The sequence below is a fragment of the Microbacterium sp. gxy059 genome (genome assembly GCF_050958665.1).
In the GTDB taxonomy this organism is placed as follows: domain Bacteria; phylum Actinomycetota; class Actinomycetes; order Actinomycetales; family Microbacteriaceae; genus Microbacterium.
This window is the reverse complement of the sequence record NZ_JAMXWT010000003.1, coordinates 54,743-109,507: the sequence shown is the minus strand read 5'-3', so window position 1 is coordinate 109,507 and position 54,765 is coordinate 54,743. Positions and strand designations below refer to the sequence as shown.

The window sequence follows — 54,765 nt, the reverse complement described above, 5'->3', positions numbered from 1 at the left end:
CTCGCGAAGCTCGCCGGCGGCGTGGCCGTCATCAAGGCGGGCGCCGCGACCGAGGTCGAGCTGAAGGAGCGCAAGCACCGCATCGAGGACGCCGTGCGCAACGCGAAGGCGGCCGTCGAGGAGGGCATCGTCCCCGGCGGCGGCGTGGCGCTGCTGCAGGCCGCGACCACGGCCTTCGAGAAGCTCGAGCTCGTGGGCGACGAGGCGACCGGTGCGCGCATCGTCCGCGTCGGCATCGAGGCTCCGCTCAAGCAGATCGCGCTCAACGCCGGCCTCGAGCCGGGCGTCGTCGCGGCGAAGGTCGCCGAGCTCCCCTCGGGTCAGGGCCTCAACGCCGCCACGGGCGAGTACGTCGACATGCTGTCGGCCGGCATCATCGACCCGGCGAAGGTCACCCGCTCGGCGCTGCAGAACGCCGCGTCGATCGCGGGCCTGTTCCTCACGACCGAGGCGGTCGTCGCCGACAAGCCGGAGCCCGCGGCCGCGCCCGCCGGCCCCGAGGCCGGTGGCATGGACTTCTGATCCAGCCCCTCGCACGAAGGCCCCTCGTCCTCCGGGACGAGGGGCCTTCTGCCGTCTCGGGGCCTCAGCGGAACATGCGGGACATGTCGGCCTCGACCATCTCGTAGCCGGTGCCCGCGGTCGTCAGGCGGTGGGTGAGGGATTCGAGGGCGTGCTCCACCTGGGAGTGCAGGGCGTGCCACTCGGCGACGAGGCTCTGGAAGCCGGCCGAGGCGCCGCCCTGCCAGGTGCCCTCGAGGGCGTGCACCTTGCCGAGGAGGAAGGCGACCTCGTGGCGCAGCCGCTCGGCGGAGGCCGTCACGTCGGCGCTGACCGCGAGGATGTGGCCGGTGTCGACCTGGAAGGTGGTCATGGGGGGGGCTCCTTTCGTGGGGTTGATCCCACGCTAGGAGCGGGCCGCCCGGGCGGCGGTCGCGGGATCCCCGATCCTCAGATGGATCCGGCGTCCCTGCCCCTGTGGAGACGGGGTCGCGGGCGGCTCAGAGCTCCTCGGCCTCGCGCAGCTCCCACGCGGTCGGCTCCGCGAGCGGGAACGCCACCTGGAAGGTCGCCCCTCCGCCCGGCGTCTCGAACACCGACACGGCGCCGTCGAGGTTCTCCACGATCGACGCCACGATCGCAAGCCCCAGGCCGCTGCCGCCCGTCTCGCGGGTGCGCGACGTGTCTGCCCGCCAGAACCGCTGGAAGATCTTGCGGCGGATCTCCTCGGGGATCCCCTCGCCGTGGTCGATGACGGCGATCCACCCCATCTGCCGCTCGGGGTCGACGCCCACCTCGAGCTCGATCGACGTCTCCGGCGGGCTGTACCGCCGCGCGTTGCCGAGCAGGTTCGCGATGACCTGCTGGATCTTCTCCTCGGACCCGCGCACGACCGGCGGCACGTCCACGGCGCGCCCGTGCTCCGGCTCGGAGAAGTCGAGCGGCTCGACCGGCGGCGCGTCGGCCTTCCTGCGCCGCGACCTGCCTCCCGACCCCCACCCGATCAGGCGCAGGACGCTCGTCTCGGTCGCGGGCTCCGCGGGGGCCTCGTCCTGCTTCTCCGGGCGCGCCGGGGGAGCGGTGGGGGAGACGATCGTGATGGGGCCCGTGAGGGGCTCCACCGTGTTGTCGTGCACGGTCACCTGCCGCGACGGATCCGCGGCGCGGACGTCGAGCGCCGCGTCGCGCGCGATGCGCCGCAGGTCGACGTCGGAGATCTCGAGCTCCCGACGCTCGTCGAGGCGGGCCAGCGCCAGCAGATCCTCGACGAGGGAGGTCATGCGCTTGGCCTCCTTCTCGATGCGCTCCATCGCCTTGGCCGTGTCCTCCTCTCCCTGGATCGCGCCCATCCGGTACAGCTCGGCGTAGCCGCGCACGCTGACGAGCGGCGTGCGGAGCTCGTGGCTCGCGTCGCCGATGAAGCGGCGCATCTTCTCGACCGCCTCGTCGCGCTCCGTGAACGACGCGTCGAGCCGGTCGAGCATCGTGTTGATGGCGATCTTGAGCCGTCCCACCTCGGTCGTCGGCTCGATGTCGTCCATGCGCTGCGAGAAGTCGCCCTGCGCGATCGTCATCGCCGTCTCCTCGACCTGGCCGAGGCGGCGGAACGCGAGGGTCACGAGCAGGCGCGTGACGAGCGCGCCGAGGATGACCGTCAGCAGCGACATCGTCGTGAAGATGCCGATGTAGGAGGAGACGAACGACTCGGCCTGGGTGAGCGGCATCGCCACGAGCTGCGTGACGAGGGCTCCGCCGGTGCCGCGGTCGACCTGCTTCGTCGAGACGACGGCGTGGTACTCGGCGCCGCTCAGCGTCTCGAGCTGGAGGATGCTGCCCTGGTTGAGCACGGTGTCCTGCACCGTGATCGTCGTCGGGAAGAGCGGATCCTGCGCGCCCGGATGTCCGCCGGCGGTCGCGAGGAGGTCGCCGCGGGCGCTGTAGACGGCGACGATGTACTCCGTCTGGGGAGCGGGGGATTTGGCGTGGAACGTCAGCTCGCCGTCGGCCTCCTCGACGTCGAAGACCGTCTCCCAGACGTTCGTCCCCGACAGCTGCTCGAGCGACGAGTCGATGTTCGTCATGAGCATCGTTCGCAGCAGCGGAGCGGATCCGAACCCCGCGGCGAGCAGCCCCACGGCGAGCAGGCCGACGGTGACGCCGGTGATCTTGGCACGCAGGCTCGTGCGACGCCACCAGCGGGTCAGGGCGTCGGAACGCACGCTCATGCGCGTCGGCTGCCGGTCAGACCTTGTCGACCTTCAGCATGTAGCCGAACCCGCGCTTCGTCTGGATGAGCGACTCGGAGGCGTGCGGATCGATCTTGCGGCGCAGGTACGAGATGTAGCTCTCGACGATCCCCGCGTCGCCGTTGAAGTCGTACTCCCACACGTGGTCGAGGATCTGGGCCTTCGACAGCACGCGGTTGGGGTTGAGCATGAGGTAGCGCAGCAGCTTGAACTCGGTGGGGCTGAGGTCGATCGCGGTGTCGCCGACGTAGACGTCGTGCGTGTCCTGATCCATCGTCAGCTCGCCGGCGCGGATGACCGACTCCTCCTCGTCGCTCTGCATCGTGCGGCGCAGGACCGCCTGGATGCGGGCGACGATCTCGTCGAGGCTGAAGGGCTTCGTGACGTAGTCGTCTCCGCCGACGTTGAGGCCCTTGATCTTGTCGTCGGTCTCGTCCTTCGCCGTGAGGAAGATGATCGGCGCCGTGTAGCCGGCGTCGCGCAGGCGCTTCGTCACGCTGAAGCCGTTCATGTCGGGGAGCATGACGTCGAGCACGATGAGGTCGGGCTCCTCCTCCAGCACGGCGGAGATGGTCTGCGCCCCGTTGATGACGGTCCTCACCTGGAAACCCGCGAAGCGCAGGCTCTGCGAGAGCAGATCGCGGATGTTCGGCTCGTCGTCCACAACGAGAATGCGCGGTGCAGTCATGACCCCATTATGTCGACGATCTGGCGTTCTGTCGCGATTTTCCCGCGCGGATCCTCAGATCGGCTCCGTCAGGCCGCCTCGGCGCCCGCGTCGAGGATCGTGTAGCTGTAGCCCTGCTCGGCGAGGAAGCGCTGACGGTTCTGCGCGAACTCCTGATCGACCGTGTCGCGGGCGATGAGCGTGTAGAAGCTCGCCGTGTGGTCGCTCTTCTTGGGCCGCAGCAGGCGGCCGAGCCGCTGCGCCTCCTCCTGGCGCGAGCCGAAGGATCCGGACACCTGGATCGCGACCGACGCCTCGGGCAGGTCGACGGAGAAGTTCGCGACCTTCGAGACGACGAGCAGCCCGAGGGAGCCCTGGCGGAAGGCGCCGAACAGCTCCTCGCGCTCGTCGACGGGCGTGGATCCCGTGATCTTGGGGGCGTCGAGGGCGGCGCTCAGCTCGTCGAGCTGGTCGAGGTACTGGCCGATGACGAGGATCTGCTCGCCGGGGTGGCGGGCGGCGATCTCGCGCACCGCGTCGATCTTCGCGGGCGCGGTGGCCGCGATGCGGTAGCGCTCGTCGTCGGCCGCCGCCGCGTACTCGAGACGATCGGACGGGGGGAGGTCGATGCGCACCTCGTAGCACGCGGCGGGGGAGATGTAGCCCTGCTCCTCGATCTCCTTCCACGGCGCGTCGAAGCGCTTGGGGCCGATGAGGCTGAACACGTCTCCCTCGCGCCCGTCCTCGCGCACGAGCGTGGCCGTGAGGCCGAGGCGGCGCCTGGCCTGCAGGTCGGCCGTGAGCTTGAACACCGGCGCGGGCAGGAGGTGCACCTCGTCGTAGACGATGAGGCCCCAGTCGAGCGCGTCGAGCACGTCGAGGTGCGCGTACCGGCCCTTCCGCTTGGCCGTGAGGATCTGGTAGGTCGCGATCGTGACGGGCCTGATCTCCTTGACCTGCCCCGAGTACTCGCCGACCTCCTCCTCCGTGAGGGTCGTGCGGGCGAGCAGCTCGTCGCGCCACTGGCGGGCCGAGACGGTGTTCGTCACGAGGATGAGGGTCGTGGTCTTCGTCGCGGCCATCGCGGCCGCGCCCACGAGCGTCTTGCCCGCGCCGCAGGGGAGCACCACGACGCCGGATCCGTCTGCGGAGAACGTGTCGACGGCCTGCTGCTGGTAGGGCCGCAGCTCCCAGTCGTCCTCCTCGAGGGCGATCTCGTGCGGGGTGCCGGGGGTGTACCCGGCGAGATCCTCCGCCGGCCAGCCGACCTTCAGCAGCTCCTGCTTGATCTGCCCGCGCGCCCACGCGTCGATGACGTGCGCCTCGCCGCGGCGCCCGACGAGCAGCGGGGAGATGCGCTTGTTGCGCGTGACCTCCGCCAGGACGGCCGGATCGGTCGAGCGCAGCAGCAGCTCGCCCTCGTCGTCGCGCTCGATCGTGAGGCGGCCGTAGCGCTCGACCGTCTCGCGCAGGTCGGTCGACACCGACGGCGGCACGGGGAAGCGGGTCCACCGATCGAGGGTGCCGAGCATCTCGTCCGCCGTGTGGCCCGCGGCGCGGGCGTTCCACAGCCCGAGGCGCGTGATGCGGTACGTGTGGATGTGCTCGGGGGCGCGCTCGAGCTCCGCGAACACGGCGAGCTCGTGCCGCGCCGCGGTCGCGTCGGGGTGCGCGACCTCGAGCAGCACCGTTCGGTCGCTCTGGACGATCAGGGGGCCATCAGCCATAGCGGACGAGTCTACCGATGCGCGGCGAAGGACGGCCCGCCTCGCCTCCGATCCCTGACGGCCCTCCCTGATTCTCGTCCGTCTCGTCTCGGCCCCGGTTGCCCGTCTCGCCGCCCCTGCTCGCGAGCGGCGCAGGAATCCGCGAGCGGCGCAGATATCCGGCCTCATCTCTGCGCCGCTCGTGAGGATCTGCGCCACTCGCGAGCCCGGGGCCGAGGAAGAGCGTCAGCCGTCGAGGCGGAGGGCGCGGATGAGCGAGATCGGGAGCGTGCGCTCGACGTCGGCGGCCGGATCGCGTCCGCGCAGGCGGCCCCCTCCGATCCCTGTCGCCTCCAGCACGAGCGTGCGGATCTCGCCTCCGGGCATCTCCACGTCGACCGAGACGATCGCCCGCTCCCGCACGGCCTGATCGAGCTCGCGCTCGAGCCACGCCCTGTCATCTCCCGCGCCGCTGTCGGCGCGCAGGCGCGCGATCAGCTCCGCGTACCGGGAGGCCGGCTGGGGGTCGTCCGCCACCTGGTGCCGCGGCGCCGTGACGGGGCGGCCGTCCTCGTCGATCGCGATCGCGGGGTAGCGGGCGTCGGCCAGGGTCCAGAGCACGACGTCGCGCGGCGCCCGCGTGCGCAGCAGGCGGTCGTCGGCGACGAGCGCGAGCGCCGACAGCGACTGATCGACGGCGATCGTGCGCAGCAGGTCGTGGTCGGGGCTCGAGACGACGGTGTGCCCGGTCGTGGGATCCAGCGACACCCGCACCAGCCCGTAGCGCGTCGCCTGGCGCTCCACGAGGTACGACAGCGGCTGCGGCACTCCGGTCAGCGACACCTCGGAGAGGAACGACAGGATGCCCTCCGCGGTCTCCCCCGTCTGCAGCGCGCGAGCCAGCGAGGACTCGGTGAAGCGGTACGTCGAGGCCTGGGCGTGCGACTCGCGGACCGCCATCCCGCGCAGTCGCACGTCGTGGTGCGCCGCGAGGGGGCCGGGGCTGATCGCCGTCAGGTCGTTCTGCAGGAAGATGCGGTCGACCTCCGGCGGCAGGAGGGCCACGAGCGGAGCGGGATCCGGGTCGTCGCCGCGCCGCAGGGGAGCGGCCCAGGCGGGCTCCGACTGCTCCTCGCAGCGGCCGACGAGCCCCAGGACGCGGGCGAACTCGATCCACGCGGCGGCCTTGGCCGGCCACGTCTCGTCGAGCGGGTAGGCGTCCGGCCAGCGGGCGGGGGCGATCCAGCCGCCCTCGGCGGTGCGCAGCCCGGCGGGCAGCGCGTCGCGGAACCGCCTGGCCAGCTCGGCCCACCGGTCGGGCGTGGCCAGCCGCACCCAGGCGGCGCCCGATCGGGTGACGAGGATGCGCCGGTCCTCCGCGCGCAGCAGCCCGATCGCGCGGGCCGCGCGCACGAGCAGATCGATCTCGTCGGGAGAGGAGGCCACACCCGCCTCGACGAGGCGCCGGCGCTCGGCGGCGCCGAGCGATCCGGACCCCACGCGGGCGAGCGGCGCGGCATGCGCGCCGATGAGGAGGTCGGCGAGGGACGAGAGCGTCGTGAAGGCGCGCTCGGCGGCGTGCGCGGCCTCCTCGTCCGACGCCGGAGGGGGATCCGCGGGATCCGCACGGGCGAATACGCGTCCGCCGAGCGCCTCGGCCACCGCCGGCAGCGGGCGCCCGTCGTCGTCGGCGAGCGCGAGGGCGTCGAGACCCGCGGGGCCCGTCAGGTCGGCGAGCTCGTCCCGGGACAGCGTCGAGAGCGCCTGGCGCACGGCGGTCTCGTCGAGGAGCGCCTCCGCGATGTCGAAGAAGTCCCGCCAGCCGGAGGCGAGAGGGCCGGTCGGCGAGATGCGGCGCGCGGCGAGGAGGCTCGCGATCTCGCGGTCGCTCGCGGCCGAGAGCCGGCGGGCGAGAGTCCTGGCCGTCGAGCCGTCCATGAGCGTCAGCCCTTCGCGGACCGGCTCCGGCGCACGAAGCTCGTGATGAGCAGCGCGAGCAGCAGCGCGAACGCCACCACGGGCCCGACCATCTGCACGACGAACACCGTCGGCCACAGGCCCGTCGAGTAGTCGTCGACGCCGACGGCTCCGGCGATCATCACGCTCGCGAAGCAGACGATCGAGAGGGCGAGGATGCCGAGCGACGAGAAGGCGAGGGCCCTGTCGATCCAGCGGACGACGGGGGCGTCATCGGAATTCGTGCTCATCGCGCCCACTCTACTCCGGGGGGCCTCCGCGGCGGGGCGGGCGATAGAATGGGCGGGGGGACCGGATCCGGTCCCTCTTCGTTCGTGTTCAGCAGCTTCAGCGAGGTGCGCATGCCCACCGGCAGGGTCAGGTTCTACGACGAGGAGAAGGGCTTCGGCTTCATCGCCTCGGACGACGGGCAGGACGTCTTCCTCCACTCCAGCGCCGTCCCGGAGGACGCGCGCGTCCGTAAGGGGACCCGCGTCGAGTTCGGGGTGGCCGACGGCCGCCGCGGGCCGTCGGCGCTGTCCGTACGGGTGCTCGACGCGCCGCCCGTCGCGGCGAGGGCCGCGCGCAAGAAGCCAGACGACATGGCGGTCATCGTCGAGGATCTCGTGAAGCTCCTCGACGACATGGGCGCCGAGCTGCGACGCGGACGCTATCCGTCGAACCCGCACGCCCGGAAGGTCGCGGCGGTGCTGAGGAAGGTCGCCGATGACATCGACGCCTGAGCCGGATCCCCGGCTCATCGGAGCGCACGACCTCGCGGTCGCCGCGCTGAAGGAGATCGCCCCGGAATCGGCGATCGGAGAGCCCGCGGGCTTCGCGGTCGCCGACGACGGCGTCGTGTCGCTGCGGTTCGCGAGCGCGATGCGCGGCTACCCGGGCTGGTTCTGGACCGTGTCGCTGGCCGTCGTCGACGACGCCGAGCCGACCGTCCTCGAAGCCGAGCTGCTGCCCGGCGACGACGCGCTCCTCGCGCCGGAGTGGATCCCCTGGTCGCAGCGCCTCGAGGAGTACAAGGCCGCACAGGCCGCCGCGGATGCGGAGGACGAGGACGCGCAGGAGGAAGACGAGGACGAGGACGCGCAGGAGGAAGACGAGGACGAGGACGACGAGCTCGACGAGGACGGGTCGGAGTACCTCCACTCGGGCGACGTCGACGGGGTCGACATCGACGAGGACGACGACGATGCGTCGGACGATGACGACGCCGACGAGGACGACGACTGAGAGTCCCTAGAATCGGCGTATGACGCTGCAGATCCCCGCCGAGTTCCTGCCCGCCGACGGCCGCTTCGGATGCGGCCCCTCGAAGGTCCGTCCCGAGCAGGTGAGCGCGCTCGCCGAGGCGGGGGCGTCGCTGCTCGGCACGTCGCACCGTCAGGCCCCCGTGAAGAACCTGGTGGGCAGCGTGCGCGAGCGCATCGCGCAGCTGTTCCGGCTGCCGGAGGGATACGAGGTCCTGCTCGGCAACGGAGGGTCCACCGCCTTCTGGGACGCCGCGGCGTTCGGCCTCATCTCGCGACGCGCGCAGAACCTCTCGTTCGGGGAGTTCGGCGGCAAGTTCGCGGCCGCGGCGGGCGCGCCCTGGCTCGAGGCGCCGGATGTGCGGAAGGCGGAGGCCGGCGCGTCGACGCGCGCCGAGGCCGTCGCGGGCGTCGACGTGTACGCGTGGCCGCATAACGAGACCTCGACCGGAGTGGCGGTGCCCGTCGAGCGCATGCGCGCCGACGAGGGCGCCCTCACGGTCATCGACGCGACGAGCGCGGCCGGCGGCATCGACCTCGACATCAGCGAGGCCGACGTGTACTACTTCGCCCCCCAGAAGAACCTCGGATCGGACGGCGGGCTCTGGGCCGCCGTCGTCTCGCCCGCCGCGATCGAGCGCATCGAGCGCATCGCCGCGAGCGACCGGTACATCCCCGCCTCGCTCGACCTGAAGACGGCGCTCGACAACTCCCGCAAGAACCAGACGTACAACACCCCGGCGCTCGCGACGCTGCACCTGCTCGACAGCCAGCTGGGGTGGATCCTCCACAACGGCGGCCTCTCGTGGGCGGGCCAGCGCACGCGCGAGTCGTCCCAGGCGCTGTACGACTGGGCGGAGGCGTCGTCGTTCGCGACGCCGTTCGTGGCGGCTCCCGCCGATCGCTCGCCCGTCGTCGTGACCGTCGACTTCGACGACTCCGTCGATGCGGCCGCGGTCGCGAAGACGCTGCGCGAGAACGGCATCGTCGACACCGAGCCCTACCGCAAGCTCGGCCGCAACCAGCTGCGCGTCGCGACCTTCGTCTCGATCGACCCCGACGACGTGCGCCGGCTCACCCGCGCGATCGACCACGTCGTCGGCGCGCTGTCCTGACCCCCTCCGCCGCGGGCGGCGGGTTAGGATTGCCTTCCTGAGTTTCTCGCGACGAAAGAGCAGCGATGGCCGACCTGATCGACACCACCGAGATGTACCTCCGCACGGTCCTCGAGCTCGAGGAGGAGGGCATCGTCCCCCTGCGTGCCCGCATCTCCGAGCGGCTCGGCCACTCGGGGCCGACCGTGTCGCAGACGGTGGGGCGCATGGAGCGCGACGGGCTCATCTTCGTCGGCGAGGATCGGCGCCTCGTGCTCACGGAGCCGGGCCGCCGCAAGGCGATCGAGGTGATGCGCAAGCACCGGCTCGCCGAGCGCCTCCTGAGCGACGTCATCGGCCTCGACTGGGCGTACGTGCACGAGGAGGCCTGCCGCTGGGAGCACGTGATGAGCGAGCTCGTCGAGAGGCGCCTCGTCGAGCTGCTCGGCCACCCGGACGAGTCGCCCTACGGCAACCCCATCCCCGGCCTCGGCGCGATCGGCGCCGCGGAGGGCCCCGCGACGGAGTTCACGGAGGGCGTGGTCGGCGTCGTGAAGCGGCTCGAGCAGGAGGGCGGACCGATCCAGGGCACGGTGCGGCGTCTCGCCGAGCCGATCCAGGTCGATCCCGAGCTGCTGCAGCATCTCCGGGAGGCCGGCGTCGTCCCGGGCGGACGCGGCTCCTTCCGGTTCAGCGAGGGATACGTCCTCATGCAGATGGACGGCGTCGAGGAGGGGCTGGAGCTGCCCGTCGAGCTGGCGTCGCATGTCTTCCTGGTCGCCGAGGAGACGGTCCCGGCCTGAGCGCCGCCCGAGGATGCGGACCCTGACGTGACTTTTTCGTTATCTTCCGTTACCGTACTGAGATAGCCCGAGTCACAGACCCGAGCTTCTCTTCGGGAGATCGCCTCATCGGTTCGCCGCTCCCGCGGAGTCACACTGTGCCCCCAACCCAGTGCCGGCGAACCGGGTGACGAACCAGGGGCGACGGAGGAATCAGATCTTGGCAGAGAACGACAAGGCGCGCGCCGCGCTCAGCACGACGGACGCTCCGGCGACCGATGTGCGACCCCTCACCAGCCGCAAGATGCTCGCGGAAGCCCGCAAGGAGATCCGCCAGGCCGATCGCACGGCGAAGAGGGCAGCGGAATCCGCTCGCCGTCGTCGTCTCCAGCCGGTGCGCGCCGCGGGAACGCTCGCGGCCGTGTGCGCCCTGATCGCCGGCGTCGCGATCCCCGCCTACGCGGCGACGCAGTCCGACGACGCCGACACGGTGGGCGTCCACGAGCAGGCCGCAGGCGAAGCGCAGTCGTTCGAGGCGAGCGCCTCGCTCTCGGCGCAGAAGCTCGGCGGCGCCAGCTACGCGGCGACGAGCCCCGAGGAGATCGCGCAGAAGAAGGCCGAGGAAGAGGCCCTCAAGCGCGCCGAGGAGCAGCGCAAGGCCGCGGCCGAGGCGCAGAAGCTCGCGCAGGCGCAGCAGACCTCGAGCGGCGCTCCCCAGGTGGCCAGCACGCCGCAGGACGGCGGCACGCCCTCCAGCGCGACGCCCATCGACGGGGCCTACAACCCGCTTCCCCCGGGCAGCTACAACGTCACCCGCTCGGTGTACTCCGGCGGCGGCCACGACGGCACCGACATGGCGGCCCCCGAGGGCACCCCGATCTACGCCGTCAAGGGCGGCACGGTCATGGTCTCGAGCGACGGCCACTTCGGCTGGGGCGTCACGGTGTCGATCGACCACGGCGACGGCACGCAGACCCTCTACGGGCACATGGTCTACGGCAGCCGCCTCGTGCAGGCCGGCGAGACCGTCGAGGCGGGTCAGCAGATCGGCCAGGTGGGCAACACGGGCCGCAGCTTCGGCAGCCACCTGCACATCGAGCTGCGCATCAACGGCGCGATCGTGGATCCGCTCAACTACCTCCCGATCTGATCTCAGGTCTTCCATCGCCCGCATCCTCGAACGAGGATGCGGGCGATGTCGTCTTCCGGGAACGGAGAATTCATCCGCAGGATGCGGGAGAGCGTCTTTCTTCGGCTATTCTGTTCGCGTCGCGCACCGAGGCGCGCCGTGAGAAGGCGAGGGAAGGCATGGACGGCGAAAGGGACATCCGAACCGCGGATGCGCTCTGGCGTCATGTCCTGGGCCATCTCCACTCCGTCTCCCCGGTCTCGAGCCGGGGTGATGATGAGGCGCTGTCCGTCGGACGGCGCCTTTCTGCTTTCTCGCACGCGAGATCGCGCGGCGATCATCTGATGGGCCCGGAAGCCATCCGGGAGATGCAGAAAGGACGCGCACGATGCGCACTCTCGTTCTGAATGCGGGGTATGAGCCCCTCGCGGTTGTCTCTTTCAAACGCGCGCTGATGCTCGTGATGAGCAGGAAGGCGAGCGTCGTCGAATGCGTCGACGGCGATCCCGTCCGCAGCGCGACGAAGGAGCACGATCGCCCCGCGGTCATCCTCCTCACGCGCTACGTGCGCGTTCCCCGGGGGCGCGCGGTTCCCGTGTCGCGCAGGGGCGTCCTGCGCCGAGACGGGCACCGGTGTGCGTACTGCGGGCGTCCAGCGACGACGATCGATCATGTCCTTCCCCGCTCGCGCGGCGGAAAGGACAGCTGGGAGAATCTCGTCGCGGCATGCGTGAAATGCAATAACGTGAAGAGCGACCGAACTCCCCAGGAGATGGGATGGGAACTGCGGTTCCCGCCCGCTCCGCCGCGGGGAACCGCATGGTCGGTGCGAGGAGCGGATCGCACGGATCCCTCGTGGACGCCTTATCTCGAAATGGCCGCCTGAATTCTCTCTGCGGATAACGGGGATATTCTGCATTCGGTGCGTATGATGGCGATATGGCCAGGAAGATTGTGCATCAGCTCGTCGACGATATCGATGGCACCGTTCTCGAGCCGGGAGAGGGCGAGACCGTTCTGTTCTCCCTCGACGGGAAGGGCTATGAGATCGATCTGACGGAGGAGAATGCGCGCCGGCTGCGCGAGACCTTCGAGAAGTACGTGTCGGTCGCTCGCCGCGTCGGGTCGCAGACCGCGTCGTCGCGTCCGCGTCGTCGCGCGTCGGGCGGAGGCCGCGACCTGCAGGCGGTTCGCGCCTGGGCGCGCGAGAACGGCTACACGGTGAGCGACCGCGGTCGCGTGCCCGAGGCCGTGCTCACGGCGTACGACGCCGCGAACTGACCGCTTTTCCGCCGCGGCGCTCTCCTCGATAGACTGGGAGGGCGCCGTGGCGCATGCCCCCGTAGCTCAGTGGATAGAGCGTCGGTTTCCTAAACCGTGCGTCGCAGGTTCGAGTCCTGTCGGGGGCACTTCCGGGCCCGGAGAGAGCCGCGTGAATCGCGCGGCGATCGCCGGGCCTTCTGCGTAGGCAGGCCCCTGCCGGGGCCTCAGAACAGCCAGCCGCCGCTGATGCAGCTCGAGAGGGCGACGACGAACGCCGCGAAGAGGCCGACGGAGATCCAGATGCCCATCGGCGAGCCGGGGGCCTCCTCGTCCTGCATCTCGTCGGGAGTCTCCTCCGGCTTCTGCGGCTCGGCGCTCATACCGTCACCAGGCGCGTGACGTCGAGCGCGATCGCCACGGCGAGCGTGACGAAGACGACGGCCATGAACGCGGTGTACATCCAGCGGTAACGGTGGTTGGAGATCCAGAAGCGGCGCAGGCTGATCACGCCGTTGACGAGCGCGAAGAGGCACAGAGCGAGGCTGAGCGGCACCGCGACGACCTCGGCGAACGCCACGATCGGCACGAGGATCGGGATCGCGAGATACGTGATGAGGCAGCGGATGGCCGTGACGATGAGGGAGGTGCGGAAGGCGCGCTCCGCTCCGCGTGCGGCCTTCACGTCGGTCTCGCGCACGCCCAGCAGGCGGCGCATGAAGCGATCGGGCGCGGGACGTCGCACCGCTGACGCGGGCTGCTCGGTGGTCGTCGTCATCTGCTCCTCGCCTCTCGACGCGTACTCCTCGATGCTATCGCCGCTCCGCGGAGAGGGGCTGGGATCCCCGCTCTCCGCGGCGCCGCCCGGCGCGCGAGCGGCGCAGGAATCCGCGAGCGGCGCAGATATCCGGGCGGATCTCTGCGCCACTCGCGAGAATCTGCGCCACTCGCGAGCAGGCGAGGCTGGTGGGGCTGGCGGAGCTGGCGGGGCTGCCGGAGCCGTCAGGGGAGCAGGCCCGCCCGGCGCGCGGCGGACACCGCGGCGTGACGCGTCGAGGCGTCGAGCTTCGACATCGCCGACCCGAGGTAGGCCTTCACCGTGCCCTCGCGCAGGCCGAGCTGGTCGGCGATCTGCGCGTTCGTCGACCCGAGCGCGGCGCACGCCAGCACGTCGGTCTCCCGCGGCGACAGGTGCACGTCGGTCGCGGGAGCCGCGGCGAGCGGCGGCGCGGATCCCGTGAGCGCGGCGATGCGCCGCTCCACGCCGTGCAGGCGCTCGCGCAGATCGGGGTCGGCGACGTCCGCCGCGATGCGCCGCAGCTCGGCGTAGCTCTCGCGCAGCTCCTCGCGCTGCGCGGGCGCCAGCTCCGGGGCGCGTCGCGCCGCGTCACCCAGCTCGTCGGCGACGCGCGTCACCTCGTCGCCGCGACGCAGCCGGCGCGCGAGGCGCTCGGCCACCTCGACGGCCGGAGCCGCGGCGACCCCGCCCACGTTCCAGGATCCCCACGCCCCGCCGTACAGGAGGCCCCGCGGGCGCCCGCCCACCACGATCGGCACGGCGATCAGCGTGCCGATCCCCTCCCCGAGGACGAAGCGGTCGTAGTCGTGCGTGATCTGCTTGGCGGTGCGGTAGTCGCCCGTCATGCGCGGGCGCAGCTCGGCCAGCGCCCTCCCGCCGAGCCCCCGCCCCGACTCGACCGCGAGGCCGTCCAGCGAGCGGGTGCGGTTGCCGACCACGGCCTCCATGCTCGCGACCCCGTCGTCCTCGATCAGGCCGCCGAACGCGACGGGGAAGCGCGTGAGCCGAGCGAACTCCTCGACGGCGCGGGCGAGCGAACGATGATCCTGTGCGATGCGCTCCGTGATGGGCATCGGCGTCTACCTACTTTCGGGGGTGACGGTCGGGTCAGCGTCTTCGTAGCGTCGAACCTAGCACCGGCGTCGACGATGACGCCCGTCCTGTTCGAACGGCGCATCGGCGCGCCGCGCGGCCCCCGCGCGTCCGCGCTCTGCGCCCGTCTGCGGCAAGGAGGCCTCATGACGAATGACAGCACCGCACCCGGCGGCGCGATCGACTACATCGCCGTCGAGAACTCGGAGAGGTTCCGCGGTCTCAAGAGATCGCATCGCTCCTTCGTGTTCCCGATGGCCGCGTTCTTCCTGATCTGGTACTTCGTGTACGTGCTCCTCGCCGGCTGGGCGCCCGACGTCATGGCGCAGAAGGTCTGGGGCGACATCACGGTCGGCCTGCTGCTCGGGCTCGGCCAGTTCGTGACGACCTTCGCGATCACGATGTCGTACGTCGCCTTCGCGAACCGCCGCCTGGATCCCGTCGCCGGCGAGATCCGCCACGACCTCGAGAAGCAGGAGGCGTCCGCATGAGCGAGTGGCTCACATCCGCGTTCGCTGCGGCATCCGCCGCCGTGGACGAGATCGAGAACAACCCCGTCCTCAACATGTCGATCTTCGCGGCGTTCGTGGGCGTGACGATGTTCATCGTCATCCGCGCGAGCCGCAACAACGCGACCGCCGCGGACTACTACGCGGGCGGCCGATCCTTCTCCGGCCCGCAGAACGGATTCGCGATCGCGGGCGACTACCTCTCCGCCGCCTCCTTCCTCGGCATCGTCGGCGCCGTCGCCGTCAACGGATACGACGGCTTCCTCTACTCCATCGGCTTCCTCGTGGCGTGGCTCGTGGCCCTGCTGCTCGTCGCGGAGCTCATGCGCAACACGGGCAAGTTCACGATGGCCGACGTGCTGTCGTTCCGCCTGAAGCAGCGGCCCGTGCGCATGGCGGCGGCGCTCACGACCCTCGCGGTGTGCTTCTTCTACCTGCTGGCGCAGATGGCCGGCGCCGGCGGCCTCGTGTCGCTGCTGATGGGCATCGACAGCGCCATCGGGCAGTCGGCCGTCATCGCCGTCGTCGGCGTCATCATGGTGCTCTACGTGCTCATCGGCGGGATGAAGGGCACGACCTGGGTGCAGATCGTCAAGGCGTTCCTGCTCATCGGCGGCGGCGTCGTCATGACCATCTGGGTGCTCGCCCTCAACGGGTTCAACCTCTCGACGCTGCTCGAGACGGCCGTCGCGGCGTCGGACCAGGGCGAGGCGATCCTCGCACCCGGTCTCCAGTACGCGAACCCCCTCGACTTCCTGTCCCTCGGTCTCGCGCTCGTGCTCGGCACGGCGGGCCTCCCGCACGTGCTCATGCGCTTCTACACGGTGCCGACGGCCAAGGAGGCCCGGCGGTCGGTCGTCTGGGCCATCTGGCTGATCGGGCTGTTCTACCTGCTCACCCTCGTGCTCGGCTACGGCGCCGGCGCCCTTGTCGGACCCGAGCAGGTGCTCGCGGCGCCCGGCGGCGTGAACTCGGCGGCTCCGCTGCTCGCCAACGCCCTGGGCGGTCCCGTGCTCATGGGGTTCATCTCCGCCGTCGCCTTCGCGACGATCCTCGCGGTGGTCGCGGGCCTCACGATCACGGCGTCCGCCTCGTTCGCCCACGACATCTACGCGAGCGTCATCAAGAAGGGCAAGGTGTCCGGCAACGGCGAGGTGCGCGTCGCGCGCATCACCACGCTCGCGATCGGCGCGCTCGCCATCATCGGCGGCATCGGCGTGCAGGGCCAGAACGTCGCGTTCCTCGTGGCGCTCGCCTTCGCCGTCGCGGCCTCGGCGAACCTGCCGACGATCCTGTACTCGCTCTTCTGGCGGGGGTTCACGACGACGGGAGCCGTCTGCAGCATGTACGGCGGCCTGGGCGCGGCGGTGCTGCTCATCGTGCTCTCGCCGGTGTTCTCGGGCGCGGAGACGAGCGTGTTCCCCCACCTCGACATCGCGATCTTCCCGCTGTCGAACCCGGGCATCATCTCGATCCCGCTCGGCTTCCTCCTCGGGTGGCTCGGCTCCCTTCTGGGGCCAAAGGACGAGGATCCCCGGCTCGCGGCGGAGATGGAGGTGCGCTCGCTCACCGGGCACGGCGCCGAGAAGGCGGTCGAGCACTGACCGCCTGAGGCGCTCGCGCGGGCCGGCACGGGATACCACCCGGGCCGGCCCGCGCCCTGACGGATCCATCAGGAATCGGACGCATCGCTTGTTATGGTCAGCTGTCGACAATCCGAGACGCAGATCATCGCATCGCAGACGCACGAGAACGAGAAGAAGACCACGAGAATGTCCTCCACACAACAGAACACGAACGCCCCCACCGCGCCCCGCACCCGCTGGCCGGTGCTCATCGGATCCGGCACGGCGATCCTCGCCGTCGCGCTCTGGGCGATCGTCGCCCCGGACAGCGCCGGCGGCGTCATCAGCGCCACGGTCGAATGGATCTCGGCCAACACCGCCTGGTACTTCATCCTCACGGCGGCCGTCGTGGTCGTGTTCGTGCTCTTCGTCGCCCTGTCCCGCGCGGGCCGCACGAAGCTCGGCCCCGACCACGCGAAGCCGCAGTTCAGCATGTTCACCTGGGCGGCGATGCTCTTCGCCGCCGGCATCGGCATCGACCTCATGTTCTTCGCCGTGTCCGAGCCGGTGGCGCAGTACGTCGCGCCGCCCGACGGCGGCGGCGAGACGATCGCGGCCGCCCGCCAGGCGATCGTGTGGACGTTCTTCCACTACGGCCCCGTCGGCTGGGCCATGTACGCGCTCATGGGCGGCTCCTTCGCGTTCTTCGCCTACCGCCGCAACCTGCCGCTCACGATCCGCTCGCTCTTCACCCCGCTGTTCGGCAAGCGCCTGAACGGCTGGGCTGGGCACTCGATCGACATCGTCGCCGTGCTCGGCACGGTGTTCGGCATCTCGGTCACCCTCGGCATCGGCGTCGTGCAGCTCAGCTACGGCCTGCACGTGCTGTTCGGCATCGACGACGGCATCGGCGTGCAGATCGCGCTCATCGTGCTCGCCGTCGCGCTCGCGACGTTCTCCACCGTCTCGGGCGTCGAGAAGGGGATCCGCCGCCTCTCGGAGCTCAACGTGATCCTCGCGATCGCGCTGCTCGCCTGGATCCTCATCACCGGCGAGACGCGACGCCTGCTCGACGGCCTCGTCATGAACGTCGGCGACTTCGTCACCGGGTTCTCCGGCATGCTCATGAACACGTTCGCGTGGGAGCAGCCCGACGCGTGGATGCAGGCGTGGACCATCTTCTTCTGGGCCTGGTGGGCCGCGTGGGCGCCGTTCGTGGGACTCTTCCTCGCGCGGATCTCCCGCGGACGGACTCTGCGCCAGTTCATCGCGGGCGTGCTCGCGATCCCGTTCGCGTTCATCGCGATCTTCATCTCGATCTTCGGCAACGCGACCCTGGAGATCGTGCTCGGCGGCGACGCGGCCTTCGCGGAGTCGGCGATCAGCACGCCCGAGCGCGCGTTCTTCGACCTGCTCGCGCAGTACCCGGCCGCCCCCGCCGTCATCGCCGTCGCCCTGCTGACGGGCTTCCTCTTCTACGTCACCTCCGCCGACTCGGGCGCGCTCGTGCTCGCCACGCTCTCGTCGGAGATCGAGGACTCGAAGCAGGAGGGCGGCAAGTGGCTGCGCATCTTCTGGGCCGTCGCGACCGGCGTGCTCACCCTCGGCATGCTGCTCGTCGGCGGCGTGCCCACGCTGCAGCAGGCCTCCGTCATCATCGGCCTGCCCGTCTCGCTGCTGCTCTACCTCGTGATGATCTCGCTCTTCCGCGCGCTCCGCACCGAGCAGCAGCACCTCGACGGATACGCGGCGACCGCGCCCAGCCGCTTCGGCACCCAGGAGACGAGCTGGCGTCAGCGTCTGAAGCGCACCCTGAGCTTCCCGCAGAGGACGCAGACCACCCGCTACCTCGATCAGACCGTCGAGCCCGCGCTCGCCGCGGTCGCGGAGGAGCTCCGCGGAACCGACACCGCGGTCGAGGCGGACGTCGAGCGCTGCGCGGCGGAGGGATCCGACGTCGACTCGCTCCTGCTGACGGTGCGCTTCGGCGAGCAGCAGCAGGACTTCACCTACCAGGTGTATCCCGTCGCGAAGGACCTGCCCGCCTTCGCCTACCGGAGCGTGAAGGACTCCGAGCGGTACTACACGCTCGAGGTCTTCACGGCGACCGGATCCCACGGGTACGACGTGTTCGGCTACAGCGGCGAGCAGCTCATCGCCGACGTGCTGGGGCACTACGAGTCGCACCTCGAGTACCTGCGTCTGTCCGAGGGGGCGCGCGACGCCGCGCTCACCGAGGAGATGCCCGTCGTCACCGACTGGCAGGATGACTTCGGCGCCTCCGCGCGCTGATCCGACCCACACCACCGATGCGGGCACGGCCCGCGGTCACGGAGGAATCATGGTTTCCACTCTTTTCATCGACGGAGAATGGACGTCGGCGATCGGCGGGGGCACGCGCGAGATCCGCTGCCCCGCGAACGGCGAGTTCGTCGCGACGGTCGACGAGGCCGACGAGCGCGACACGGTCGCCGCCATCGAGGCGGCGCGTCGCGCCTTCGACTCGGGCGCGTGGTCGGGCGTCCCCGCCCCCGAGCGCGGAGACTTCCTGCTGCGCGTGGCCGCCCGGCTGCGCGAGCGCCAGGAGGAGTTCGCGCGCGCGGAGTCGCTCGACACGGGCAAGCGCATTGTCGAGTCGCGCATCGACATGGACGACATCGCCGCCTGCTTCGACTACTTCGGCAAGCTCGCCGGCCAGGACGCGGGCCGGGTCGTCGAGGCGGGCGACGCGAGCGTGCTCAGCCGCATCGAGCACGACCCGGTGGGCGTGTGCGCGCTCATCACGCCGTGGAACTACCCCCTGCTGCAGGCCGCGTGGAAGATCGCCCCGGCGCTCGCCGCGGGCAACGCGTTCGTGCTGAAGCCCGCCGAGCTCACGCCCCACACCGCGATCCTCATGATGCAGGTGCTCGACGAGCTGGGCCTGCCGAAGGGCGTGGCGAACCTCGTGCTCGGAGCGGGATCCGCGTGCGGCGGCCCCCTCTCGACGCACCCCGACGTCGACATGGTCTCGTTCACGGGCGGGCTCGTGACGGGGCGGCTGCTCGCGGCGAACGCGGCGGCGACGGTGAAGAAGATCGCGCTGGAGCTGGGCGGCAAGAACCCCAACGTGATCTTCGCCGACGCCGACTTCGACGCTGCCGTCGACAACGCCCTCAACGCGGCGTTCGTGCACTCCGGCCAGGTGTGCTCGGCCGGCGCGCGCCTCGTGGTCGAGGAGTCGATCGCGGAGCGCTTCGTCGACGAGCTCGTGCGGCGCGCGGAGGCGATCCGCCTCGGCGGCCCGTTCGACGAGTCCGCCGAGACCGGGCCGCTCATCTCCGCGGCGCACCGCGACAAGGTCGACGCCTACGTGAAGGCCGGCATCGCCGAGGGCGCGCGCCTGCGCTGCGGCGGACGCTTCGGCGAGGGCGACCTCGAGGACGGCTTCTACTACCTGCCGACCGTGCTCGACGGGGTGCGCCGGGGCATGTCGGTCGTGCGCGACGAGGCCTTCGGGCCCGTGGTCACGGTCGAGACCTTCCGCACGGAGGAGGAGGCGGTCGCCACGGCGAACGACACCATCTACGGCCTCGCGGGCGCCGTGTGGACCCAGGACGCGGGCCGCGCGCAGCGCGTCGCCCGGGCGCTGCGGCACGGCACCGTGTGGATCAACGACTTCCACCCGTACCTGCCCCAGGCGGAGTGGGGCGGCTTCAAGCAGTCCGGCTTCGGGCGCGAGCTCGGGCCGACCGGCCTCGCCGAGTACCAGGAGGCGAAGCACATCTATCAGAACCTCGAGCCGGCCGTGACGGGCTGGTTCGCCGATGACCGCGCGGACGCGTGAGAAGCGAGGGGATTATGAAGACCACACATTCGTTCGACTACGTCGTCGTCGGCGGCGGATCCGCGGGTGCGGCCGTCGCCGCCCGGCTGAGCGAGGATCCGTCGGTGTCCGTCGGGCTCCTCGAGGCCGGGCCGAGCGACACCGACCAGGACGTCGTGCTGCAGCTGGACCGGTGGATGGAGCTGCTCGAGTCGGGCTTCGACTGGGACTACCCGATCGAGCCGCAGGAGAACGGCAACTCGTTCATGCGCCATGCCCGCGCCAAGGTGCTGGGCGGCTGCTCGTCTCACAACTCGTGCATCGCCTTCTGGGCCCCGCGCGAGGACCTCGACGAGTGGGCGGAGACCTACGGCGCCGCCGGCTGGGAGGCGGAGAGGACCTTCCCGCTCTACACGAAGCTCGAGAGCAACGAGGACGACGGCCCCCTGCACGGCCACGACGGCCCCGTGAGCCTCATGAACGTGCCGCCGGCGGATCCCGCGGGCGTCGCGCTGCTCGACGCGTGCGAGCAGGCGGGGATCCCCCGCGCGCGCTTCAACACGGGCGAGACGGTCGTCAACGGCGCGAACTTCTTCCAGGTCAACCGCAAGGAGGACGGCACGCGGTCCTCGTCGTCGGTGTCGTACCTGCACCCGATCCTCGAGCGCGAGAACCTCACGGTCCTCACCGGCACGTGGGCGACGAAGATCGAGCTCGACGACGAGGATCGCGCCGTCGCGGTGCACGTGGTCGACAACGCGTTCGGCCGCCAGACCCGCATCGAGGCGACCCGCGAGATCGTCGTCTCCTCGGGCGCCATCAACACCCCGCAGCTGCTTATGCTCTCGGGCATCGGGCCGCGGGAGCACCTCGAGGAGGTCGGCATCGAGGTGCGCGTGGACGCGCCGGGCGTCGGCGAGAACCTGCAGGACCACCCCGAGGGCGTCGTGCAGTGGGAGGCGAAGAAGTCGATGGTGCGCGAGTCGACGCAGTGGTGGGAGATCGGCATCTTCGCGCCCACCGAGGAGGGCCTCGACCGGCCGGACCTCATGATGCACTACGGATCGGTGCCGTTCGACATGCACACCTACCGGGCGGGCTACCCGACGGCCGACGAGATGATCTGCCTCACGCCGAACGTCACCCACGCGAAGTCGAAGGGCACGGTGCGCCTCCGCTCGATCGACTACCGCGACAAGCCGAAGGTCGATCCGCGCTACTTCACCGACCCCGAGGGGCACGATATGCGCGTCATGGTGGCTGGCGTCCGGAAGGCGCGCGAGATCATGTCGCAGCCCGCGATGAGCGAGTGGGCGGGCCGCGAGCTCGCGCCGGGCGCCGACGCGCAGACCGACGAGGAGCTGGCGGAGTACATCCGCCGCACCCACAACACCGTGTACCACCCCGTGGGCACGGTGCGCATGGGCGCGGCCGACGATGCGGGATCGCCTGTCGACCCGGAGCTGCGCGTGAAGGGCGTGAAGGGCCTGCGCGTGGCGGACGCCTCGGTCATGCCCGAGATCGTCACGGTCAACCCGAACATCACGGTGATGATGATCGGCGAGAAGTGCGCGGAGATGATCCGCGAGAGCGCCTGACGCACCCTGTCCCGGCGCCGGTCGGACGATGCGATCCGCATCGCCCGACCGGCGCCGTCGTGCTCCGCCGCGCGAAGAGGGATTGGGGGAGCTCCGCGCGACGGAGGATCAGGAGGGCCACACTCCGCTGGACCCGCGGCGGTGGCTGCCGACCAGGTGGGTGTCGACGATGCCGATGGCCTCCATGAGCGCGAACATCGTGGTCGGTCCGACCCAGCGGAAGCCGCGCGCCTTCAGCTCCGTCGAGAGCGCGATCGACTCGGGGCTCGTCGACGGCACGTCGGCGATGCGCGCGGGGCGGGGCGTCTCGGCGGGCGAGAAGCGCCAGACGAGCTCCGCGAGATCGTCGCCCTCCTCGCGCAGCGCGGTCGTCGCCCGGGCGTTGCCGATCGTCGCGAGGATCTTCGCCCGGTTGCGCACGATCCCCGCGTCGGCCATCAGCCTCTCGACGTCGTGGTCGTCGTAGGCCGCGACCCGGTCGGGGTCGAAGCCGTCGAACGCGGCGCGGAACGCGGGGCGCTTGCGGAGGATCGTCGCCCAGGACAGGCCCGACTGGAACGCCTCGAGGCTGAGCCGCTCGAACACCCCGCGCTCGTCGCGCACGGGCATGCCCCACTCGACGTCGTAGTAGTCGCGCAGCAGGTCGCTCTGGGCCGCCCACGCGGGGCGGGCGCGGCCGTCGGGGCCGGTGACGAGCCCGCTGTCGTCGGCGGGCGGGGGAGGGGTCGCGTCGCTCATGACTCCATCCTGCGCGCTGGCGCGGCGCGCGGCGGTCGCCGAGGCCGGATATGGGGACCGACCGGGGAGAACAGCGGGTGTGGAGACGGGGTGAGCGCGGCCGCATCGACGATCTCGCGCGAATCCGATCGATTTTCGCGCCGCGGCGGCGATCCCCACCCGATTCCTCAGCGAATCGCCGTACCCTTGCCGCTGTGTGGCGTATCAAAGGCTCGGCGGCCCTGACCGGACAGGCGGACGGCGCTGCGCCCGAGGAGCGGGCGGACGGCGCGGGCGCGGCCTCCGACGTGCTCGCCGCGCGCGATGCGCTGCGCGACGCCGCCGCCGAGCTCGGCGGGTCCTCGACCCTGCTGCACTACCGCGAGGCGGCCGAGTCGTTCATCGAGATCACCACCGCGCACCCCGGCAGCCTGCCGCAGTTCATCACGGGGCGCTCGACCCTGCTCTCGAACCTCTTCCGCGACGAGGTCGCGCTGCGCACCGCCCGCCTCGCCGCCGAGCGGATCGCCGCGAAGAACGTCGAGCTGCGCACCGCCCGCGGCATCGACGCGGTGCGGCTCGCCGTGGGCGTCGCCTCGTGGCGGGTCGGGGAGGAGTCGTTCACCGCGCCCGTGCTCCTGCGCCCGCTCGCTCTGCGGCGCCATCACGCCGACTTCGAGCTGAAGCTGCGCGGGCGCTTCTCGGTCAACCCCGAGCTCGTGCGCGTCGCGCGCGAGCAGCTCGGCGTGCGGATCGACGGCGAGCAGCTGGCCGCGCTCGCCTACGACGACGGTCTCTTCCAGCCGCAGCCCGTCATCGACCGGCTGCGCGCCCTGATGGCCCACGTCGACTCGTTCCGCGTCAAGGCGCGGCTGACGATCTCCGCCTTCGCCGACGTCGGCGGCCCCATGGCGCGCGACCTCGACGCGATCGACCACCCCGTGCTGCGCGCCCTCGCGGGCGACGCCGAGGCGAAGCAACTCGTGCAGGCCCCGCGCCCGGCGCCGGAGACGACCAGCCCCGACGAGCGCTCGCCGGCCGCCGACACGCTCCTGCTCGACGCCGACTCCGAGCAGGAGGCCGTCCTCGCGCGGATCGCCGCCGGGCACTCCATCGCCGTGCACACGCTGCCGGGCACGGGAGGCACGCAGACCGTCATCAACGCGGTCGGGCAGCTCGTGCGCGCGGGCAAGCGCGTGCTCGTCGTCAGCGCCAGGCGCTCCACCCTCGAGGGCGTCCGCCACCGCATGCGCGGCATCCACCTCGATGCGCTCGCCGTCTCGCCCACCCAGCTGCGCGGCGACCTCATCCGGGCCATCGGCCGCAACGAGAAGGCCGAGCAGCCCGCGGTCTCCGATATCGACGACGCGCTCGTGCGCCTCCGCCGCGTGCTGCGCGACTATCGTGAGTCGCTCACGAAGAAGCACCCGGCGCTCGGCGTCTCGGTGCTCGACATGACCCGCGAGCTCACGCGCCTCGCCTCCCGTCCCGTCCCGCCCTCGACGACGGCCCGCCTCGGGATCCGCGCGCTCGAGAAGCTCTCGGGCGATCGCACCGAGGCGGCGCAGAAGCTCGCCCTCGCCGCGCGGCTCGGCGAGTTCCGGGTGGGGCCGGACGACTCGCCCTGGTACGGCGTCACGTTCGAGACCACGGAGGCGGCGCGCGCCGCGCACGCCCGCGCGGGCGAGCTGCACCGGTCCCTCGTCCCGGAGCTGCTCGAGCGCGGCTACGCGCTCTTCTCGCAGACGCACATGCGCGCGTTCCGCACGCTCGACGAGCTGGGGGAGCACCTGCGGCTCCTGCACGGGATCCGCGACTCGCTCGACACGTTCACCCCCGCGGCCTTCCAGAGGCCGCTCGCCGACATGATCAAGGCGCACGGAAGCCGCCGCGACTACGCGGGCATGTCCGGAGCGCAGCGACGGCGGCTGCGTCGGCTCGCCCGCGAGCTCGTGCGCCCCGGCGTGCACGTCTCCGACATGCACGCCGCCCTCACGCGGATCCAGAGCCAGCGCACCCAGTGGAGCCACCTCGTCGAGGGGCCCGTCGTGCCGGACATCCCGCTCGGCCTCGCCGAGGTGCAGGACGACTGGGAGCGCGTGGACGCGGAGCTGGCGGAGCTCGACGCGGCGCTCGCGCGCGGCACGCGCCTCGCGGCGCTGCCCGTCGACCGCCTCATCCGCACGCTCGCGGGCCTCGCCGCCGAGTCGCAGGTGTTCGACAACATCGTCGAGCGGGCCGAGCTGCGCACGTCGCTCGACGACCTGGGCCTCGCCCCGCTGCTGACCGAGCTGTCGGTGCGGCACGTCGACGAGGCGAGTGTGGGCGCCGAGCTGGAGTTCGCCTGGTGGCAGTCGGCGCTCGAGCACGTGCTGCAGGCCGATCGCGCGCTGCTGGGCGCGTCGACGAGCGTCGTCGATCGCCTCGAGAAGGACTTCCGCCTCGTCGACGAGGCGCACGCGGCGGCCTCCGGCGCGATGCTCGCCGCGCAGCTGGCCGCGCAGTGGCGCATCGGCATCGTCGACGAGCCCGACGAATCCGACCGGCTGCGGCGCTCCCTCATGCGAGGCGACGTCACGCCCGCGCAGCTGCTCGCCGAGGCTCCCACGCTCATGCGCGTGCTCGCTCCCGTGTGGATCTCCTCTCCCTACGAGGTGCCGACCCTGCCCGACGCCGCCGACTTCGACGTCGTCCTGCTCGCCGACGCCTCGGCTCTGAGCCTCGCGGAGGCGGCTCCCGCCATCCGCCGGGCGCGGCAGGTCGTGGCGCTCGGCGACCCGGTGACGCAGCGGCACACGCCGTTCACCGTGTCGACCGCGGATCCGGACGCCTCCCTCCCCGCTCCCGACGAGGAGCAGAGCGCCTTCGAGCAGCTCGCGCGGCTCCTGCCCGTCGAGACGCTCACCCGCAGCTATCGCGCGGGCGGCGAGGATCTCGCGCACCTCGTCAACGACGCGTTCTACGGCGGAGAGATCGTCTCCCTGCCGTGGGCGGGGTCGTACCTCGGCCGCGGCAGCCTGTCGGTCGACTTCGTCGACCGGGGCACCGGCGCGCCCGACCCCGAGACGGGTGCGGTCGAGAGCCCCGACGCCGAGGTCGCGCGCGTGGTGACGCTCGTCGTCGAGCACGCCGTGAACCGACCGCGCGAATCGCTCATGGTCATCACGGCCTCGAAGCGCCATGCCGACCGCGTGCGCGCCGCGATCACGGCGGCCTTCGCCGGGCGCGGCGACGTCGCCGACTTCGTCTCGCGCGAGACCGCGGAGCCCCTCGCCGTGCTCACGCTCGAGGAGTCTGTGGCCGAGAGCCGCGACCGCGTGATCTTCTCGCTCGGCTACGGCAAGACCCGGCACGGGCGCGTGCTCAGCGAGCTCGGCGACCTCTCGAGCTCCGACGGCGAGCGCCTGCTGACGGTCGGGATGACCCGCGCGCGCCGCTCGATGGTCATCGTCTCGTGCGTGCAGCCCCCGGACATCGACGACGGCCGCTTCTCGAACGGCGCGGCGCTGCTCATGGACATCCTGCGCTCGTACGAGGAGCGCGCTCAGGCGTCGCGCCGCGAGGACGACGCGGATCCGCTGACGCGGGCGCTCGCGCGCGAGCTGCGCAGCATGGGCGTCGCGGTCGAGATGAACTACCGCGGCCTGCTGCCGCTCGTCGCGCAGGCCGGCGGCAAGGCCGTCGTCGTGGAGAGCGACCCCGAGTCGCGCGGCGAGTCGCTGCGCGAGTCGCTGCGCCTGCGCCCGCAGGTGCTGCGCCGTCTCGGCTGGCACTACGTGCGCGTGCACGCCTTCGACCTGTACAGCGATCCGCGCGCCGTCGCGGAGCGCGTCGCCGCCGTGCTCGGCGTCGCGAACGACGTGCAGCGGGTCGACGACGACACCGCTCCGCTCGATCACTGAGATGGGCGAGCAGCGGGTCGAGCGGGTGCGCGGCTCACGCCGCGCGCGGCTCACGCGCGTGGAGGGGACCCTGAGCGACGCCGAGGCGGAGGCGACGCTGCGCGGGGAGCGGACGCGCCCGGACGCTCCGAGGGGCGAGCGCGGGCCGAACGACTCCCGCCTTCTCGACGACGTCCCGCCCCACTACTGATCCGCGCGCCTGGATCCGCCCGGCGGCGGGTCCGTGCCCGCACGGTGGGGATCCGTGGGGCGTGTCTCGCTTTGTGCGGGTTCGCCGGGGTCTTTCCCGCGTTTCGTGAGACATAGCCCGGGAAGGGTGCGCTGCGTGTCTCACTTTGTGTGGCACAGGGAAGGGCTTTCCCGCGGCTTGTGAGACATGAGCGCGGAAGGGGTGCATCGTGTCTCGCTTTGTGCGCTAAAGGGTGGGGCTTTTCCGCGGTTTGTGAGACATGGTCTGGGAAGGTGTGCTGCGTGTCTCGCTTTGTGTGGCAAAGGGAGAGTCTTTCCCGCGTTTCGTGAGACATGGGCGCGGGAGCATGCGCGTCCCGCCTTCTGCGCGAGGGGGCGCCTCTCCCGGAGAAGACGAGACGCGCGTCCCCGAACGGGAGGAGGCGCCGCCCCTGACGGGACGGCGCCTCCTCGGATACAGCGCGGTCAGCGCTTCTGCTGCGCCTCGAGCAGGTCGCGGATCTGCGTGAGCAGCTCCTCCTGCGTGGGAGCGGGCGCCTCCTCCTCGAGACCGAGGCGGGCAGCGCGGCGCTCGGCCAGCTTGTTCATGGGCAGGACGAGCGCGAAGTACACGACGGCGGCGACGGCGAGGAAGTTGATGAGCGCCGAGATGATGCCGCCGATGCCGAGGTGCGCGGGGCCGAAGATGCCCGGGATCGTGATGGCCCACGCGGCGAGGTCGCCCGTCGGGACGAACGCGCCGAGCAGCGGGTTGATGATGCTCGCGACGAACGCGTCGACGATCGCCGTGAACGCGGTGCCGATGACCACCGCGACGGCGAGCTCGACGACGTTGCCGCGCATGATGAAGTCCTTGAAGCCCTGCAGCATGAGTGGTGTTCCCCCTTGTGCGCGCGAACGCGCGATGTGTGCGGTCAGGTGGTCGCGGGCGCCGGGGTGCTCGACGCCGTCGAAGACGATGATGCACCCGACAAGCGCGAATCGGTGCGGTAGAAGCCGGATCCGTTGAACGTCACGCCCACCGAGCCGTACTGCTTGCGCAGGGGGCCTGCGCACTCCGGGCACTCGGCGAGGGCCGGATCGCTGAACGACTGGACGGCGTCGAAGGCGTGTGCGCAGGCGGTGCAGACGTAGGCGTACGTGGGCATGGACTTCGTTCTCTCTCGAGAGGGACCGCGGGGCGCGAGGAGCACGTCAGCGGTCGGACGGCAGCGTGCGGGTGGCCGTGACGATCCCCGTCACCCGCATGTCGTGGGTCTCGCGGGGAACGCGATCGACCACCTCGGAATCATAGAGCACCGCCCAGACAGGCCGGGGAGAGGGGAGCGCCGCGAGCGCCCGGTCGTAGAAGCCGCCGCCCCACCCGAGCCGTCCACCGGAGCCGTCAGCCGCGGCCGCCGGCGCGATCACGAGGCCGGCCTCCGCGAGGGCCGAGGGCGGCAGAGCGTCGCCGACCGGCTCGGGCACGCCCCACGCGCCCCGCCGCTCGCGCGATCCGGCGGAGGGCACCCAGCCGAGGGAGCCGTCGTCGCGCGGCACGGGCAGGATCACCCGGATCCCCTCCTCCTCCGCGCGGCGTAGGAAGGAGCGCGTCCCCGGCTCCGAGGGAGCGGAGAGATAGCAGGCGACGCACGCGCGCCCGCGCGCGAGAGCGAGGAGGCGGTCGCCGATCGCGGTGTCGGCCGCGGCTCTCTCCTCGGCCGGCCGCGCTCGCCGCTCGGCGCGGACGCGGGCCCGCAGCAGCCGCTTCGCGGCGATCGGATCCGTCATGCGAGAGAGGATACGCGGCGCGGGAGGGGCGGTCCCTGCGCCGTTTCCGAGGCGGTTTCGCCTATGGTGATGCCCATGGAACCGAAAAAGATCAAGGCCGTGATGCCCGTCGCGGGCCTCGGAACCCGCTTCCTCCCGGCGACGAAGGCGACGCCGAAGGAGATGCTGCCGGTGGTCGACAAGCCGGCCATCCAGTACGTGGTCGAGGAGGCCGTCGCCGCGGGCATCCGCGACGTGCTGATGATCATCGGGCGCAACAAGAACGCGATCGCGAATCACTTCGACTCGGTTCCCGAGCTCGAGGAGAAGCTCACCGCGAAGGGCGACGACTCCAAGCTGGGGCGCGTGCAGAAGTCGAGCGACCTCGCCGACGTGCACCTCCTGCGTCAGGGCGAGCCCAAGGGGCTCGGTCACGCGGTCCACCGCGCCAAGCAGCACGTGGGCGACTCCCCGTTCGTCGTCATGCTCGGCGACGACCTCATCGACGAGCGCGACCCGCTGCTCCCGAAGATGATCGAGGTCAACGAGCAGAAGCAGGCGATGGTCATCGCCCTCATGGAGGTCGACCCCGACCAGATCAGCCTCTACGGCTGCGCCTCGGTGGAGAAGACCTCCGACCCCGACGTCGTCAAGGTGCTCGATCTCGTCGAGAAGCCCGCGAAGGAGGACGCGCCGTCCAACCTCGCGATCATCGGCCGCTACCTGCTCACCCCCGAGATCTTCGACGTCCTCGAGCACACCCAGCCCGGCAAGGGCAACGAGATCCAGCTGACCGACGCCCTCAAGGAGGTCGCGGTCGACGCCGACAACGTCGACGTGTACGGCGTGATCTTCCGCGGCCGCCGCTACGACACGGGCGACAAGCTCGACTACATCAAGGCGATCGTGCAGCTCGCGTCCGACCGCGACGACCTCGGTCCCGACCTGCGTCCGTGGCTGAAGGAGTTCGCGTCGTCGCTCTGACGCCGCCCGCATCATGATCCGCGGCATCGCCGCACCACGGGAGAGCCGGATGGACGCCCTCGAGCAGACGTACGGGGATGTGGCCATCCGGCTCATCCGCTCCCGCGACGCGCGGCCCCTGCAGGACGAGCTCATGGCGAGCCGGTCCTGGCTGAGGCCGTGGGAGGCCACGAGCCCCGACGGGGCGTTCCCGATCGACATGAAGCTCGGCGTGCGGCGCCTGCTGCAGCAGTACCGGGACGGCGCGGGCGTGCCCTTCGTCATGGAGCACCGCGGCGAGATCGCCGGGCAGCTCAACGTGTGGGGGATCGCCTACGGATCCCTCTCGTCGGCGACCATCGGCTACTGGGTCGGCGAGCGCTTCGCCGGGCGCGGGATCACCCCCGTCGCGGTCGCGCTCGCCACGGACTTCTGCTTCGCGCGCATGCGGCTGCACCGCATGGAGATCTGCATCCGGCCCGAGAACCGGCCGAGCCTTCGGGTCGTCGAGAAGCTCGGCTTCCGCTACGAGGGATACCGGCGTCGGTACATCCACATCGACGGCGACTGGCGCGACCACTACGCGTTCGCGCTGACCCGCGAGGAGGTCCCGGACGGCATGCTGAGGCGCTGGGTCGAGGGGCGGGTGCCTCCCGACGCGGCGCGGATCCCCGACGCCGACCGCCCGGGCTGACGTCCGGCCCCCGGCCGCCTTCGTGCGCCCCGCCCGCCCGGCCGTCCCACGGGCGCCCGTCCTGCCGTCTCGGGGGCGCCCGGCTCGCGAGTGGCGCAGAAACTCGCGAGCGGCGCAGAAATGCGGCCGGATATCTGCGCCACTCGCGAAGATCTGCGCCGCTCGCGCGGGGTGGCGGCTGATGACGAGCGCGGATGAGAACGGCTTCTGCATCCGCGCCCCGCGCGCGGGAGGCGGGATCCGGGCGAACGGCCCCGCGGGGCGCGTCGCGTGCCTAGACTCGGCATCGTCGGAGCAGTTTCCCCGCACGCGGAAGGATGCCGTTCATGCCCACCGTCGCTCACAACATCGTCGAGACCCTCCACCGCAGCGGAGTGAGGAGGGTGTACGGGATCCCGGGCGACTCGCTCAACGGATTCACCGACGCGCTCCGCACGAACGGCGGCATCGAATGGGTGCACGTGCGCCACGAGGAGGCCGCGGCCTTCGCCGCGAGCGCCGAGGCCGCCGTCACCGGAGAGCTCGCGGTCTGCGCGGGAAGCTGCGGGCCAGGCAACCTGCACCTCATCAACGGGCTCTTCGACGCCCAGCGCTCGCGCGTGCCGGTGCTCGCCATCGCCGCGCACATCCCGAGCGACGAGATCGGATCGGGGTACTTCCAGGAGACCCACCCGCAGGAGCTCTTCCGCGAGTGCAGCGTCTACGTCGAGCACGTCGCCCACCCCGAGCAGATGCCGCGGCTCCTGCGCATCGCGATGCGCGAGGCAGTGTCGAAGCGCGGCGTCGCCGTGCTCGTCGTGCCCGGCGACGTCGGGCTCGCCGAGATCGAGGCCGAGGTGGAGGAGATCCGCGCCCACGCGTCCCGCGTGCTGCCGGACGAGGGTCAGCTCGACGCGGCGGCCGAGGCGCTGAACGACGGGGAGAAGGTCACGATCCTCGCCGGCGCGGGCGTGCAGGGCGCTCACGACGAGCTCGTCGCGCTCGCGGAGCGGCTCCAGGCGCCCGTGGTGCACGCGCTGCGCGGCAAGGAGTTCGTCGAGTACGACAACCCCTACGACGTCGGCATGACCGGGCTCATCGGCTTCTCATCGGGCTACCACGCGATGCGCGAGTGCGACACACTGCTCATGGTCGGCACCGACTTCCCGTACCCGCAGTTCCTCCCCGACGATGCGACGGTGATCCAGATCGACATCCGGGGCGAGCAGATCGGCCGGCGCACGCGCGTCGACCTGCCGCTCGTCGGCGGAGCGAAGGAGACGATCGCGGAGCTGCTGCCGCGCCTGTCGGAGCACGCCGACTCCGACCATCTCGACGCGGCGCGCAAGCACTATCGCCGCGCGCGCAAGGACCTCGACGGCCTCGCGACGCCCTCCAAGCGCACGATCCATCCGCAGTACCTCGCGCGGCTCATCGACGAGCACGCCGCGGACGACGCCGTGTTCCTGCCCGACGTGGGCTCGCCGACCGTGTGGGCGGCGCGCTACCTCACGATGAACGGCAGGCGGCGGCTCATCGGATCCTTCACCCACGGATCCATGGCGAACGCCCTGTCGCAGGGCATCGGGGCGCAGGCGGTCGACCGCGACCGCCAGGTGATCGCGCTCGCCGGGGACGGCGGGCTCTCGATGCTGCTGGGCGAGCTCATCACGCTGACGCAGAACGGCCTGCCCGTGAAGACGGTCGTCTTCGACAACGCCTCGCTGAACTTCGTCGAGCTCGAGATGAAGGCGGCGGGGTTCGTCACCTACGGCACGGGCCTCGAGAACCCCGACTTCTCGAAGGTCGCCGAGGCGCTCGGCATCCGCGGCATCCGGGTCGAGAGATCGAAGGACCTGCCGGGAGCGGTGGAGGAGTTCCTCGCGCACGACGGCCCGGCGGTGCTCGACGTCGTCACCGACCGCCAGGAGCTCTCGATGCCGCCGAGCATCACGTTCGAGCAGGCGAAGGGCTTCAGCCTGTACGCGATCCGCACGGTCCTGTCGGGACGCGGAGACGAGCTCGTCGACCTGGCGAAGACGAACCTGCGCCAGCTCTTCTGAGCATCGGGCGGGCTCCGCGCCGTTCTCGTCGTCGCGCTCGGTCCCGCCCGCTCGTTCTGCCCGTCCGTTCGCGGTGCCCGCGAGTGGCGCAGAAACTCGCGAGCGGCGCAGAAATGCGGCCGGATATCTGCGCCGCTCGCGAAGATCTGCGCCGCTCGCGAGTTGTGGGGAGCCTCGTCCGCATCCCGCGGCACGCGACACGCCGGAGGATCCGGCCGTCGGCCGCGCCGGTCGCATACCGTGGAGCGCATGGGCGGGCAGGTTCTCGGTGGCGGCGCGATCGCGCTGGTCGTGGCGGTGCTGTGGCTCGCCTATCTGCTGCCGTCCTGGCACGCGAAGATGCGGTACGCCGCGGCTGAGCGGAACGCCGTGCGCCTCAACCAGGCGCTGCGCGTGCTCGCGGAGACGGCCGAGGTGCCCGAGGAGCTGCGCGTCGAGCTGACCCGGCGCGACGCGAACCGTCAGCGGCGGATCGTCAAGCGCATGCAGGAGGAGGACGAGCGCCTCCGCGAGGCCGACGAGCGCCTCGCCCTGGCGAAGAAGCGCCGCGAGGTCGAGGAGGAGCGGCTGCGCCGCCTCGCCGACCTCGAGGAGGAGCGTCGCCGCATCGCGACGCTGCGCGCGGATCCGTTGCGCCGTCAGGCGGGAGCGAGGCGTCGCGTGCGCGTCGCGTCGCTCGTGATCGCGCTCGCGGGCCTCGCGGCGACGATCGGCGGCCTCTGGCTGCTCGCCGCGACCGGCATCTGGGCGCTCGCGATCGGCGGCGCCGTCGCGACCGCGACGGGCCTCGGTCTGCTGCGCCGCATGGCGGTGGTCTCGACCCGCTCGGCGGCTCCGGTCTCCGCCCCTCAGGCGGTGCGCCCCCAGCAGCGGGCGGCGCGTCCCGCGCCCGCGCTGCTGAACCCGGAGGATCGCGGGTGGACTCCGCGTCGTCTCCCGGCTCCGCTCACGGCGATGTCGGGATCCCGCGCCTCCGAGGAGATCGCGGGCGCGACGGCTCAGGAGCGGCTGCGTCAGCTCGCGCGGGAGGAGGGCGCCCGCGTGCAGCTCGAGCGCGAGCAGGCGGCCTCGGCGCCCGTGCCGATCGAGACGGCGCGACCGAAGCAGGCGCCCGCGGCGGAGGGTGCCGAGAGCGGCTTCTCCGCGATGGGGTACGTCGACGACGACGCGATCGAGCGCCACGTGCGCGAGCTGCTCGCCCGCCGTGCCGCGGGATGACACGCCCGCGCGACGCGATTCCGGCCCCCGATTTCTGGTGACGCGCGACGCTCTGGTAATGTCTTTCGAGTTGCAAGGGCCCATGGCGCAGTTGGTAGCGCGCTTCGTTCGCAATGAAGAGGTCGGGGGTTCGAATCCCCCTGGGTCCACACTGAGTTGAGACAGTCGCCGAACGCCCCGCCCCGTGCGGGGCGTTCGGCGTCTCGCGCGTGGGCGCTCCGCGCGGCGCCTCCCCATTGCCCGCGGCCGGGATCGGCGAGACCATGGGGTATGGACGACGTGAAGAACCCCGTGGTGTCCCTGGCGGAATCCGAGTGCTGGGAGCGTCTGTCCACCCAGACGCTCGGACGTCTCGTCACGCGCGTCGGCGATGTCGTCGACATCTTCCCCGTGACGTTCGTCGTGGACGGCGAATCGATCGTCTTCCGCACGGCGGAGGGCAGCAAGCTGCTCGAGCTGACGGTGAACGAGCAGGTGCTGTTCGAATCCGACGAGTTCGGCGCGGACGGCGCGTGGAGCGTCATCGTGCGCGGCAGGGCGCATCGCATCGACGCCTCGGACGAGATCGAGGCCGCCGACCGCCTGCCGCTGACGCCGGCCGTCCCGACGCTGAAGCGCAACTACGTGCGCATCACCGCCGACCAGATCACGGGCCGCGCCTTCGCCCTCGGCGAGGAGCCGGAACGCGACGGGGTGCAGCCGTACTGAGCCCGTCCCGCGAGAAGATGGAGGCATGTCGGAAGCGCAGCCGAGCGGCCAGAACCTGCTCGTCCTCACGAAGATCACCGGGATCCTGAACGCGTTCACGCAGGCGCGGCCGGAGCTGACCCTCGCGGAGATCCGCCAGAGCACCGGGCTTCCGCAGTCGACGGCGCAGCGGCTCGTGGCGAACCTCGTCGACCAGGGGTTCCTCGATCGCACGCGCGACGGCTACCGCATCGGCGTGCGCATGCTGCACTGGGCGGCGCCCGCGATGCAGGGGCTCGAGGCGGTCGACATCGTGCGGCCCGTCCTCGAGGAGATGCGCGACCGGCTCGGCGAGACCGTCGCGGTGTTCCGCGAGTCCCAGGGGTATCGCGTCTGCGTCGCCCTCGCCGAGACGCGGGAGATGGTGCGCCGCGCCATGCGGGTGGGGCAGATCCTGCCCCTCCACGCCGGGTCGGCAGGGCGCGTGATCCTCGCCTGGACGCCGGGCCTCCTCGACCGCATCCTCGCCGCGGGGCTCGAGCCGCTGACGCCCGACACGATCGTCGACCGCGCGGAGCTCGAGCGCGTCGTCCGGGAGACGCTCGTCGCGGGGATCGCCATCACGGCGGGGGAGCGGCAGACGGGCGCCATCGGGCTCTCCGCCCCCGTCTTCGGCCCGCAGGGCGAGCTGTTCGGCGCGCTGACCGTGATGGGCCCCTCGTCGCGGATCCCCGAGGAGACGGGCCGGGAGTGGGCGCCGTACGTGCTCGAGCGCGCCGAGCACCTCACCCGCACCCTCGGCGGCCGCCACCCCGACGAGGGATGACGGCCGGTCCGATCAGTCCGCGATCACCCAGTCGAACGCGCGGGCGGTCGATCGCGCGCCCTTCGCGGCGCGCGAGGTGCTCTCCTCGCCGAGCGAGGACGTGACGCGCTCGCCGAGGCGCACGAACGTCGCGAAGCGCTCGGGCGTCATCCCCGCGGGCTTCAGTGCGAACAGGAGATCCTCCGTCGACGTGTTGCCGGCGGCCCCCGGCGCGAACGGGCAGCCGCCGAGCCCGCCGAGCGCGCCGTCGAGAACCGTCGCCCCGGCGCCGACGGCCGCGAGCGCGTTCGCGACCCCCATGCCCCACGTGTCGTGACCGTGGAACACGACCTCGTGCTCGGGGCGGATCCGCGCCGTCTCGCCCACGAGGTACGCGACCTGGGCGGGATCCGCCTGGCCGAGCGTGTCGCAGATGACGGTGTCGGAGCAGCGCTCCGCCCGGGGGTCGCGCACGAGCGCGAGCGTGCGCTCCGGATCCACGGCGCCGTCGAACGGGCAGGTGAAGCTCGTCGCGAGGCACAGCTGCAGCTCCGCCCCCGCCTCGCCCGCGATGTCGAGCGCACGGGGGAGGGCGGCCATGGAGTCCTCCGTCGAGCGGCCGATGTTGGCGCGGTTGTGGGCGTCGGAGACCGATAGGCAGTACTGCATGCGGGTCACCCCCGCGCTCGCGGCCCTCTCGACGCCCCGGGGCGTCGCGACCCACACCCAGCACCGGGCGAGCTCGTCGGGCTCCAGCGCCTCGACCACCTCGAGGGTGTTCGCCATCGGGGGCACGAGATCGGGGCGGGCCATCGAGCCGATCTCGATGTCGGAGATCCCGAGATCGAGCAGCTCCCGCACGAGGCGCACCTTCTCGTCGGTCGGCATGAGGCCGCCCGTGAGCTGGAGCCCGTCGCGCAGGGTCACGTCGCGCACGCGCGCGGTTCCGGTGGTCGTGGTCATGCTGTCGCACCTCCCGTGATGCGGTCGATCGTCTCCTGATCCAGCCCCGTCTCCGCGAGGACCTCCCGGGTGTGCTCGCCGAGATCGGGGCCGAGGCGGTCGATGGGCAGCGAGGCGCCGTCGATCACCGGCGTGATGCCGGGGAAGGCGACCTGCTCGATCGTCTCCTCCCCGGTCGACACGTCGAGGCGCTGCACCATGTTGCGCGCGGCGAGCTGCTCGTCGGCGACGAGGTCCTCCGCCGTGTAGATCGGGCCGGCGGGCACGCCCGCGTCGTCGAGCGCCTCGAGGGCCTCCTCCACCGAGCGCTCGGCGCACCAGGCGCCGATCGCCTCGTCCAGCTCGTCGCGGCGCGCCCATCGGCCGGCGTTCGTCTGCAGGTCGGGATCGGATCCCAGGTCGGGCCGCCCGATCGCCTCCATGTACCGGCGGAAGATGCCGTCGCCGTTGCCGGCGATGACGACCGACTTCCCGCCCCGGCAGACGTACGCGTTCGACGGGGCGATGCCCTGCATGCGGCCGCCCGTGCGGGTGCGCAGGTCGCCGAAGGCCGAGTAGTCGGGGATGAGCGACTCCATGACCGACAGCATCGCCTCGTTGAGCGCGACATCGACCGTGCGCGGCAGATCCGCGCCGCGCCGGCGCTCGCGGTCGAAGAGCATCATGCACGCGCCGAACGCCGCCTGCATCCCCGCGATCGAGTCGCCGATCGACACCCCCACGCGCACGGGAGGGCGGTCCGGATCCCCCACGAGCTCGCGGAACCCGCCGTACGCCTCCGCGACCGCGGCGAACCCCGGGCGCGCGGACATCGGCCCCGTCTGCCCGAAGGCCGAGATGCGCACGAGGACGAGGTCGGGGTTGGCCTCCTTCAGCACGTCGGGCCCGATGCCCCACCGTTCGAGCGTGCCGGGGCGGAAGTTCTCGATGAGCACGTCCGAGCGGCGGGCCAGCTCGAGCGCCGCCGCGCGGCCGTCGTCGGATCGGAGATCGAGGACGACGGATTTCTTGCCCCGGTTGACGGTGCGGTACAGCATCGACGTCGTCCCGCGGTGCAGGCGCCAGTTGCGCAGCTCGTCGCCCGTGTCCGGCCGCTCGACCTTGACGACCTCGGCGCCGAAGTCGGCGAGCATCCGGCCGGCCGTCGGCGCGGCGATGTAGTTGCCGAGCTCGAGCACCCGCACGCCGGCGAGGGGGAGGCGGCCGCGATCGTTCGCGGAGTCGTTCATGGGGATGATCCTTACGTATCCGGGAGGTCGGCGTCAGAGGAAGAGGCTGAGCACGAGCGTGAAGCCGAGCGCCACGACGCTCGCGACGGAGACGCCGAGCGAGCATGTCTTCAGCGTGCCGCGGGTGGTCTGCCCGAGCATCGACTGCAGCAGCCAGAAGGTGTTCGACGTCACGTGCACGAGGAACAGCGAGCCGGCGCCGGCGGCGAGGGCGATGAGCACGGGGTTGAGGCCGATCTGGCCCGCGACCGGGGCGAGGATGCCGGCCGCCGTGATGGCGGAGATCGACACGGATCCGACGGCGACGTGCAGCACGGCGGCGACGGCCCACACGATCAGCAGCGGCGCCACGCTCGACGCGGTGAAGTACTTGCCGAGCAGGTCGCCCATGCCGGAGGTGCCGACGATGGCGGCGAGGGATCCGCCCGCGCCCGTGAGCAGGAGGATCTGGCCCGACTCCCGGAAGCCGGTGGCGATCGCCTTCTCGACGCGGGTGCCGCCGATCGTGGCCCGCGCGATGAGGGTCGTGGCGAGCAGGCCGATCAGCAGCGCGATGACGGGAGCGGAGACGAACTCCACGACGGGGCTGGAGATGCCGGCCATCTCGAGGAAGGCGCCGCCGGCGATGAGCACGAGGGAGAGCAGCATCGGCGAGAAGGCGAGCATCAGCGGGGTCTCGCCGTCCGCCCCGCCGTGACGGCGCGTGCGCGGGCCGAGGCCGACCTTCGTGAGCGTGCTCATGCCTCCCGTGCTCGTGGAGACGGGCAGCGGGCCCTGGGGCTCCGCGGGTTTGGTGACGGGCTGCTCGTCCTCCGCGGTCTCGTCTCGCGGCTGCTCGTCGCGCTCGGGGTTCCAGAGGCCGCGGTCGAACAGGACGTTCATGATGAGGATCGACACGACGATCGTCGGGATGATCACGAGGAGCCCGCAGATCAGCATGATCCCGAGGGGCACCTTGAGGAGGCCGGCGAGCGAGACCGCGGCGACGCCGGGCACCATGAGGACGATGCCGCACTCGAGGCTGATCGCCATCGCCGCGGACATCTTGCCGACCCCGTTCCTGCCGAGGCTCGGCGCGATGCGGCGGGCGAGGGGAGCGCTCATCACGAGCAGCACGTCGAGGAAGATCGACTGCAGCGCGGTGCCGATGGTCAGGCCCATCGCGTAGGGGACGCCGCGCTTGCCGAAGATGCGCAGCAGTCCGCCGACGAGCCGCTGGATCGCGCCCATCTCGTTGAGGAGGGCTCCCATGAGCACGCCCCATCCGATGAGCAGGCCGACCTCGAACATGATGTCGCCGAAGCCGTGCATGACGGTGTCGACCGTGTCGGTCACGCCGAGGCCGGACATGAGCCCGAGCCCGGCCGCGCCGATCACGAGCGCGAGCACCGGGTTGATGCGGAGGGTGATGATCATCACGACGATCGCGATGATCGCGACCGCCGTGACCGTGAGGATCTGCCAATCGGCCATGGATCTCGTCCTTGAGGTTCGAACGCCGGAGAACTACATGGTGAGCGTAAACCCGTGATGTGGATAGCGCAATCCTGGATCCGTCGCCGCCCCTCGGAACATGACGGAAGGCGCCGGCTCCGCGAGGGGAGCCGGCGCCTTCCGCGGAGGGTCGCGTTCTCAGGCGCGCGCTCGGCGCCGCCCGGTGACGATGCCCGCGCCGAGCAGCAGCATCAGCGCGCCCAGCAGCCAGGGGACGGCGGGAGAGCCGCCCGTGGGGGCGAGATCGTCGCCGTCCTCGCCGTTCGCCCCGGATCCCTCGCCGGCATCCGCCTCGGAACCGTCCGTGCTTCCGGACTCGGCGCCCGGGGCGTCCTCCGTGCCCTGCTCGCCGTCGGCGTCGGATCCCTCGGCCGGGTCCTCCGTGCCTCCCGCGCCGGCGTCGGCGGTGCTCTCGTCCTCCTCGGTGCCGGGGTTCTCCGTGCTCGCGTCGTCGGCGTCGGATCCGTCCTCCGTGCCGGCTTCCGCGCTCTCGTCCGCGGATGCGTCGTCCGTGCCGGCCTCGTCCGCCGCCGCGTCTGCGTCCTCCGCGCCGGACTCGTCGTCGGTGCCCGGCTGATCCTCGGATCCCTCGGCGCCGCCGTCGTCCGCACCGGTCTCGTCCTCAGACCCGGCCTCGTCCTCCGAGCCCGTCTCGTCGTCCCCGCCGCCCTCGTCCTCGGCGGGGAGCAGCGCGACGTCGAACACGTGCATGATGCCGCGGTCCGTCTGCTCCGGCAGGGTGACGCTGCGCACGGTCTTCGCCGGGTCGAGCGGCTCGACGGCCGTGCCGAAGACGGTGGGCGCCGTGCCGTCGGATCCGCCGCTGATCGTGTTGCGCTTCGTGAGCTCCAGCACGCGCGCGTTCCCGGGCTCGAGGGCGTTGTCGCCCGGCGTCCAGTCGGTCAGGCGCACCTCGACGTCCTGCGTCGTGCCGTCGGAGTAGGTGACGACGGCGACGCCGCGGGAGGGGCCGTTGGTCGCGAGGCCGAGGAACGAGATGCCCGACGCGGCGACGTCGCCCATCTCGATGACCTGACCCCGGGGGATCCAGTGGTCCGGCTCTCCGGGCGCCGTCTCGGGCCAGGTGAACGCGAGCCCCGTGTCGCCGAGGGGGATCTCGGCGCCGCCCGTGGCGCCCGCGTCGGCCAGGTCCTCGCGCGACAGGCCGGTGCCGCCGATGTCGAGCCCGCCCATGTCGACGGCGCCGTCGTCGGTGATGCCGACCGAGTTGCGCGCATCGGAGCCCTCGCGGTACGAGGGCGGCACGTCGTCCTCCCCGGTTCCCCAGGATCCGGGCTCGGCCGACATCGCGAACGCGAGGGACCCGCCCTCGCGCACGAACTCCGGCGGCAGCCACGACGCGGTCTGCGCCTCGCCGTTCACCGTGAGGCCGGTGGTGTAGCGCTGATCCGGGCCGGCGCCCGGCGCATCGATCTCGATCGCGCGGTCGGCGCCGACGGGCCGGATGTCGATGTGCGCGAACATCGGGGCGGAGACGAGCAGGTCGGCCGTCCCCCAGATGGCGGGCATCAGCCCGAGGTTCGCCCACACGTACCAGGCGCTGAGGGATCCGAGGTCGTCGTTGCCTGCCAGGCCGTCGGGGGCGGTCGTGAACAGCTCGTCGGCCGCGCGGTAGAGGGTGTCGGTCGTCTTGTGCGGCGCCTGCAGCCAGTTGTAGACCCACGGGAGGCCGAAGCTGGGCTGGTTCGCGAGGTAGGCGGTGTCGCTGAACGCGCCCCCGTCGAGGTCGCGCAGGATGTCGTCGAGCTGCTCGGTCGACGCCTCGACGCCGCCGCGGGCCGCGATGAGGTCGGCCATGTTGTGCGACGCGTTGAACCCGTACTGCAGGCCCGTCGACTGCTCGAACTGCGCGCCCTGCGTCGTGAGCGAGGTGTCCATGAACCCGTGGCGGTTGCGCGCGTCGATGTGCTGACGCTCGTGGTTGAACACGTTCTTCCAGTTCTGCGACCGCACCGAGAACGCCTCGAACGCCTCGTCGTCGCCGAGACGCTGCGCGAGCTGCGCGATGGAGAAGTCGTTCGTCGTGTACTCGAGCGTGCGCGACGTGGCGGCGCCCTCCTTGTCGCCGTCGATCCAGCCGAGGATCCCGTACTGCACCGCGTCGGAGCGCGCCGAGTCGGTCATGGGGAGCGACTGGGTCTCGACCATCGTCCGGAGGGCCGTCTCGCGGTCGTAGTCCGTCGCCCCGAAGTCGTCGGCGGCGGCCACGATCGTCTGCAGCGAGTCGCCGCTCATCTTGGTCTGCACGCGGTTGTACGTCGGCCAGCTCGTCCAGCGGCCCGACTGCTCCACCATGTCGACGATCGACTGGTTGATGTCGCTCGCGCGCTCGGGGAAGAGCATCGCGACGAGCTGCGCCTGCCCGCGATAGGTGTCCCATCCCGAGAAGTTCACGTACAGGTCGCGGCCGTCCTCGACGCGGTGGGGCTCGCCGTCGTATCCGATGTAGGCGCCGTCGGCGTCCTGGAACACGTTCGGGTGCAGCAGGGCGTGGTAGAGCGCCGTGTAGAGGGTGATGCGGGCTCGGTCGTCGCCGCCGGAGGCGTCGATCGTGCCGAGCGCCTCCTCCCAGGCCGCGCGCGCCTCGGCGCGCACCTCGTCGAACCCGGCGTCGCCCGCCTCGGCCGCCGCGTTGGCGCGTGCGCCGTCGACGGAGACGTAGCTCAGGCCCACCGTGGCCGTGACGTCCGCGCCGTCGGCGAACGTGAGCCAGGCGCCCGCGCCGTGATCGGATCCGGCGGTCGCCTCGGATCCCCCGGCGTCGATGCCATCGGGCGTCCAGACGCCGTGCGACTCGACGGGCTGGTCGAACGTCGCCGAGAAGTGCACGGTGTAGGGCTCGCCGCCGTTGCAGACGATGCCCGCGGTCACGCTGCCGGACAGCTCGCCCGTGGCCGCGTCGAAGGCGATCTCCGCGTCGCGCACCTCGTTGTTGGATCCGGCCGCGTCGAACAGCAGCGTGGCCTCGCCGTCGAAGGAGTAGCGGCTCACCGCGGTGCGGAGCGTGCTGGTCAGCTCGGCACGTACGGCGTCGAGGCCGACGGCGTAGTAGCCGGGCTCGGCGACCTCGTCGTCGTGCGAGAAGTCGAGGAAGTAGGCGTCGATGTCGTCGGCCGGGCTGACGGGCAGGGCGCCGTCGGCGAGTTCCCCGGTGAAGGGGATGACGGGGAAGTCGTAGCCGCCGTAGTTGGAGCGGCAGCCGGTGCCCGAGAGCCGCGTCATGCCGAAGCCGCGGATCTGGTCGGCCTGGTATTCGTAGCCGCCGAACTGCTCTCCCGTGGAGGTCTCGTACGTCGTCGGGCTCGACTGCACCATCCCGAACGGCAGCGCCGCCCCGGGGAAGGTGTTGCCGTAGTGGTCGTTGCCCCTGCCGTCGTTGGCGTCGTTCATCTCGGTGCCGATGAACGGATCCACCGCGTCGAACGCCGAGAGCGCGGACGTCTCGTCGGCGCTCGCCGCGGGGGCGGCGACGGCCGACGACGCGGCGAGCACGAGGGAGAGGCCGATGGCGAGGGGCGCCCGGCGCCGGCGGCGCGGAGGTGTGGTGCGGGGTGAGCGGGTCTGCATGCTGTCTCCGTGATTCTCGTCGTGCAGGATCTGACATCGCTGTCAGGCACGGTAGAGGTCCCGCGTGAACGGGTCAACAGCATCGGGTGAACGAGAGGTGACGCGGGGCGGAGCGCCCGCGCTCGGCTACGCCCCCGGAGCCCCGAGGCGGAAGGTCGCCGCGGTCTCGCGCGCCGAGTCGGGGGAGGAGGGGTGGAAGACGCCCGCGCGCACGTCGCGGGCGAGGCGCGAGAGCTCGTGTCCGCTGCGGAACGCGGATCCGCCCGCGGCGACGAGCGCCTCGTCGACGACGCGCTGCGCGGTCTCCACGGCGCGGTGCTTCGCTCCCGACAGCAGGGTGAACCAGCGCCCGCCGTGGTCGACGCGCTCGTCGAGGTCGCGGGCGAGGGCGTCGAGCTGCAGGCCGATGCCGTCGGCGGCGATCGAGATCTCGCCGACGCGGGCGCGCGCCACGGGGTCGTCGCTGCGCGTCCGCCCCGTGGCCTTCGACGTCCGCGAGGTCAGCGCGAGAGCCGCGACCTCGACCGCGCGCTCGGCGAGGCCCGCGTACACCGACGCGACGAGCAGCTCGAACGCCGCGAAGATCGCGAACTGGATCGGCGCGGGGCCGTCCGCGGGGTCGATCCGGGCGACGACGTGCGCGGCGGACGCGGCGGCGCCGCGCAGCTCGGTCGTGCGGCTCTGCGTGCCGCGCATGCCCAGCGTGTCCCAGTCGTCCCGCGTGGCGGTGCCCTCGCGGCCGACGAACGCGTAGACGAGCCGCCCGGACGCGGAATCGAACCCGTGCACGCCGAGCGAGGTCCACACGGGCGCGAGGGAGGTGAAGATCTTGGTGCCCGTGAACGCGTAGGCGCCGCCGGCGAGGGGCTCGGCCGTCGTGTCGCTGCCGAACAGCACGAGGTCGTTGCCGCCCTCGCTGATGCCGAACGCGTAGACCTCGCCTGCCGCGGCCCCGCGCTGCACGAACGCGAGCTCGTCGGAGCCCCGATCGGCGAGGATCTTCGCGACGGCGGTCCACACGAGATGCATGTTCACGGCGAGGGCCGTCGCGGGCGCGGCGCCGGCGAGGCGGCGCTGCAGCGTCGAGGCCTGAGCCAGCGAGAGCCCCGCTCCGCCGAGATCCTCCGGAACGAGGATCCGCAGATAGCCGGCGCCTGCGAGATCCGCGAGGTCGTCCTCCGGGAAGACGTTGTCGGCGTCCACGTGCGCGGCGCGCGAGCGGATCCGCTCGAGAAGCGCGTCGGGGAGGTGCAGGGCGGGATCGAATGCGGCGCTCATGGGGTCAGCCTAGGTGCGCGGGAGGACACGCCGGCGGTCGATCGCGACACGCCGAGGGCGCGTCGTCAGGCTGTGCAGAGTGCTCAGCGGACCGGGCTGTGGAGAACCCTGAGCGCCGGCTCGTCGCGGGCTGATTTCACGCGGGACACGCCGTCCTGCGCGCCGGTCGACCCTGTGGATGACGCGTGGGGAGAGGTGTGGATGCGCGGTGGAGAACTGAGCAGAATTACACGGATGCAACTACTAGTCCTTGTGGTTGACCCCGGATCGCGGTCCCATATGTAGTATTGAAGTCCCGGCGGATGATGCCGGAAGAACACACAGGTCCGGAGGGAAATGATGGCGATCACGGTCTACAGCAAGCCGTCGTGCGTGCAGTGCAACGCGACGTACCGAGCGCTCGACGCGAAGGGCATCGAGTACCAGGTCACCGACCTCTCGGAGGACGCCGCGGCGCTCGAGCAGGTCAAGTCGCTCGGCTACATGCAGGCCCCCGTCGTCATCGCCGACGAGGACCACTGGTCGGGCTTCCGCCCAGACAAGATCGACGAGCTCGCCGCTCGCATCGCGTGACGCGCCTCTGACGCGCCCCGACCCAGGGAGGAAGCGCATGTCCGCTGTCGCCGCATCCGTCTCGCCTCCCGCCATCGGCTCCGCTTCGGCGGGGCCGATGCGCGCAGACGGGCAGGAGCCTCTCGTCGTCTTCTTCTCGAGCGTGTCCGGCAACACGGCGCGCTTCGTCGAGAAGCTCGAGCGCGCATCGGGGGTCCGCTCCGCGCGGATCCCGCTGCGCCGTCAGGACGAGCCGCTCGAGATCGACGAGCCGTACGTGCTCGTCGTCCCGACCTACGGCGGAGGCAACGGGCAGGGGGCGGTGCCCAAGCAGGTCATCCGCTTCCTCAACGACGAACGCAACAGGAGAGGGATCCGCGGGGTCATCTCCACCGGAAACACCAACTTCGGCGAGGCCTACTGCCTGGCCGGAGACATCATCAGCCGCAAGTGCAGGGTGCCGCACTTGGATCGGGTGGAACTGTTCGGCACTCCTGACGACGTGGCGCGTGTGAGCCACGGATTGGACGCATGGTGGAAGCAGCAGTGACGACGCAGCAGGATTTCAAGCACAACCCCGCGTTCGAGGGCCTCGATTATCACGCCCTCAACGCGATGCTGAACCTGTATGACGCCGACGGCAACATCCAGTTCGACGCCGACAAGCGGGCGGCGCGCGAGTACTTCCTGCAGCACGTCAACCAGAACACGGTCTTCTTCCACTCGCTGCGCGAGCGCCTCGACTACCTCGTCGAGAAGGAGTACTACGAGGGCGCCGTCATCGAGAAGTACGACTTCTCGTTCATCGAGCGCCTCAACGACTTCGCCTACGGCAAGAAGTTCCGCTTCGAGACCTTCCTCGGCGCGTTCAAGTACTACACGAGCTACACGCTCAAGACGTTCGACGGCAAGCGCTACCTCGAGCGCTTCGAGGACCGCGTCGTCATGACGGGCCTCGCGCTCGCCGACGGCGACGAGGACCTCGCCTGGAAGATCGTCGACGAGATCCTCTCCGGGCGCTTCCAGCCGGCGACGCCGACGTTCCTCAACGCCGGCAAGGCGCAGCGCGGCGAGCTCGTCAGCTGCTTCCTGCTGCGCATCGAGGACAACATGGAGTCGATCGCGCGCGGCATCAACTCGGCGCTGCAGCTGTCGAAGCGCGGCGGCGGCGTGGCGCTGCTGCTGTCGAACATCCGCGAGGCGGGCGCCCCGATCAAGCAGATCGAGAACCAGTCGAGCGGCATCCTGCCCGTCATGAAGCTGCTCGAGGACTCGTTCAGCTACGCGAACCAGCTCGGCGCGCGCCAGGGCGCGGGCGCCGTGTACCTCTCGGCGCACCACCCCGACATCATGCGGTTCCTCGACACGAAGCGCGAGAACGCCGACGAGAAGATCCGCATCAAGACGCTGTCGCTGGGCGTCGTGATCCCCGACATCACCTTCGAGCTCGCGAAGAACGACGAGGACATGTACCTGTTCTCGCCGTACGACGTCGAGCGCGTCTACGGTCTGCCCTTCGGCGACATCTCCGTCACCGAGAAGTACCGCGAGATGGTCGACGACCCGCGCATCAAGAAGACGAAGATCAACGCGCGCAAGTTCTTCCAGACGCTCGCCGAGATCCAGTTCGAGTCGGGCTACCCGTACGTCATGTTCGAGGACACGGTGAACCGGGCCAACCCCATCAAGGGCCGGATCAACATGTCGAACCTCTGCAGCGAGATCCTGCAGGTCAACACCCCGACCACGCTCAACGTCGACCTGTCGTACGACCAGATCGGCAAGGACATCAGCTGCAACCTCGGCTCGCTGAACATCGCCCTCGCGATGGACTCGCCCGACTTCGGCCGCACGGTCGAGACGTCGATCCGCGCGCTCACCGCGGTGAGCGACCAGAGCCACATCTCGTCGGTGCGCTCCGTCGAGGACGGCAACGACAAGTCGCACGCGATCGGCCTCGGGCAGATGAACCTGCACGGCTACCTGTCGCGCGAGCGCATCTTCTACGGCTCAGAAGAGGGCATCGACTTCACGAACATCTACTTCTACACGGTGCTCTTCCACGCGCTGCGCGCGTCGAACGAGATCGCGAAGGAGCGCGGCGAGACGTTCGAGGGCTTCGCCGACTCGGCGTACGCGTCGGGGGAGTTCTTCGACAAGTACACCGACCAGGAGTGGGCGCCGAAGACCGCGCGCGTCCGCGAGCTGTTCGCGGAGCACCGCATCCCGACGCAGGACGACTGGGCCGCGCTGAAGGCCGAGGTCCAGGAGCACGGCCTGTACAACCAGAACCTGCAGGCGGTGCCGCCCACCGGATCCATCTCGTACATCAACAACTCGACGAGTTCGATCCACCCGATCGCGTCGAAGATCGAGATCCGCAAGGAGGGCAAGCTCGGCCGCGTCTACTACCCGGCGCCGTTCATGTCGAACGACAACCTGGAGTACTACCAGGACGCGTACGAGATCGGCTACGAGAAGGTCATCGACACGTACGCCGCCGCGACCCAGCACGTCGACCAGGGGCTGTCGCTGACGCTCTTCTTCCCCGACACGGCGACGACGCGCGACATCAACCGCGCGCAGATCTACGCGTGGCGCAAGGGCATCAAGACGATCTACTACATCCGCCTGCGCCAGATGGCGCTCGAGGGCACCGAGGTCGAGGGCTGCGTCAGCTGCACGCTCTGACCGGTTGGACAGGGATTTCATGAAGGAAAGCGATGACTGAGAAGCTGCAGCTCCTGGATCACGTCCAGGCCATCAACTGGAACCGCATCGACGACGACAAGGACGTCGAGGTGTGGAACCGCCTCACGAGCAACTTCTGGCTGCCCGAGAAGGTGCCGCTGTCGAACGACATCCAGTCGTGGAACACGCTGACGCCCGACGAGCAGACGCTCACGATGCGCGTGTTCACGGGCCTGACCCTGCTCGACACGATCCAGGGAACCGTGGGCGCCGTGTCGCTCATCCCCGACGCGCTCACCCCGCACGAGGAGGCGGTGTACACGAACATCGCCTTCATGGAGTCGGTGCACGCGAAGAGCTACTCGTCGATCTTCTCGACGCTGAGCTCGACGCCCGAGATCGATGCCGCCTTCCGCTGGTCTCTCGAGAACGAGAGCCTGCAGAAGAAGGCGCGGATCATCATGGACTACTACCGCGGCGACGACCCGCTGAAGCGCAAGGTGGCCTCGACGCTGCTCGAGAGCTTCCTGTTCTACTCGGGCTTCTACCTGCCGATGTACTGGTCGAGCCACGCGAAGCTGACGAACACGGCCGACCTCATCCGCCTCATCATCCGCGACGAGGCCGTGCACGGGTACTACATCGGCTACAAGTTCCAGAAGGGGCTCGAGCTCGTCGACCAGGCGAAGCGCGACGAGCTGAAGGACTACACGTTCTCGCTGCTCTACGAGCTCTACGACAACGAGGTGCAGTACACGCAGGACCTCTACGACGCCGTCGGCCTCACCGAGGACGTCAAGAAGTTCCTGCACTACAACGCCAACAAGGCCCTCATGAACCTGGGCTATGAGGCGATGTTCCCCGCCAGCGTCACCGACGTGAACCCGGCGATCCTGTCGTCGCTGTCGCCGAACGCCGACGAGAACCACGACTTCTTCTCGGGATCCGGCTCCAGCTACGTCATCGGCAAGGCCGAGGCCACAGAGGACGACGACTGGGACTTCTGAGTCGCTGACGTCTCGATGAGAGGCCCGGGCCTGCAGATTCCTGCAGGCCCGGGCCTCTTTCGTGTCTTCCGGTCGATGCTGAAGGGCATCGAACTGAGGGGGTGCCGCGTTCCTGTCCTTCGGAGGGGGAGTGGCCGCCCCTGCCCTCACTCCTCCGGCAGCAGGCCGGCGACGAGGGCGTCGACCACCTCGTCGGTCGGGATGTCGGGGGCGATCGACGTGGTCAGGCGGTCGAAGAGCAGCCCCTCGATCGCGTAGTGGAACAGCGCGATCTCCCGGCGCCCGCCGGGCAGTCCGGCGGCCTGGTTGAAGGCGAGATCGCCGTCGAAGGCGGCGCGCAGCCACGGCTCGAGCAGCGCGCGGAGCTCGGGGCGGCGGGCGGAGTCGAGCCGCAGCTCGAAGAGGGCCCGGGTGGCGTCGGGCTCCGCGGAGAGGCGTCGGACGATGTCGCGCATGTAGTCGGCGAACAGGTCGCGGCCGGGCTGCTGCTCGGCGCGCCGGGCCAGGTCCTGCGGCGTCGGCCCGAGGCGCGCGCCGATCCGCTCGACGAGCCCCGTGAGCAGGGCGTCGCGGCTGCGGAAGTAGTTCGACGTCGTGCCCGTCGGCACCCCCGCCTCCGCGTCGACGGCGCGATGGGTGAGCCCCCGGGCTCCCTCGCGCGCGAGCACGGCGATGCCGGCGTCGGCCAGCGCGTTGCGGCGCGAATCGTTCCTGACCATGACAGGAGGCTAGCGAAACCACGGCACCTGTTGTAGTTTCGAACCACTTCACCTGTTGTGATTGGAGAGATGATGCGAGAGCTCACCTACTTTGTCGCCGTCAGCCTCGACGGGTGCATCGCCGGTCCGAACGACGAGTTCGACCGATTCCTCGTCGAGGGGGACCACGCGGGGCCGATCTGGGATCGGTATCGCGGCACCGCCCCGACGCAGCTGGCCGAGGCGGCGGGCCTCCCCGTCGCGGATGGGCCGTTCGACACCGTGCTGATGGGGTGGAACACCTACGCGGTCGGCCTCCCCGACCTGCCGGATCCCTACCAGCACCTGCGCCAGATCGTCTTCACCCGCACGCACGAGGCTCCGAGCGGGAGCGAGGGCGTGCAGTTCGTCGACGGCGACCCGGTCGAGACGGTCCGCGCCCTGAAGCGGGAGGAGGGTGAGGGTATCTGGCTGTGCGGCGGCGGCGCGCTCGCGTCGACGCTCGCCGACGAGATCGACCGGCTCGCGCTGAAGATCCAACCCGTGACGCTGGGCAGCGGGATCCCCCTGTTCGGAGCGCGCGAGTACGCGCCCGCCGCGTGGAAGCCCACGGGCGTGCGGGCCTTCGACTCCGGCGTGTTGCTCGCGGAGTACGAGCGCGTGTGACGGCGAGGAGCCGGGTCACCCGCTGCCGCGGCGAGACAGGCGAGGGTGCCGCGGCGGGCGGTCCGGAGCGCGCATCCGTGATCGCGCGACGTCACTGCGCGCTCGCCTGCTCCTGTTCCGCGGCCCATGCCGCCGCCCGCTCGGCGCTCTCGGCCTCGGAGAGGTCTTCGACGCGAGACATGATCGTCCAGCGCACGCCGAACGGGTCGCGGATGGAGGCGAAGCGGTCACCGGAGACGAACGTGCTCGCCGCCTCGCGAACGGATGCCCCGGCATCCTCGGCCCGCTCGACGGTCGCGTCGACGTCGGCGCAGTACAGGCCGATCGAGTAGCAGACCTCCTCTCCCGCGGGGGCAGGCACGAGTCCGTAGGCCGCACTCGGCTCGCCGAGCTGCATCCTGCCGCGTCCGAAGTCCAGCTCGGCGTGGACCACGACCCCGTCGATCTCGGTGGCATCGACCAGCCGGGCCCCGAAGACCGAACGGGAGAATCCGATGGCATCCGCGGCGCCGCTGAGCGCCAGGAACGGGGTCAGACTGGTCGAGCCGTGCGGGACGCCATCGGTGGTGTGCGCGCCTGAGAGGCCGGTTCGGGGTGTGCTCTGTGCGTTCATGCTCGGAGCGTATGGACGCCCCGGAGACGCCGTCTTGAAGATTCGCGACGACGTCGCGTGAACAGGAGGACGCAGTGGCCGAGCGCACCGATGGCCGTGGCGTCCTCTATCCGACCCGGCTGCCGTCCTTTCATCGTGAGCCTGCGCGCGACGACCTGCGCGCCGTGGTCCGCTGGTTCTGGGTGCCGCAGTGGGATCTTCCGCCCGGGCGCACATCGCGGCAGGAGCTGCTGCCGTTTCCCGCCTCCAACCTGGTCGTCCAGCAGGCAGGAGTCACGCTGAGCGGGCCGACCACCGGGGCATCGCACCGGGATCTGCGCGGAAGAGGATGGGCGGTCGGGGCGCTGCTCCGACCGGCGGGCATCGCCCGCCTCCAGCCCGACCCGCGCACGATCGCGGACGACGAGGTGCCTTTCGCCGCTCCCGAGCTGCATGACGCGGTGGCGACCGCGATGCGGGCGGCCGCGATGCCGTCCGAAGGCGGGATGACGGGCCGGGATCGCGCGCTCGCCGCGTTCGCGGAGTGGATCTCCGGGCGTCTCGTCCCGCCGGATGAGGACGGGCTGCTGGCCAACGCGATGGAGGAGATCATCTCGTCCGACCGGTCCATCGTCCGCGTCGACCAGCTCGCGCAGAGACTGGGCGTCTCGATGCGCGGTGTGCAGCGCCTGGCGCGTCGGCGTGTCGATCTCGCGCCCCTCGCGATCATCCGCCGCTATCGTCTGCAGGAGGCGGCGCAGCGGCTGCGCGAGGAGCCCTCATTGAGCATCGCGTCTGTCGCCGCCGAGCTCGGCTACGCGGATCACGCCCATCTCACCGCCGACTTCCGGAAGGTGCTCGGCTGCGCTCCGCGCGCCTACCGGGAGTCGTCTCGCGAGCGGTAGCGCGTCCCTGCGCCCGCCCCTCACCTGAGATCGCGGCGCAGCGGCACGGCCACCGCCAGGATCCCGGCGACCGCCGCATAGGCGACCAGGATCGCCGCCCCCATCGCCGGCGACACGAGCGCGGCGGCGCCGAGGGACGTCTGCTCCGCCATCGTGTCCGCGAGGAACGAGAAGCTCGTCAGCGAGGCCGTCGCGCCGCCCGGGAGGACGGGGTAGAGGGAGTTGACGCCCGGGATCATCATGAGCAGGAACTCCAGGAGGTAGAAGTATCCGAGCACGATGGCGACCGCCACGAGCGGGCTGCGGGCGAGCGCCCCGATGCTCACCCCGATCACCATGTACACCGCGGCGGCGAGGGCGAGCTGCAGCAGCGGCAGCATGATCGCCCCGGCGGGGACGGGCAGCGCGACGCCGCGCGCGGCCGCCGCGGCGACCAGCGCCGCCCCGGAGGCGGCCGAGGCGACGACCCCATACGCCAGGCCCAGCATCGTGTAGACGACGAGCTTCGCGCCGAGGACGCGCCCGCGTCTCGGCTCGGCGAGGAACGTCGTGCCGATCGTGCGGTGCCGATACTCGGACGTGACGGCGACGGTGCCGATGAGCGCCGGCACGAACAGCAGCACCGAGGGCAGGCCGAGCACGATCTCGACGCCCTCGACGGTGTCGAGGGCGGGGAGCGGCGGCGTCGCGTTCTCCGGGCCGATGAGCGCGATGGCGCCGGTCAGCAGGGCACCGCAGCCCGCCGCGAGGAGGAGGGTCCAGGTGGCGAGGCGGAGGCTGAGCATCCGCGCGATCTCACCGCGGACGAGGGTCACCCCCGCGCTCCTTCCCGCGTGGCGCGGAGGAATGCGTCTTCGAGCGAGTCGCCGTCCGAGGCGATCTCGGAGAGCGCTCCCGCCTGGACCACGGCTCCCCGGTCGATGAGCACGACGTCGTCCGCGACCTGCTCGACCTCGCCGAGCAGGTGGCTGGAGAGCAGGACGGTGCGCCCGGAGGCGGCGAAGTCTCGCAGGAACCCCCTCAGCCAGGCGACCCCGGCGGGATCCAGGCCGTTCGAAGGCTCGTCGAGCACGAGGATCTCCGGATCGCCGAGCAGGGCGGTCGCGAGCGACAGGCGCTGGCGCATCCCGGTCGAGAAGGCGCCGACGCGACGATCCGCGAACGCCGCCGACGCCGTCATCTCGAGCGCCCTGTCGGCGCAGGCGGGGGAGAGGCCGGAGAGCGCGCTGCAGGTGCGCAGGTGCTGGCGGGCGGTCATCCGCGGGTGCGCTCCGGCGATGTCGACCACCGCGCCCACGACGCGGGCCGGCCGGCGGAGGCTCCGATAGGGCCTCCCGTGGATGAGCGCCGTGCCGCCGGAGGGTCGCGTCAGGCCGAGCAGCATCCGCAGGGTCGTCGACTTCCCCGCGCCGTTCGGGCCGAGGAACCCGGTCACCCGCCCGGGCGACGCGACGAACGTCGCGTCCCGCACCGCGTCGACGGCGCCGAAGCGCTTGGCGAGGTGCCGGACCTCGATCGGCGCGCTCACCGTGCGCGGCTTCCGTCGAGCCGGCGGGCGATGTCGTCGGCGTCCTCGGTGCTGAGCAGGATCTCGTCGAACCCGGTCTCGTCCCGCACCGTGCGGATCCGGAGCAGCGGCATGCCGCGCTTCATCGAGACCAGCCGGCGCACGCCGGAGGGGTGGGTGAAGGTGCCGAGCTTGCGGTATCCGGAGACGACCAGGCCCGAGCGCATGCCCAGGATCTCGGAGGTCCAGCCGGGTTCGACCCGAGCGGAGAGGATCGCGTGGGTCGGCACGTGGACGACGCGCCGGCCGGCCATCGCGGCCTCCCATCCCGGAAAGAGGATGTCCACGCCGTGGGCTCCGATGGTCGTCTGCGTCATCGTTCTCACCTCTGGTTGAATACCGGTGTCGTCGTGAGAATGTTATCAGCATGAGAATGGTTGGGGAAGAGCATGGCAGAAGAGACGCCGATCGCCGACGTCGTCCTCCACCCGGTGCGCTTGAAGATCATCCAGCAGCTCGGCGGCCGCCGCATGACGACGGCCCAGCTGCGCGAGGCGCTGCCGGAGGTCACGCAGGCCACGCTCTACCGGCACGTGGCCGCGCTGCTCGATGCGGACGTGCTCGCCGTCGTCGACGAGCGGAGCGTCCGCGGCGCCGTCGAGCGCACGCTCGCGCTGGGCGAGCGCATGGCGCACGTGGGGCGGGACGAGCTCCAGGCCATGGACGACGTGCGGCTTCGCTCGGCGTTCGCCCTGTTCCTCGGCGGGCTCTCGAACGACTTCGAACGGATCCTCGACCACGCGCCCGACGAGGCGCGCGGGCTCCTGGGGTTCACGCGCGCCCCGCTCTACCTCGACGATCAGGATCTCGAGAAGCTCCAGGCAGACCTCATGGAGGTCCTCACTCCCTATCTGCAGGAGCGCAGGCAGGGGCAGCGCCGCGTCAGCCTCGCCACCGTTCTCATCCCCGAGGTCGACGGGTGACGTCGGCGACGAGCCGTCACCGTGTCTCCGCGGAGGTGCTGCGCGTCAGCCCGGCGACGCGCGTGCTGATCCTCACGACGTTCGACGTCGACGAGTACGTGTTCGCGGGCGTCCGCGGCGGCGCCAGCGGCTTCCTCACGAAGGACACGCGGCCGGCAGACCTGTGCGACGCGGTGTGCCGCGTCGCCGCGGGGGATGCGGCGATCGCGCCGCGCGCCGCGGCGTCGCGGCGTCGCTCCTCGCGCACGTGCGTCGGCAGGTGCTGCCGCCGGAGGGGCTCCTCGACGCGCTCACTCCGCGCGAGCGGGAGGTGTTCGCGCTGCTCGCGCGCGGGGCGTCCAACGCCGAGATCGGCGCGACGCTGTTCCTCACCGACAACACGGTGAAGACGCACGTGAAGGCGGTGCTCGCGGGGCTCGGCCTCGCCGACCGGGTCCAGGTCGTGATCTGGGCGTACGAGAACGGTCTCGTGCAGCCGGGCGAGCATCCTGTCGACGACGAAGACCACCCGTTCGGGTGAGCCGCTCTCGCCCCCGAGGGCGATGATCGCCGGCGCCCCGGTCGCGAGAGTGGGCGGCATGAACATCACGACCTCCTCCCCGACGGCCGCGCGGATCCGTCCGCTGCTCTGGGCCGGAACGGCGCTCGCCGTCGTCGTGCTCTCCGCGAGCCTCGTGTGGCTGGTCGCCCCGGAGCTCAGCCCATACGCCGCGGACCCGAACCCCGCGCCGATCCATCACCTCTTCGGCGACGCGGGCGGCGCCCGGATCGCCGCCGTCCTGCTGCAGGCTGCGGTCAGCGCCGCCGCATCGGCGATCGGGCTGATCGCGCTGTTCTCCGGCCGTCGCCCGACCGCTCCGATGGGCGTGATCGCCGTGACCTCCGGCGCGCTCGGCGCGATCGGCCTGATCGGGCTGAACGGCCTGGCGATCTCCGGGTACACGCTCGCGCACGGCCTGCCGTTCGGGATCCTCGCGCTCCTCGTGATCGCGGCCCGCACGCGGGTCGCGCGGGTGCTCGTCGCCCTCGTCGCCGTCGCGGCGGCCGTCCTCCTGCTCGTCGGCCCGACGCCGATGACCGCCCAGTACCGGCAGTTCGGGGGCGCGGTGCTCGCGGATCCCGTGCGCTACGCGACGCCGCTGGCGATGCTCCTGCTCTCCGGCGTGTGGATCCTCATCGGCGTCCTGCTGGTGCGGCGCGCGCCCGGGCCTTTCGCACGGTTCGTGCTCCGGCGCCGGATCCCGATCACCATCGTCGCCGCGTGCTGTGCGCTGCCGTACGTCGTGGCGCGGCTGAGCTGGCTGACCCCGTGGCGGCTCGCCGGAGACCCCGCCGACTACGCCGACGACACGCTGGCGTTCACCACCGGGATGATCCTGGGCGCGGCGATGCTCACCGGCGGGATCCTGACGCTCGGGCTCATCCTGCCGTGGGGCGAGCGCCTGCCGCGCTGGTTCGGGCGCGTCGGCGGCCGCCCGGTTCCCGTGCCGTTCGCCGTGATCCCCGCGTCGATCGTCGCGATCCTCTTCACCACGGCGGGCCTCGACTCGCTGCTGCTCGCCCGCACGCAGGAGCTGGCGCTCGCCGTGCCGCTCACCGCGGTGCTCTTCCCGTTCTGGCTCTGGGGCCCGATGCTCGCCCTCGCGGCGTGGGGGTACGCGCTGCACCGCGGCGC

54 protein-coding genes and 2 tRNA genes (2 of these 56 only partly in view) are annotated in these 54,765 nt (G+C 71.2%); 32 read left to right on the top strand and 24 right to left on the bottom strand.

All coding sequences use genetic code 11. The features are described 5' to 3' along the window. On the top strand, positions 1–522 hold the final stretch of the coding sequence (gene groL / locus NHL53_RS03470) for a chaperonin GroEL (RefSeq protein WP_433775195.1). Its footprint begins 1,098 nt before the window's first position; the window shows 522 of its 1,620 coding nt (coding positions 1,099–1,620); its start codon lies beyond the left edge, outside the window; it ends in the stop codon at positions 520–522. A 64-nt stretch (positions 523–586) separates the two neighbouring features. Here groL and NHL53_RS03465 read toward each other — a convergent pair whose 3' ends face one another. From NHL53_RS03465 to NHL53_RS03440, 6 genes are all read right to left on the bottom strand, one after another. Beyond that, positions 587–874, bottom strand: coding sequence for a WXG100 family type VII secretion target (locus NHL53_RS03465; protein WP_433775193.1), 288 nt, complete (start codon positions 872–874; stop codon positions 587–589). Between the two features lie 127 nt (positions 875–1,001). After that, positions 1,002–2,726 carry a sensor histidine kinase gene (locus tag NHL53_RS03460; RefSeq protein ID WP_433775191.1) on the bottom strand — a complete coding sequence of 575 codons (1,725 nt, stop codon included), beginning with the start codon at positions 2,724–2,726 and terminating at the stop codon, positions 1,002–1,004. A 16-nt stretch (positions 2,727–2,742) separates the two neighbouring features. Then, on the bottom strand, positions 2,743–3,435 hold the full coding sequence (locus NHL53_RS03455) for a response regulator transcription factor (protein WP_433775189.1): 693 nt from the start codon (positions 3,433–3,435) through the stop codon (positions 2,743–2,745). A gap of 68 nt (positions 3,436–3,503) precedes the next feature. Next, positions 3,504–5,141: a DNA repair helicase XPB gene (locus NHL53_RS03450; protein ID WP_433775187.1), complete on the bottom strand. Its 1,638-nt coding sequence runs from the start codon at positions 5,139–5,141 to the stop codon at positions 3,504–3,506. A 225-nt stretch (positions 5,142–5,366) separates the two neighbouring features. Further along, a complete protein-coding gene (locus tag NHL53_RS03445; RefSeq protein ID WP_433775185.1) occupies positions 5,367–7,058 on the bottom strand; it encodes a helicase-associated domain-containing protein in 1,692 nt (563 codons plus the stop codon). A gap of 5 nt (positions 7,059–7,063) precedes the next feature. Beyond that, positions 7,064–7,327, bottom strand: coding sequence for a multidrug ABC transporter ATPase (locus NHL53_RS03440; protein ID WP_433775183.1), 264 nt, complete (start codon positions 7,325–7,327; stop codon positions 7,064–7,066). A 111-nt stretch (positions 7,328–7,438) separates the two neighbouring features. Here NHL53_RS03440 and NHL53_RS03435 point away from each other — a divergent pair, with 111 nt between their 5' ends. The 5 genes from NHL53_RS03435 to NHL53_RS03415 all read left to right on the top strand — a co-directional run bounded on the left by NHL53_RS03435 (position 7,439) and on the right by NHL53_RS03415 (position 11,364). After that, positions 7,439–7,819 carry a cold-shock protein gene (locus NHL53_RS03435; protein WP_433775182.1) on the top strand — a complete coding sequence of 127 codons (381 nt, stop codon included), beginning with the start codon at positions 7,439–7,441 and terminating at the stop codon, positions 7,817–7,819. Continuing rightward, positions 7,803–8,321 carry a DUF3027 domain-containing protein gene (locus NHL53_RS03430; protein ID WP_433775180.1) on the top strand — a complete coding sequence of 173 codons (519 nt, stop codon included), beginning with the start codon at positions 7,803–7,805 and terminating at the stop codon, positions 8,319–8,321. Before NHL53_RS03435 ends, NHL53_RS03430 begins: the two co-directional genes overlap by 17 nt. A gap of 19 nt (positions 8,322–8,340) precedes the next feature. After that, on the top strand, positions 8,341–9,453 hold the full coding sequence (gene serC, locus NHL53_RS03425) for a phosphoserine transaminase (protein WP_433775178.1): 1,113 nt from the start codon (positions 8,341–8,343) through the stop codon (positions 9,451–9,453). Positions 9,454–9,518: 65 nt separating this feature from the next. Beyond that, positions 9,519–10,235 carry a metal-dependent transcriptional regulator gene (locus NHL53_RS03420; protein ID WP_433775176.1) on the top strand — a complete coding sequence of 239 codons (717 nt, stop codon included), beginning with the start codon at positions 9,519–9,521 and terminating at the stop codon, positions 10,233–10,235. Between the two features lie 199 nt (positions 10,236–10,434). Further along, complete coding sequence (locus tag NHL53_RS03415) at positions 10,435–11,364, top strand: peptidoglycan DD-metalloendopeptidase family protein (RefSeq protein WP_433775174.1); 930 nt, start codon at positions 10,435–10,437, stop codon at positions 11,362–11,364. 2 nt (positions 11,365–11,366) lie between these two features. Here the strand turns inward: NHL53_RS03415 and NHL53_RS03410 are convergent, their stop codons facing one another. Beyond that, positions 11,367–11,582: a hypothetical protein gene (locus tag NHL53_RS03410; protein WP_433775172.1), complete on the bottom strand. Its 216-nt coding sequence runs from the start codon at positions 11,580–11,582 to the stop codon at positions 11,367–11,369. 149 nt (positions 11,583–11,731) lie between these two features. Between NHL53_RS03410 and NHL53_RS03405 the strand changes: the two genes are divergently transcribed. The 3 genes from NHL53_RS03405 to NHL53_RS03395 all read left to right on the top strand — a co-directional run bounded on the left by NHL53_RS03405 (position 11,732) and on the right by NHL53_RS03395 (position 12,752). Beyond that, the gene (locus NHL53_RS03405) at positions 11,732–12,229 is read left to right on the top strand and encodes an HNH endonuclease (RefSeq protein ID WP_433775170.1); all 498 of its coding nucleotides are present in this window, start codon (positions 11,732–11,734) and stop codon (positions 12,227–12,229) included. A gap of 53 nt (positions 12,230–12,282) precedes the next feature. Then, a complete protein-coding gene (locus tag NHL53_RS03400) occupies positions 12,283–12,624 on the top strand; it encodes a histone-like nucleoid-structuring protein Lsr2 (RefSeq protein WP_433775168.1) in 342 nt (113 codons plus the stop codon). Positions 12,625–12,679: 55 nt separating this feature from the next. Further along, positions 12,680–12,752 (top strand) — tRNA-Arg (locus tag NHL53_RS03395). Positions 12,753–12,830: 78 nt separating this feature from the next. Here NHL53_RS03395 and NHL53_RS03390 read toward each other — a convergent pair. From NHL53_RS03390 to NHL53_RS03380, 3 genes are all read right to left on the bottom strand, one after another. Beyond that, a complete protein-coding gene (locus NHL53_RS03390) occupies positions 12,831–12,986 on the bottom strand; it encodes a hypothetical protein (protein ID WP_433775166.1) in 156 nt (51 codons plus the stop codon). After that, positions 12,983–13,381 carry a hypothetical protein gene (locus tag NHL53_RS03385; RefSeq protein WP_433775164.1) on the bottom strand — a complete coding sequence of 133 codons (399 nt, stop codon included), beginning with the start codon at positions 13,379–13,381 and terminating at the stop codon, positions 12,983–12,985. Before NHL53_RS03385 ends, NHL53_RS03390 begins: the two co-directional genes overlap by 4 nt. A gap of 224 nt (positions 13,382–13,605) precedes the next feature. Continuing rightward, a complete protein-coding gene (locus NHL53_RS03380) occupies positions 13,606–14,475 on the bottom strand; it encodes a LuxR C-terminal-related transcriptional regulator (protein WP_433775162.1) in 870 nt (289 codons plus the stop codon). Between the two features lie 165 nt (positions 14,476–14,640). Between NHL53_RS03380 and NHL53_RS03375 the strand changes: the two genes are divergently transcribed. From NHL53_RS03375 to NHL53_RS03355, 5 genes are all read left to right on the top strand, one after another. Beyond that, complete coding sequence (locus NHL53_RS03375) at positions 14,641–14,985, top strand: DUF485 domain-containing protein (RefSeq protein WP_433775160.1); 345 nt, start codon at positions 14,641–14,643, stop codon at positions 14,983–14,985. Continuing rightward, positions 14,982–16,607, top strand: coding sequence for a solute symporter family protein (locus tag NHL53_RS03370; protein ID WP_433775158.1), 1,626 nt, complete (start codon positions 14,982–14,984; stop codon positions 16,605–16,607). The genes NHL53_RS03375 and NHL53_RS03370 overlap by 4 nt, the downstream gene beginning before the upstream one ends. Positions 16,608–16,775: 168 nt before the next feature. Next, positions 16,776–18,860, top strand: a complete 2,085-nt coding sequence (gene betT / locus NHL53_RS03365; RefSeq protein ID WP_433775156.1) for a choline BCCT transporter BetT — start codon at positions 16,776–16,778, stop codon at positions 18,858–18,860. Between the two features lie 49 nt (positions 18,861–18,909). Next, complete coding sequence (locus tag NHL53_RS03360; protein ID WP_433775154.1) at positions 18,910–20,394, top strand: aldehyde dehydrogenase family protein; 1,485 nt, start codon at positions 18,910–18,912, stop codon at positions 20,392–20,394. Between the two features lie 14 nt (positions 20,395–20,408). Then, a complete protein-coding gene (locus NHL53_RS03355; RefSeq protein WP_433775152.1) occupies positions 20,409–21,971 on the top strand; it encodes a GMC family oxidoreductase in 1,563 nt (520 codons plus the stop codon). Between the two features lie 108 nt (positions 21,972–22,079). Here the strand turns inward: NHL53_RS03355 and NHL53_RS03350 are convergent, their stop codons facing one another. Further along, a complete protein-coding gene (locus NHL53_RS03350; RefSeq protein ID WP_433775150.1) occupies positions 22,080–22,709 on the bottom strand; it encodes a DNA-3-methyladenine glycosylase I in 630 nt (209 codons plus the stop codon). Positions 22,710–22,903: 194 nt separating this feature from the next. Here NHL53_RS03350 and NHL53_RS03345 point away from each other — a divergent pair, with 194 nt between their 5' ends. Next, positions 22,904–26,590: an AAA family ATPase gene (locus NHL53_RS03345; RefSeq protein WP_433775148.1), complete on the top strand. Its 3,687-nt coding sequence runs from the start codon at positions 22,904–22,906 to the stop codon at positions 26,588–26,590. A 1-nt stretch (position 26,591) separates the two neighbouring features. After that, the gene (locus NHL53_RS03340) at positions 26,592–26,780 is read left to right on the top strand and encodes a hypothetical protein (protein ID WP_433775145.1); all 189 of its coding nucleotides are present in this window, start codon (positions 26,592–26,594) and stop codon (positions 26,778–26,780) included. 464 nt (positions 26,781–27,244) lie between these two features. Here NHL53_RS03340 and mscL read toward each other — a convergent pair whose 3' ends face one another. From mscL to NHL53_RS03325, 3 genes are read right to left on the bottom strand one after another with little or no spacing between them, the layout of a single operon-like run. Continuing rightward, a complete protein-coding gene (gene mscL / locus NHL53_RS03335; protein ID WP_433775143.1) occupies positions 27,245–27,649 on the bottom strand; it encodes a large conductance mechanosensitive channel protein MscL in 405 nt (134 codons plus the stop codon). Between the two features lie 44 nt (positions 27,650–27,693). After that, positions 27,694–27,927 carry an FmdB family zinc ribbon protein gene (locus tag NHL53_RS03330; protein ID WP_433775141.1) on the bottom strand — a complete coding sequence of 78 codons (234 nt, stop codon included), beginning with the start codon at positions 27,925–27,927 and terminating at the stop codon, positions 27,694–27,696. 46 nt (positions 27,928–27,973) lie between these two features. Further along, positions 27,974–28,549 carry a 5-formyltetrahydrofolate cyclo-ligase gene (locus NHL53_RS03325; protein WP_433775138.1) on the bottom strand — a complete coding sequence of 192 codons (576 nt, stop codon included), beginning with the start codon at positions 28,547–28,549 and terminating at the stop codon, positions 27,974–27,976. A gap of 75 nt (positions 28,550–28,624) precedes the next feature. Here NHL53_RS03325 and galU point away from each other — a divergent pair, with 75 nt between their 5' ends. The 7 genes from galU to NHL53_RS03290 all read left to right on the top strand — a co-directional run bounded on the left by galU (position 28,625) and on the right by NHL53_RS03290 (position 34,958). Next, on the top strand, positions 28,625–29,512 hold the full coding sequence (galU, locus tag NHL53_RS03320; protein ID WP_433775135.1) for a UTP--glucose-1-phosphate uridylyltransferase GalU: 888 nt from the start codon (positions 28,625–28,627) through the stop codon (positions 29,510–29,512). A 49-nt stretch (positions 29,513–29,561) separates the two neighbouring features. Beyond that, positions 29,562–30,185 (top strand): GNAT family N-acetyltransferase, encoded by a 624-nt coding sequence (locus tag NHL53_RS03315; RefSeq protein WP_433775133.1) that lies wholly within the window; start codon positions 29,562–29,564, stop codon positions 30,183–30,185. Between the two features lie 326 nt (positions 30,186–30,511). Beyond that, a complete protein-coding gene (gene poxB / locus NHL53_RS03310) occupies positions 30,512–32,227 on the top strand; it encodes a ubiquinone-dependent pyruvate dehydrogenase (RefSeq protein WP_433775131.1) in 1,716 nt (571 codons plus the stop codon). A 249-nt stretch (positions 32,228–32,476) separates the two neighbouring features. Then, positions 32,477–33,445, top strand: coding sequence for a large exoprotein (locus tag NHL53_RS03305; protein WP_433775128.1), 969 nt, complete (start codon positions 32,477–32,479; stop codon positions 33,443–33,445). A gap of 76 nt (positions 33,446–33,521) precedes the next feature. Beyond that, positions 33,522–33,594, top strand: a tRNA-Ala gene (locus NHL53_RS03300). Positions 33,595–33,715: 121 nt separating this feature from the next. Then, the gene (locus NHL53_RS03295; RefSeq protein ID WP_433775125.1) at positions 33,716–34,153 is read left to right on the top strand and encodes a pyridoxamine 5'-phosphate oxidase family protein; all 438 of its coding nucleotides are present in this window, start codon (positions 33,716–33,718) and stop codon (positions 34,151–34,153) included. A gap of 25 nt (positions 34,154–34,178) precedes the next feature. Continuing rightward, positions 34,179–34,958, top strand: a complete 780-nt coding sequence (locus tag NHL53_RS03290; protein ID WP_433775123.1) for an IclR family transcriptional regulator — start codon at positions 34,179–34,181, stop codon at positions 34,956–34,958. A gap of 12 nt (positions 34,959–34,970) precedes the next feature. Here the strand turns inward: NHL53_RS03290 and NHL53_RS03285 are convergent, their stop codons facing one another. From NHL53_RS03285 to NHL53_RS03265, 5 genes are all read right to left on the bottom strand, one after another. Beyond that, on the bottom strand, positions 34,971–35,900 hold the full coding sequence (locus NHL53_RS03285; RefSeq protein ID WP_433775121.1) for a hydroxymethylglutaryl-CoA lyase: 930 nt from the start codon (positions 35,898–35,900) through the stop codon (positions 34,971–34,973). Beyond that, entirely contained in the window at positions 35,897–37,129 is a 1,233-nt protein-coding gene (locus NHL53_RS03280) for a CaiB/BaiF CoA transferase family protein (RefSeq protein ID WP_433775119.1), read from the bottom strand. The genes NHL53_RS03285 and NHL53_RS03280 overlap by 4 nt, the downstream gene beginning before the upstream one ends. Before the next feature lie 33 nt (positions 37,130–37,162). After that, a complete protein-coding gene (locus NHL53_RS03275; protein ID WP_433775117.1) occupies positions 37,163–38,602 on the bottom strand; it encodes a GntP family permease in 1,440 nt (479 codons plus the stop codon). Positions 38,603–38,761: 159 nt separating this feature from the next. Then, a complete protein-coding gene (locus NHL53_RS03270) occupies positions 38,762–42,211 on the bottom strand; it encodes a GH92 family glycosyl hydrolase (protein ID WP_433775114.1) in 3,450 nt (1,149 codons plus the stop codon). Positions 42,212–42,337: 126 nt separating this feature from the next. After that, on the bottom strand, positions 42,338–43,489 hold the full coding sequence (locus NHL53_RS03265; RefSeq protein WP_433775111.1) for an acyl-CoA dehydrogenase family protein: 1,152 nt from the start codon (positions 43,487–43,489) through the stop codon (positions 42,338–42,340). A gap of 339 nt (positions 43,490–43,828) precedes the next feature. Between NHL53_RS03265 and nrdH the strand changes: the two genes are divergently transcribed. From nrdH to nrdF, 4 genes are all read left to right on the top strand, one after another. After that, positions 43,829–44,062 (top strand): glutaredoxin-like protein NrdH, encoded by a 234-nt coding sequence (nrdH, locus tag NHL53_RS03260; protein WP_433775109.1) that lies wholly within the window; start codon positions 43,829–43,831, stop codon positions 44,060–44,062. 97 nt (positions 44,063–44,159) lie between these two features. Further along, complete coding sequence (nrdI, locus tag NHL53_RS03255; RefSeq protein ID WP_433775315.1) at positions 44,160–44,591, top strand: class Ib ribonucleoside-diphosphate reductase assembly flavoprotein NrdI; 432 nt, start codon at positions 44,160–44,162, stop codon at positions 44,589–44,591. Beyond that, positions 44,573–46,732 (top strand): class 1b ribonucleoside-diphosphate reductase subunit alpha, encoded by a 2,160-nt coding sequence (gene nrdE / locus NHL53_RS03250; protein WP_433775106.1) that lies wholly within the window; start codon positions 44,573–44,575, stop codon positions 46,730–46,732. Before nrdI ends, nrdE begins: the two co-directional genes overlap by 19 nt. A gap of 32 nt (positions 46,733–46,764) precedes the next feature. Next, the gene (nrdF, locus tag NHL53_RS03245; protein ID WP_433775104.1) at positions 46,765–47,739 is read left to right on the top strand and encodes a class 1b ribonucleoside-diphosphate reductase subunit beta; all 975 of its coding nucleotides are present in this window, start codon (positions 46,765–46,767) and stop codon (positions 47,737–47,739) included. Positions 47,740–47,885: 146 nt separating this feature from the next. Here the strand turns inward: nrdF and NHL53_RS03240 are convergent, their stop codons facing one another. Continuing rightward, complete coding sequence (locus NHL53_RS03240; protein ID WP_433775101.1) at positions 47,886–48,458, bottom strand: TetR/AcrR family transcriptional regulator; 573 nt, start codon at positions 48,456–48,458, stop codon at positions 47,886–47,888. A 69-nt stretch (positions 48,459–48,527) separates the two neighbouring features. On the opposite strand from NHL53_RS03240, the gene NHL53_RS03235 reads away from it, so the two are divergent. Continuing rightward, entirely contained in the window at positions 48,528–49,103 is a 576-nt protein-coding gene (locus tag NHL53_RS03235; protein WP_433775099.1) for a dihydrofolate reductase family protein, read from the top strand. 91 nt (positions 49,104–49,194) lie between these two features. On the opposite strand, the gene NHL53_RS03230 is transcribed toward NHL53_RS03235, so the two are convergent. After that, positions 49,195–49,716 carry a VOC family protein gene (locus tag NHL53_RS03230; protein WP_433775097.1) on the bottom strand — a complete coding sequence of 174 codons (522 nt, stop codon included), beginning with the start codon at positions 49,714–49,716 and terminating at the stop codon, positions 49,195–49,197. 74 nt (positions 49,717–49,790) lie between these two features. Here NHL53_RS03230 and NHL53_RS03225 point away from each other — a divergent pair, with 74 nt between their 5' ends. Next, complete coding sequence (locus tag NHL53_RS03225; protein ID WP_433775095.1) at positions 49,791–50,600, top strand: helix-turn-helix domain-containing protein; 810 nt, start codon at positions 49,791–49,793, stop codon at positions 50,598–50,600. A gap of 20 nt (positions 50,601–50,620) precedes the next feature. Here NHL53_RS03225 and NHL53_RS03220 read toward each other — a convergent pair whose 3' ends face one another. The 3 genes from NHL53_RS03220 to NHL53_RS03210 are packed head-to-tail and all read right to left on the bottom strand — an operon-like array spanning position 50,621 to position 52,484. After that, complete coding sequence (locus NHL53_RS03220; RefSeq protein WP_433775093.1) at positions 50,621–51,415, bottom strand: ABC transporter permease; 795 nt, start codon at positions 51,413–51,415, stop codon at positions 50,621–50,623. Beyond that, a complete protein-coding gene (locus tag NHL53_RS03215) occupies positions 51,412–52,128 on the bottom strand; it encodes an ABC transporter ATP-binding protein (RefSeq protein ID WP_433775091.1) in 717 nt (238 codons plus the stop codon). The genes NHL53_RS03220 and NHL53_RS03215 overlap by 4 nt, the downstream gene beginning before the upstream one ends. Then, on the bottom strand, positions 52,125–52,484 hold the full coding sequence (locus tag NHL53_RS03210) for a hypothetical protein (protein ID WP_433775089.1): 360 nt from the start codon (positions 52,482–52,484) through the stop codon (positions 52,125–52,127). The genes NHL53_RS03215 and NHL53_RS03210 overlap by 4 nt, the downstream gene beginning before the upstream one ends. Positions 52,485–52,556: 72 nt before the next feature. Between NHL53_RS03210 and NHL53_RS03205 the strand changes: the two genes are divergently transcribed. From NHL53_RS03205 to NHL53_RS03195, 3 genes are all read left to right on the top strand, one after another. Continuing rightward, a complete protein-coding gene (locus NHL53_RS03205; protein ID WP_433775087.1) occupies positions 52,557–53,090 on the top strand; it encodes a helix-turn-helix domain-containing protein in 534 nt (177 codons plus the stop codon). A 175-nt stretch (positions 53,091–53,265) separates the two neighbouring features. Then, on the top strand, positions 53,266–53,610 hold the full coding sequence (locus NHL53_RS03200) for a helix-turn-helix domain-containing protein (protein ID WP_433775085.1): 345 nt from the start codon (positions 53,266–53,268) through the stop codon (positions 53,608–53,610). A gap of 58 nt (positions 53,611–53,668) precedes the next feature. Beyond that, a protein-coding gene (locus NHL53_RS03195; RefSeq protein ID WP_433775083.1) for a hypothetical protein crosses the window boundary here: on the top strand, positions 53,669–54,765 show its 5' portion. Its footprint extends 49 nt past the window's final position; 1,097 of the gene's 1,146 nt are visible here — the first part of the coding sequence; its start codon is at positions 53,669–53,671; its stop codon lies off the right edge, out of view.

Excerpts from the sequence above, each read along its gene's own strand:
- NHL53_RS03465 (WP_433775193.1), bottom strand. The coding sequence starts at position 874 with ATGACCACCTTCCAGGTCGACACCGGCCACATCCTCGCGGTCAGCGCC.
- NHL53_RS03460 (WP_433775191.1), bottom strand. The coding sequence starts at position 2,726 with ATGAGCGTGCGTTCCGACGCCCTGACCCGCTGGTGGCGTCGCACGAGC.
- NHL53_RS03455 (WP_433775189.1), bottom strand. The coding sequence starts at position 3,435 with ATGACTGCACCGCGCATTCTCGTTGTGGACGACGAGCCGAACATCCGC.
- NHL53_RS03450 (WP_433775187.1), bottom strand. The coding sequence starts at position 5,141 with ATGGCTGATGGCCCCCTGATCGTCCAGAGCGACCGAACGGTGCTGCTC.
- NHL53_RS03445 (WP_433775185.1), bottom strand. The coding sequence starts at position 7,058 with ATGGACGGCTCGACGGCCAGGACTCTCGCCCGCCGGCTCTCGGCCGCG.
- NHL53_RS03440 (WP_433775183.1), bottom strand. The coding sequence starts at position 7,327 with ATGAGCACGAATTCCGATGACGCCCCCGTCGTCCGCTGGATCGACAGG.
- NHL53_RS03435 (WP_433775182.1), top strand. The coding sequence starts at position 7,439 with ATGCCCACCGGCAGGGTCAGGTTCTACGACGAGGAGAAGGGCTTCGGC.
- NHL53_RS03430 (WP_433775180.1), top strand. The coding sequence starts at position 7,803 with ATGACATCGACGCCTGAGCCGGATCCCCGGCTCATCGGAGCGCACGAC.
- serC (WP_433775178.1), top strand. The coding sequence starts at position 8,341 with ATGACGCTGCAGATCCCCGCCGAGTTCCTGCCCGCCGACGGCCGCTTC.
- NHL53_RS03420 (WP_433775176.1), top strand. The coding sequence starts at position 9,519 with ATGGCCGACCTGATCGACACCACCGAGATGTACCTCCGCACGGTCCTC.
- NHL53_RS03410 (WP_433775172.1), bottom strand. The coding sequence starts at position 11,582 with ATGGCCCAGGACATGACGCCAGAGCGCATCCGCGGTTCGGATGTCCCT.
- NHL53_RS03405 (WP_433775170.1), top strand. The coding sequence starts at position 11,732 with ATGCGCACTCTCGTTCTGAATGCGGGGTATGAGCCCCTCGCGGTTGTC.
- NHL53_RS03400 (WP_433775168.1), top strand. The coding sequence starts at position 12,283 with ATGGCCAGGAAGATTGTGCATCAGCTCGTCGACGATATCGATGGCACC.
- NHL53_RS03390 (WP_433775166.1), bottom strand. The coding sequence starts at position 12,986 with ATGAGCGCCGAGCCGCAGAAGCCGGAGGAGACTCCCGACGAGATGCAG.
- NHL53_RS03385 (WP_433775164.1), bottom strand. The coding sequence starts at position 13,381 with ATGACGACGACCACCGAGCAGCCCGCGTCAGCGGTGCGACGTCCCGCG.
- NHL53_RS03380 (WP_433775162.1), bottom strand. The coding sequence starts at position 14,475 with ATGCCCATCACGGAGCGCATCGCACAGGATCATCGTTCGCTCGCCCGC.
- NHL53_RS03375 (WP_433775160.1), top strand. The coding sequence starts at position 14,641 with ATGACGAATGACAGCACCGCACCCGGCGGCGCGATCGACTACATCGCC.
- NHL53_RS03370 (WP_433775158.1), top strand. The coding sequence starts at position 14,982 with ATGAGCGAGTGGCTCACATCCGCGTTCGCTGCGGCATCCGCCGCCGTG.
- betT (WP_433775156.1), top strand. The coding sequence starts at position 16,776 with ATGTCCTCCACACAACAGAACACGAACGCCCCCACCGCGCCCCGCACC.
- NHL53_RS03360 (WP_433775154.1), top strand. The coding sequence starts at position 18,910 with ATGGTTTCCACTCTTTTCATCGACGGAGAATGGACGTCGGCGATCGGC.
- NHL53_RS03355 (WP_433775152.1), top strand. The coding sequence starts at position 20,409 with ATGAAGACCACACATTCGTTCGACTACGTCGTCGTCGGCGGCGGATCC.
- NHL53_RS03350 (WP_433775150.1), bottom strand. The coding sequence starts at position 22,709 with ATGAGCGACGCGACCCCTCCCCCGCCCGCCGACGACAGCGGGCTCGTC.
- NHL53_RS03340 (WP_433775145.1), top strand. The coding sequence starts at position 26,592 with ATGGGCGAGCAGCGGGTCGAGCGGGTGCGCGGCTCACGCCGCGCGCGG.
- mscL (WP_433775143.1), bottom strand. The coding sequence starts at position 27,649 with ATGCTGCAGGGCTTCAAGGACTTCATCATGCGCGGCAACGTCGTCGAG.
- NHL53_RS03330 (WP_433775141.1), bottom strand. The coding sequence starts at position 27,927 with ATGCCCACGTACGCCTACGTCTGCACCGCCTGCGCACACGCCTTCGAC.
- NHL53_RS03325 (WP_433775138.1), bottom strand. The coding sequence starts at position 28,549 with ATGACGGATCCGATCGCCGCGAAGCGGCTGCTGCGGGCCCGCGTCCGC.
- galU (WP_433775135.1), top strand. The coding sequence starts at position 28,625 with ATGGAACCGAAAAAGATCAAGGCCGTGATGCCCGTCGCGGGCCTCGGA.
- NHL53_RS03315 (WP_433775133.1), top strand. The coding sequence starts at position 29,562 with ATGGACGCCCTCGAGCAGACGTACGGGGATGTGGCCATCCGGCTCATC.
- poxB (WP_433775131.1), top strand. The coding sequence starts at position 30,512 with ATGCCCACCGTCGCTCACAACATCGTCGAGACCCTCCACCGCAGCGGA.
- NHL53_RS03305 (WP_433775128.1), top strand. The coding sequence starts at position 32,477 with ATGGGCGGGCAGGTTCTCGGTGGCGGCGCGATCGCGCTGGTCGTGGCG.
- NHL53_RS03295 (WP_433775125.1), top strand. The coding sequence starts at position 33,716 with ATGGACGACGTGAAGAACCCCGTGGTGTCCCTGGCGGAATCCGAGTGC.
- NHL53_RS03290 (WP_433775123.1), top strand. The coding sequence starts at position 34,179 with ATGTCGGAAGCGCAGCCGAGCGGCCAGAACCTGCTCGTCCTCACGAAG.
- NHL53_RS03285 (WP_433775121.1), bottom strand. The coding sequence starts at position 35,900 with ATGACCACGACCACCGGAACCGCGCGCGTGCGCGACGTGACCCTGCGC.
- NHL53_RS03280 (WP_433775119.1), bottom strand. The coding sequence starts at position 37,129 with ATGAACGACTCCGCGAACGATCGCGGCCGCCTCCCCCTCGCCGGCGTG.
- NHL53_RS03275 (WP_433775117.1), bottom strand. The coding sequence starts at position 38,602 with ATGGCCGATTGGCAGATCCTCACGGTCACGGCGGTCGCGATCATCGCG.
- NHL53_RS03270 (WP_433775114.1), bottom strand. The coding sequence starts at position 42,211 with ATGCAGACCCGCTCACCCCGCACCACACCTCCGCGCCGCCGGCGCCGG.
- NHL53_RS03265 (WP_433775111.1), bottom strand. The coding sequence starts at position 43,489 with ATGAGCGCCGCATTCGATCCCGCCCTGCACCTCCCCGACGCGCTTCTC.
- nrdH (WP_433775109.1), top strand. The coding sequence starts at position 43,829 with ATGGCGATCACGGTCTACAGCAAGCCGTCGTGCGTGCAGTGCAACGCG.
- nrdI (WP_433775315.1), top strand. The coding sequence starts at position 44,160 with ATGCGCGCAGACGGGCAGGAGCCTCTCGTCGTCTTCTTCTCGAGCGTG.
- nrdE (WP_433775106.1), top strand. The coding sequence starts at position 44,573 with ATGGTGGAAGCAGCAGTGACGACGCAGCAGGATTTCAAGCACAACCCC.
- nrdF (WP_433775104.1), top strand. The coding sequence starts at position 46,765 with ATGACTGAGAAGCTGCAGCTCCTGGATCACGTCCAGGCCATCAACTGG.
- NHL53_RS03240 (WP_433775101.1), bottom strand. The coding sequence starts at position 48,458 with ATGGTCAGGAACGATTCGCGCCGCAACGCGCTGGCCGACGCCGGCATC.
- NHL53_RS03235 (WP_433775099.1), top strand. The coding sequence starts at position 48,528 with ATGATGCGAGAGCTCACCTACTTTGTCGCCGTCAGCCTCGACGGGTGC.
- NHL53_RS03230 (WP_433775097.1), bottom strand. The coding sequence starts at position 49,716 with ATGAACGCACAGAGCACACCCCGAACCGGCCTCTCAGGCGCGCACACC.
- NHL53_RS03210 (WP_433775089.1), bottom strand. The coding sequence starts at position 52,484 with ATGACGCAGACGACCATCGGAGCCCACGGCGTGGACATCCTCTTTCCG.
- NHL53_RS03205 (WP_433775087.1), top strand. The coding sequence starts at position 52,557 with ATGGCAGAAGAGACGCCGATCGCCGACGTCGTCCTCCACCCGGTGCGC.